Raw genomic sequence first — 56,761 nt, forward strand, 5'->3', positions numbered from 1 at the left:
GGACGAGGTCGGTGCCGACGCCGAACAGCGCGCTCTGCCGTTCGAGTTCGCCCACCGCGCCCGGGGCGCGGCCGGGCAGCGCGGGCACCAGCACGCTGAGCACCCCGCCGTCGGTCAGGTACTTGGCCAGCCCGTCCAGCGCGGTCCGGGTGTCCTCGGCGCCGCCAGCCAGCGGTTCGGCGGCGATCACCACGTCCGCCGCGTCCGCCTCGGCCAGCGAGTCGGCGACCCGTACCCGCTGGGCGGTCCACTGCCCGAGGGCCGTGACGTGGTCCCGGAGCTGGTCGGCGGCGAGCGCGTCCGCCGGCACCACGGTGAGTACGTCGCCGGGGAGCAACGCGTCCACCGCTGCGGCCAGTACGGACGAGTCGGTGGTGGCCCCGACCAGCAGGGTGGTCTTCGGACCGTTGTGCCGGGACATCTCGGTGGTGAGGACGCGGGCGGCGCGCTCGCCGACGCGGACCGGACGGCCTGGGCCGGTGGCGCGTACGGCGGGGGACTGGGTCATCTCGGGCGGGCTCCTCGCGAGGTCAGGACGGGCGGCTGCCGATAGCGGCGCAGGCTACGCGGTGGGGCGGTTTTCCGGCCGCTGGTACGCCGACCGGCCGGCAGAGGCGCAAACCTCCGCCGGCCAGTTTAGGCACGGCCTGACCGAGTCGCACCGATCGTGCGGGTCGCTCGTCGCGTCACGCGGGTCGTTCGTCGCGCCGGTACGCCGGGATGCCATCCCCGGGTGGGTGTCCGGTCGGCCGGTCCGGCTCCGTTCCGTCCGCGCCGCCGGTCGCCGGTTCGTCCGCAGCGACCGGTCCCGCCTCGCCAGCCCTGGCGGGCCGATCGGGTCTCGTCAGCGATCGGGCCTCGTCAGCCCCGGCCGATCGGGCCTCGTCAGCCCCGGTGCCGGCCGGGTCGGACGGGTCACCGGTCGGCTTCGGGAGTGCCTCGGTGTCCCGGTCGGACAGCTCGTCGGTGGGTCGGGGCAGGGACTCGACGGTTGCCCGGGGGAAGAGTTCGGCGGTGGGCCGCTCGAACGTCTCTCCGGCCGGCCGGTCGAACTCCGCCGTGCGGTACGGGTCGGCCTCCCCGGCCGGGTCCCGGTCGAACTGGTCGGTCGCGTCCCGGTCGAACCGCTCGATCGCGTCCGGGTCGAACCGCTCGGTCGGCGGGTCCGGGTCGAACCGCTCGATCGCGTCCGGGTCGAACCGCTCGGTCGGCGGGTCCGGGTCGAACCGCTCGGTCGGGCTCCCGTGGGACGGCCCGGGTGGGTTCCGGTCGAAGAGCGTGCCGAGGGGGGCGTCGGACGGGCCGGTGCCGGTGACGTCGGCGCCGGTCGGTGCGGCCGGGGATCCCGGAGCAGGCGCGGCCGGTACCGCCGCCGGCCGCCGCCCGGACCGGTTGGCCCGGAGGGCGCCGACCAGGCCCAGCGTGCCGACTCCGATCAGGCCGCCGGCCACCAGCCAGCCGATGGCCGGCAGTGTGAGGTTCATGAGCTGCGCGAACAGCCACCAGGCGGCGACGCCGAGGAAGATCAGGGCGAACGTCAGCGACACCGCGTCGGTACGGTGCGCCTTCATCGAGTCACCTCCGCGGTGGCGGCGTTGACCGACAGGTCGAGCAGCAGCTTTCCGCCACCGGGGCCGTCCTCGCCGAGGTCGGTCACCTGCGGTTGGCTGCCGTCGAAGTTGCTGTACCTGCGGTCCAGGATCAGGGCGTCGCCCGCGGTCACGTCGAGTCGTACGGTCACGTCGACGGTGGGCGGCAGGATCACCTTCACCTCGCCGAGGTCGACGTCCACGCTCACCCGGGCGTCCCGGTCGGTGAAGTCGATCCGGGTCAGGTCGAGCGTGGCGTTGCCCAGCCGGGTCTCGTAGCGGTCGGCCATGACCTCGTAGCTGGCCGGTACCCAGAGCACGTCCTCCTCGCCGCGCAGCCGGGTGTAGGACTCGGCGACCGTGGAGATGCCCAGGGCGCAGGCCGCGACCAGCCCGAGGGCGATCAGCCAGCGGGCCCGGCCGAACCAGGCCCCGACCAGCAGCCCGAGGGCGATGGTGACCAGGACGGCGGCGAAGTAGGTGGACGGCATGACCCGGATCGCGTTGGTCAGATCCAGGATCGCGACCACGCCGATTGCCACGAAGATCATCGAGAAGGTGGCGGCACCCAGCGGGGACCGTTCACGGGGCCGCTTCGGTTGCTTCGGCTTCTTCGGCGGTGGTGGCGGCGGAGCCGGCCGGGCGGCGTACGGGCCGTGCGGCGCGAACGGTGCCCGGTAGCCCCCCGGCATGGGCGGTACGGGCGGTACGCCCGGATGCGGTCCGGTCGGTACGGCCACCGGTGGTGGGCTCGCCGGCCAGGCGGGGGCCGGCGGGGCCGGAGCGGCCATCGCGGGCCCGCCGGGGTAGCCCGGTGCGGCGGTCGGCTGCGGCGGGTACCAGCCGGGGTGTCCGGGTGCGGCCGGCGGAGGCACCGGCTGGCCGGGTCCCGGGTACGGGTAGCCGGTCGGCGGCGGGGGCCCGGCACCCGGTTGCCAGTACGGACCGGTCCGGTTCCGGTCCCGGTTGAGCAGCAGGGCGCCGCCGATCAGGACGGCCGCGCCGAGCAGGACGGCCCGGTAGGTGTCGGTCACGATGAAGCCGAACATCACCGCGGCGAGGATGCCGAGCACCAGCACGGTGACCGGGGACATGCTCGACCGGCCCCGGCCCAGCATCGACTCCACCGGCGAGGCGGTGTCGCCCTCGGACGGGATGATCAGCCAGGCGGCGAGGTATACCAGCAGGCCGATCCCGCCGAAGAAACCGAGTACGGCGAGGAGGACCCGCCAGAGGATCGGGTCGCTGTTCGTGGCCCGGCCGATCGCGGCGCAGACCCCGGCCAGGTAGCGCCCCTCGCTCGGCCGGACCAGTCCGTACCGGTAGGTGAAGCCGAACTCCGGCGGGGGCCCGCCGGCTCCGGGTGGCGGTGGTCCGCCGGCTCCGGGTGGCGGTGGTCCGCCGGCTCCGGGCGGTGGTCCGGGAGGCGGGGTCGCGCCGGGCGGCGGTGGCCAGCCCGTACCCGGCGGCGGTGCGTCCGGTGGCTCGGCCCGCTCGGGGCCGGCGGCGGCGGGGCCCGGCGTGCCGGGTGCCTCCGGGGTCGGGCCGGCGCTGTCCGCTCGGTCGGGGCCGCCCGCCGGACCGGGCGTTCCACGGGCGGCGGCAGCTTCTTCGGTCATGCTCCGATCCTCCGCCGTCGCAGGTCCGACCGGCCTCAGGCGACAACCCTGAGCCCACCCTGAGATATCCCACGCGCGAAGTCCGGGGAGTCCCCATGGCTGCTGAGCCCGCGGACGTGTGACGATCGGAGCGTCGGTGGAACGGGACGTGACGCGGCAGGTCCGGCGCACGTCACCCCCACCGCCCGAGACGAGGAGTTCGAAGATCCGCGCCACGACCGAGCCACCCCGCCTGTACCGCGCCCGCGACCATCGGATGGTCGCCGGCGTGGCTGCCGGGATCGCCCTGCACCTGGGCATCCGGGCGGTGTGGGTACGCGTGGCGTTCCTCCTGCTGCTCGGGTTCAGCGGGCTGGGCCTGCTGCTCTACGCGGCGTTCTGGGCGGTGGTGCCGCCGTTGCCCGGTGGTGCCCCGCCCCGGCGCAACGTCTTCCAGTTGCTGCCGTTCGTGGCCATCGGGCTCGCCGTGATCCTGATCGAGGTGCTGGCCTTCAAGTCCGGCGGGGTGGCCGGGACCGCCGGCTGGCTGGTGTCGATCATCGCGGTCGGCGCCGGGGTGATCTGGCACCAGTCCGCGCCGGAGCGTCGCTGGCAGTGGGACCAGTCGCTGCCGGTGCCGTGGCTCGGGGCGGTGGTGGCGGAGAGCGACCGGCGGGCCTTCGTGCTGCGGTTCATCGGCGGTGGGGTGCTGGTCGCGGTGGGCCTGATCGGGGTGGTGGCGGTCTACCGCCCGCAGGGCAACTTCGACGCGGTGGTCAACGGGGTGATCTTCGCCCTGGTCGCACTCGCCGGGGTCGGCGTGGTGGCCGCCCCGGTGCTCTGGCGGACCTACAACCAGTTGCGGGCCGAGCGGGAGGGGCGGATCCGGGAGCAGGAGCGGGCCGAGCTGGCCGCGATGATCCACGATCAGGTGCTGCACACCCTCGCGCTGATCCAGCGCAACGCGGCCGACGTCAAGACGGTGCAGCGGCTCGCCCGGGGGCAGGAGCGCTCGTTGCGGAGCTGGCTCTACAAGCCGACCGGCTCGCCGACCGAGCGGTTCGCCGCGGCGCTGGAGCAGGCCGCCGCTGAGGTGGAGGACACTTTCGCGATCACCGTCGAGGCGGTGGTGGTCGGCGACCGGGAGACCGACGAGCGGGTCGGCGCGCTGGTGGCCGCGGCCCGGGAGGCGCTGGTCAACGCGGCCCGGCACGCCAAGGTGCAGACCGTCTCGCTCTATGCCGAGGTCGAGCCGGAGCAGGTGAGCGTCTTCGTCCGCGATCGCGGGGCGGGCTTCGACCCGACTACGGTTGAGGACCACCGGCACGGCGTACGCGGCTCGATCATCGGGCGGATGAAGCGGCACGGCGGGCGGGCGGAGATCCGCAGTACGCCGGGGGACGGCACCGAGGTGAGACTTTTCCTCCCGATACCCCGGGAGGGCGCGGCACCAGGGAAGGACAGGTAACGATCATGGTCGAGTCGACCGAGCCGGCGCCGGAGGGTACGCCCGAGCCGCGGCTGCTGCGGGTGTTCCTCGTCGACGACCACGCGATGTTCCGGGCCGGCGTACGCGCCGAGCTGGGGGCGCACGTCGAGGTGGTCGGCGAGGCCAGTACGGTGGCCGAGGCGATCAGCCGGATCGCCGCCACCGAACCGGACGTGGTGCTGCTCGACGTGCACATGCCGGACGGGGGCGGTCGCGCGGTGCTGGAGGCGGTCCGGCGTACCCGCCCGGAGGTGCGGTTCCTGGCGCTCAGCGTCTCCGACGCGGCCGAGGACGTGATCGGCCTGATCCGGGCCGGCGCCCGGGGGTACGTCACCAAGACCATTTCGCCGGACGAGCTGACCGCCGCGATCCGCCGGGTCGCCGACGGTGACGCGGTGTTCAGCCCCCGGCTGGCCGGGTTCGTGCTGGACTCCTTCGCCTCCCGGCCGGACGCGCCGGTCGCCGATCCGGAGCTGGACCAGCTCACCAACCGTGAGCGGGAGGTGCTGCGGCTGCTGGCCCGGGGCTACGCGTACAAGGAGATCGCCAAGGAGCTGTTCATCTCCATCAAGACGGTGGAGACGCACGTCTCGAACGTGCTGCGCAAGCTGCAGATGTCCAACCGCTACGAGTTGTCCCGGTGGGCCGCCGACCGCCGTCTGGTCTGAGGACGCCGACGCCTCGCCCGCCCCGGGCGTCCCGGCGGCCGGTCGGCGGTGCGGCATCGGCGGTTCCACCGGTACGGCATCGGCCGAGCGGTGGGTGTCCGGGCGGTGACGATCGGGTACTATATATCGATGGCTTTCAGTATCCGGCTGTCCGTCGTATCCGCGGTGCGCAGTTCCACATCGTCCAAACGGACGAGCACGGTAGGTATGCGCTTGACATCGGAGAGCGCCCGCGGTGACGCGGGAAAGGTCACATGGAGCCATGCGGGCGGTTGTCGGAGCACCTTGCGCCGGTGACGTTTTGCCTGCTCAGCGCCGTGTTCGGAGAGGCGCCCAGCGGGTGGGGCACACGCTTGAAACATTGCCGGCAACTAACGGGTTGATAACGGCACCTTTCCGCGCTAGGCGGCTCAGTGTCACAGTGTCAGTCACCTCACAGTCCCTCGTGAGCGCCCTGAGGAGGCTTCACTCATGCGCGGGCAATTCCCGTTAAAGATGGCGGTCGGAGCGACCGCCATAATGTTGTTGGCGGCAGGCTGCAGCGGTGGCGGCGACGACGAGACCTCGGCGGCTGACGCCCTGATCTCGATCGGCATCGGCGAGCCCCAGCACCTGATCCCCTCCAACACCACCGAGTCCAACGGTGCCGAGGTGCTGGCCGCACTCTTCAGCCCGCTGGTGGACTTCGACGCCGACAACAAGCCGTACACGGTCGCCGCGGAGTCGGTCGAGTCGACCGACAACAAGGTCTGGACGATCAAGCTCAAGGACGGCTACACCTTCCACAACGGTGAGAAGGTCGGTGCCGATAACTACATCAACGCCTGGAACCACGCGGCGTACGGCCCGAACGGCAACGGCGGCTCGTACTTCTTCGAGCGCATCGAGGGCTACAAGGACCTGCAGTCCAAGGACCCGGACGACGACGGCCCGCAGAAGGCTCCGGACCCGAAGGCCAAGACCATGACGGGGCTGAAGAAGGTCGACGACCTGACCTTCACCGTCACGCTCAGTGAGCCGTTCTCCGGCTGGCGTTCGGTCATGGGCTACACCGTCTTCTACCCGCTGCCGAACGCGGCGTTCGCCTCCGAGGGCGTGCTCAAGGAGGACTACGAGCAGGCCCCGATCGGCAACGGCCCGTTCAAGATGAAGGGCACCTGGCAGCACGACTCGAAGATCGAGGTCGAGCGCTACGACGCCTACCCGGGTGACAAGCCGAAGGTCGGCGGGGTCACCTACAAGATCTACCAGGAGCAGACCGCCCAGTACGCCGACCTGATGGGTGGCGCCCTGGACGTGGTGACCCAGATTCCGATCGAGAACCTGGCCACCGCCCCGGCCGACCTGGGTGACCGCTTCAAGACCAGTTCGAACTCGGTCTTCCAGTTCGTCGGCTTCCCGACCTTCCTCCCGCAGTACTCGAAGGTCGAGGTCCGCAAGGCGATCTCGATGGCGATCAACCGCAAGGAGATCACCGACAACATCTTCCGGGGCTCGCAGACCCCGGCGGCGTCGTTCGTCTCCCCGGCGGTGGCCGGCTACCGCGAGAACAGCTGCGGCGAGGCGTGCACCTACGACCCGGCCAAGGCCAAGGCGGCCTACGAGGCCGCGGGCGGCCCGAAGCAGATCAAGATCACTTACAACGCCGACGGTGGTCACAAGCCGTGGGTGGACGCGACCTGCAACCAGCTCAAGACCAACCTGGGCGTCGACTGCGTCGGCACCGGCGAGCCGAAGTTCGCCGACCTGCTCACCAAGGTCGAGAACAAGGAAGACGTCGGCATGATCCGGCTCGGCTGGATCATGGACTACCCGCTGATGGAGAACTACCTGGGTCCGCTGTACGGCACCGGCGGTTCGTCGAACTACTACGGTTACAGCAACCCGGAGTTCGACAACCTGGTCAAGCAGGGTTCGGCCGCGCCGACCGAGGAAGAGGCCATCAAGCTCTGGCAGCAGGCCGAGGACATCCTGGTCCGCGACATGCCGGTGATTCCGCTGCGGCTCGGCCAGAACGTCTTCGGTCACTCGGAGCGGGTCAAGAACGTCGAGGTCGACAAGTTCCAGAAGGTCGAGATCCTCAAGATCGAGGCCACGAGCTGACCTGACTGCTCCAGCGACGGACGGTCCGGTCCACCCGGCCTAGCCCGGGTCGGATCGGACCGTCCGCACGAGCCTCATCGGCCCGGCGATCGGGACCGGTGAGGCTGCGGTCGCTACCGTGCGCATCACGGTCCGCTGCCCAGCAGGCAGTCACCGATGCTCGTCTCGCTAAGGACTTGGGATATGTTCCGCTACTTCGTGCGGCGCGTGCTGCAAGGGGTCCTGACGTTTTTCGGGGCCACCTTCATCGTGTACGCGCTGATGTTCGCCAACCAGGACGACCCGCTCCAGGCTCTGGCGGGTGAGCGACCGCTGCCGGAGAACGTCCGGCAGGCACTCACCGAAAGGTACCATCTGGACGAGCCGTTCATCTTCCAATATGGCCACTACATGCGTGGTCTGCTGACCGGGGACTTCGGCATCTCGCTGACCAACCGGCCGATCAGCGACATGATGCAGCAGGCCTGGCCGGTGACCATCCGGCTGGCGGTCTTCGCGATCATCATTTCGGCGCTGGTCGCCGTCACCGCCGGCATCGTCTCCGGGATCCGCCGCGGCGGCATCTTCGACACCACCACGCTGATCATCACGCTGGTCCTGCTCTCGCTGCCGATCGTGGTGCTGGCCCCGCTGGCGCAGCTCCTCTTCGGGGTGCAGCTGCACTGGTTCCCGGCGACAGCCGGTGCCGAACCCGGGTTCTATCAACTCATCCTGCCGGCGCTGGTGCTGAGCTGTCTGGTGATCGCCACCCAGATCCGGGTCACCCGGGCGTCGGTGGCGGAGAACCTCCGCTCGGACTACGTCCGTACCGCCCGGGCCAAGGGCCTGGCGAACCGCCGGGTGATCGGCGTGCACGTGCTGCGCAACTCGCTGATCCCGGTCGTCACGCTGATCGGTGTCGACCTGGGCAACCTGATGGCCGGAGCGATCGTCACCGAGGGCGTCTTCAACATTCCGGGCGTCGGCTTCAACCTGTTCCGCGGGATCCGGACCGAGGACGGCCCACTGGTGGTCGGCTTCGTCAGCATCCTGGTGATCGTCTTCCTGGTGGTCAACCTGGTCGTCGATCTGTTGTACGCGGTACTCGACCCGAGGATCCGCTATGAGTGAGCGAAGTGAGCGAACCAGTCGACTCACGAGTGTGCGAACTGAGCGAACCAGTCGACTCACGAGTGTGCGAAGTGAGCGAACCAGTCAGCGTGACGTGTGCGCCTCCGGGCGGCGCCGAGCGTGGCGAGACGGCGGCATGAGTAAGCGAGGCGCCCGATGAGCAACGTCGAATCCGTCACCCAGGCGGAGGTACCCAACACCGCCGGCGTGCCGGTGTCGCCGGACGGCGGCCCCGAGAAGCCGCGCAGCCTGACCGGGGATGCCTGGGAGGACCTGCGGCGCAACTGGATCTTCTGGGCCGCCGCCGTCCTGGTGGTACTGGTCGTCGTGATGGCGGCCTTCCCGGGCCTGTTCACCTCGGCCAACCCGGAGGCGTGCGCACTGTCCCGGCAGCACCAGGGCCCGAGCGGCTCGGCAATCTTCGGCTACAACTTCCAGGGTTGCGACGTCTACGCCCGGACGATCTACGGTGCCCGCAACTCGGTGCTGATCGGGCTCTTCGCGACCATCATCTCCGGGGTGATCGGCCTGGTAGTGGGCATGGCGACCGGCTACTTCGGCGGCTGGGTCGACGCCCTGCTCGCCCGGGGCATCGACATCGTGCTGGGCATCCCCACCCTGCTCGCGGCGATCGTGCTGGCCCGGCGGCTCTCCGCCGACCCGCAGGACTCGGGCTTCCTCGCGGTGGTCTTCACCCTCGGCGTCCTGACCTGGACGACCGGCGCCCGCATCATGCGTTCGTCGGTCATCTCGGCGAAGAACCAGGACTACGTGGCAGCGGCCCGGATGCTGGGGGCCGGCTCCGGCCGGCTGATGTTCCGGCACATCCTGCCGAACGCCGCGGCGCCGTTCGTGGTGGTACTGACCATCCTGCTCGGCGTCAACATCGCCACCGAGGCCACCCTGACCTTCCTCGGCGTCGGTCTGAAGGGTGACGCGATCTCCTGGGGGATCGACATCTCGACGGCGGCGCCCTACGTCCGGGAGACGGCCACCCCGCTGGTCTGGCCGTCGGTCTTCCTGGCGATGACCGTGCTGGCGTTCATCATGCTCGGCGACGCGATCCGCGACGCCTTCGACCCGAGGCTGCGGTGAGCTGACCCATGACCGATATCAAGGCAGAGATCGACGTCCTGCCCGGGATGGACTCGTCCGCCCGGCTGCTGGAGGTCGAGGGTCTGCACGTCGAGTTCCATACCCAGGTCGGGATCGCCCGGGCGATCAACGGGGTGGACCTGCACCTGGATCCCGGCGAGACGCTGGCGATCCTGGGCGAGTCCGGCTGCGGCAAGTCCGTCACCGCCCAGGCGATCATGGGCATCCTCGACTCGCCGCCCGGGTTCGTCACCGGAGGGGCGATCCGCTACCGCGGTGTCGACCTGCTCAAGCTCCCTGAGGAGCAGCGCCGGAGGGTACGCGCCAACCACATCGCCATGATCTTCCAGGACGCGCTCTCCGCGCTGAACCCGGTCTTCCCGGTCGGCTGGCAGATCGGCGAGCTGTTCCGGGTGCACCGCGGGATGTCCCGGCAGGACGCCCGGAAGCGGGCGGTCGAGTTGCTCGACCTGGTCAAGATCCCGGCCGCGAAGCAGCGGGTCGGGGACTTCCCGCACCAGTTCTCCGGCGGTATGCGGCAGCGCGTCATGATCGCGATGGCGCTGGCGCTCGACCCGAAGGTGCTGATCGCGGACGAGCCGACCACGGCGCTGGACGTCACGGTGCAGGCCCAGATCATGAACCTCCTCGCCGAGCTGCGGCGGGAACGGAACATGGGCCTGATCCTGATCACCCACGACATGGGTGTGGTCGCCGACGTGGCCGACCGGATCTCGGTGATGTACGCCGGGAAGGTGGTCGAGGAGGCGCCGGTGCTGGACATCTACGCCCGGCCGGCGCACCCGTACACCAAGGCGCTGCTGGAGTCGATTCCCCGACTCGACCTCAAGGGGCAGCAGCTCAACGTGATCAAGGGGCTGCCGCCCAACCTGACCCGGATCCCGGCCGGCTGCCCGTTCCACCCGCGGTGCGCGTACGCCCGCGACGTGTGCCGGGCCGACCCGCCGCCACCGCAGTACGAGGTGGATCCGGTTCGGACGGCACGGTGCCATTTCTGGACGGAGGTGGTCGGCGATGAGCCAGCCGTCAGGTAACGAGGTCGTGCTGGAGACCCGCGGGCTGGTCAAGCACTTCCCGATCACCCGGGGCATCGTCTTCCAGAAGAAGGTCGGTGCGGTACGCGCGGTCGACGGCGTCGACCTGCAACTGCGCCGGGGCGAGACCCTCGGCGTGGTGGGCGAGTCCGGCTGCGGCAAGTCGACGCTGGCCAAGCTGCTGGTCGGGCTGGAGAAGCCGACCAGCGGTGCGATCAACGTCCGGGGTCAGGACATGACCCGGCTGGCCGGTGGCGAGATGCGGAAGGCCCGGCGCAACATCCAGATGGTGTTGCAGGACCCGTACACCTCGTTGAACCCGCGGATGACGGTCGGCGACATCGTCGGTGAGCCGTTCGACATCCACCCGGAGGTCGCTCCGGCCGGCGAGCGGAAGCAACGGGTCCGGGAGCTGCTGGACCTGGTCGGGCTGAACCCGGAGCACATCAACCGCTATCCGCACCAGTTCTCCGGCGGTCAGCGGCAGCGCATCGGGATCGCCCGGGCGCTCGCCCTCAGGCCGGAGATCATCGTCTGTGACGAGCCGGTGTCGGCGCTGGACGTGTCGATCCAGGCGCAGGTGATCAACCTGCTGGAGCGGTTGCAGGACGAGCTGGGGCTGTCGTACATCTTCATCGCGCACGACCTGTCGGTGGTCCGGCACATCGCCGACCGGGTCGCGGTGATGTACCTGGGCAAGGTCGTGGAGATCGGCGTCGAGGACGAGATCTACGAGCGGCCGACCCACCCGTACACCCAGGCGCTGCTCTCGGCGGTGCCGGTGCCGGATCCGACCCTGCGCGGCCAGCGGGACCAGATCGTCCTGGAGGGCGACGTGCCGTCGCCGGCCAACCCGCCGTCGGGCTGCCGGTTCCGCACCCGCTGCTGGAAGGCGCAGGAGATCTGCGCCAGCCAGGAGCCGCCGCTGGTGGAGCGGGAGCACTCGGCGCACCCGAGCGCATGTCATTTCGCCGAGGAGCGGGACGTGGTGCACGCGGTCGAATAGACCGGTCAGACGCGGTGGTGTGCCTGACCCGGCCAACCACCGATGCGAGAAGAACGCCTCCTCACTGCCCGGGGCGCGGGCCGCCATCCATGCGGCCGGCGTCCCGGGCTCGCGTATCTCCCGGGCCGCCGAGGGCCGCCGGCCGGTCGGCGGAGCAGACCCGCCCGGGGTACGGCTCAGAGTGGGCCGCGACCGGTCTGGAGCAGACCCGCCCGGGGTACGGCTCAGAGCGGGCCGCGACCGGCCCGGAGCAGCAGCAGGGCGAGCTGGGTACCGTCCGCGCCGAGCGCCTCCCGGAACCGGTCCAGGATCTCCCGTTCGCGGGAGAGGACCAGCCGGGTGCCGCCGGAGGCCATCCGGGTCCGGCCGACCTGCTGGGAGAGTGCGGCGCGCTCCTGCCAGAGGGCGATCAGCTCGCGGTCGATCTCGTTGATCCGCTCCCGCAGCCCGAGGATGTGCTGCGAGGCGTCCGGCGCGCTCGTCCCGGTCTCGGGCTCGGCGCCGTTCGCCTCGGCGGGTTGCTGTGCCACCTCTGCTGCCACCTCTGCCGCCATGGGGTCCTCCTTGCCAGCCAGGTCCCCGGTGCCTGGATCCCGACGCGAAAAGCCCCGGGCTTCAGGAGCCCGGGGCTTTTCGTAGGTCATGTTCAGGCGCGACCCACGGCTGCCGGACTCCCGGAGCCGTAGTAAAAGTAAGGCTGCGCCCGATGGATCACGGGTTGAGTATGCCCAGCCAGCGGTGTCTTGGCAAGCGCATCGGCGATGCCCGGAAGGCGACGGGCGGGAACAATCCGGCCGAGGCGGGTACGGGCCCGGCGGAGGCGTAGCTGTCTCCCCGGCGGCATAGACTCGCGGGGCGATGCATGCTCTCTTCGAACCTCCGCCGCCCTCCGTCCCTCCGGCCCAGAGCGCGCCCCGGCACCGGCCGTCCGGCCCCGACCCGCAGGCCCTGCTGGCCGGGCTGAACGGGCCACAGCGGGACGCGGTGACCCACTCCGGGGCGCCGCTGCTGATCGTGGCGGGCGCCGGCTCGGGCAAGACCCGGGTGCTGACCCACCGGATCGCCTACCTGCTCGCCGCCCGGGACGTGCATCCGGGGCAGATCATCGCGATCACCTTCACCAACAAGGCGGCCGGGGAGATGAAGGACCGGGTCGCCGCGCTGGTCGGGCCCCGGGCCCGGCTGATGTGGGTCTCGACGTTCCACTCCGCCTGCGTACGCATCCTGCGGGCCGAGCACGAGCACGCCGGCCTGAAGTCGACGTTCTCGATCTACGACGCCGACGACTCGCGCCGGCTGATGCAGTTGGTCACCCGGGAGCTGGACCTCGACCCGAAGCGCTATCCGGCCCGGGGGCTGACCACCCAGGTCTCCAACCTGAAGAACGAGCTGATCGACCCGGAGACCTTCGCCGGCCGGGCGAACGGGCCGAACGAGCGGGCGCTGGCCGAGGCGTACACGCTCTACCAGCGGCGGCTGACCGAGGCGCACGCACTCGACTTCGACGACCTGATCATGACGACGGTGCACCTGCTCCAGTCGCACCCGCACGTCGCCGAGAGCTACCGCCGCCGGTTCCGGCACGTACTGGTCGACGAATACCAGGACACCAACCACGCGCAGTACACCCTGGTCAAGGAGCTGGTCGGCGGCACACCCGGGGTCGAGCCGGCCGAGCTGTGCGTGGTCGGCGACGCCGACCAGTCGATCTACGCGTTCCGCGGCGCCACCATCCGGAACATCCTGGAGTTCGAGCGGGACTTCACCGACGCCCGGACCATCCTGCTGGAGCAGAACTACCGCTCCACCCAGACGATCCTCAACGCGGCCAACGCGGTGATCGAGCGCAACAGCTCGCGCAAGCCGAAGCGGCTGTGGAGCGAGGAGGGCGCGGGGGAGCAGATCGTCGGCTACGTCGCCGACACCGAGCACGCCGAGGCGGACTGGGTGGGCCGGGAGATCGACCGGCTCTGTGACGCCGGGGTGGCCCGCCCCGGCGACATCGCGGTCTTCTACCGCACCAACGCGCAGTCCCGGGTATTCGAAGAGGTCTTCATCCGGGTCGGGCTCCCCTACAAGGTGGTCGGCGGGGTCCGGTTCTACGAGCGCAAGGAGGTCCGGGACGCCCTGGCCTACCTCCGTGCCGTGGTCAACGACGACGACACGGTGAGCATCCGGCGGATCCTCAACACTCCCCGCCGGGGCATCGGCGACCGGGCCGAGGCCTGCGTGGAGGCGCTGGCCACCCGGGACCGGGTCTCGTTCGGCGCGGCGCTGCGCCGGGCGTCCGAGGCGCCGGGCATCTCCACCCGGTCGGCCAACGCGATCGCCGAGTTCGTCACCCTGCTCGACGGGCTGCGGGAGCTGGCCGAGACCGCCCTGCCGGAAGAGGTGCTGGAGGCGGTGCTGACCCGCTCCGGCTACCTCGGCGAGCTGGAGGAGAGCATCGACCCGCAGGACGCCGGCCGGGTGGAGAACCTTCAGGAGCTGGTCAGCGTCGCCCGGGAATACACCGAACGGGTGGAGGCGCTGGCCGACGAGGGCGCTCCCGGTGCCACCCTGGCCGGCTTCCTGGAGCAGGTCGCGCTGGTCGCCGACGCCGACCAGGTGCCGTCGGACGACCCCGACCACCAGGGTGTGGTCACCCTGATGACCCTGCACACCGCCAAGGGGCTGGAGTTCCCGGTGGTCTTCCTGACCGGGCTGGAGGACGGCGTCTTCCCGCACCTGCGGGCGCTCGGCGACAACCGGGAGCTGGAGGAGGAGCGCCGGCTGGCGTACGTCGGGATCACCCGGGCCCGCAAGCGGCTCTACCTGTCCCGGGCGGTCACCCGGTCGGCCTGGGGGCAGCCGTCCTACAACCCGCCGTCCCGGTTCGTCGACGAGTTACCGGGCGACCTGGTGCGCTGGGAGCGCACCGGGGCCGCCTACACCTCGTGGTCCGGGACGGGCGGCGGCGTGGGTGGCCGGTCCGGCGCCGAGGACCGGTCCGGCGCCTACCGGGGCGGCGGCTTCTCCGGGGGTACGCCGAAGGCCGCCCAGCTCGCCTCGCGGCTCGGCATCGACGGCAGCCGGCTCAGCACCGCGAGCGAGCTGAAGCAGCCGCCCAAGGTCGCTGCCGGGGACCGGGTCAACCACCAGCGCTACGGCCTCGGCCGGGTGCTGGCGGTCGAGGGGCACGGTCCGGGTGCCCGGGCCCAGATCGACTTCGGCGACCAGACGCTCTGGCTGGTGCTCCGGCACGCCCCGATCGACAAACTCTGACCGCCGCTACCGAGCGTTCCGCTCCGCGTGCTGTCCGGCGGTTTGTTCGGGCTACCGTCCGGTGGTCCGCTCCGCGTGCTGTCCGGCGGTTTGTTCGGGCTACCGTCCGGTGGTCCGCTCCGCCTGTGCTCCGGCGGCCCGCTCTTCGACGAGGGTGACGGAGCCGCCGAGCAGGGCGTGCAGTCCCGTCTCGAAGAGCCGGTCGAGGTCGAGGTCGTAACCGGTCCGGGCGAAGCTCGCCAGCGGCCGCGCGTAGTTCGGGTGGTCGTCGGAGCCGGCCAGCGCGTCCATCGCGGGCCCCTGGCGCGTGATCCACTCTTCCTCGGAGAGGCCGGTGGCGGCCCTGGCCTGGGTCTCCCGCTCCAGGCGCACGGCGAGGCCCTGCACGAAGCTGTAGATCAGCACGTTCAGGTCCAGCATGGTGCTCGGGTCGAGCCCGAGGCCGTCCCGCACGGCGAGCACCCACTCGCCGTGCACCATCAGGTTGGCCAGTGGCAGCGGCCGGGTCAGCGGGCTGAGCTGGGCGAGGCAGGGATGCCATCGACCGGGCCAAGCGGGTCATCGCGCTCGACCGCTGACCCGGCTCAGCAGCCCAGATCCACCCCACGGGCCCGCATCCACGGTGCCGGGTCGACCTGGTTCCACAGCCCGTTGTGCACCTCGAAGTGCAGGTGCGGCCCGGTGGCGTCGCCGGTGGCACCCTCGTACCCGATCACCTGGCCGGGCTTGACCCGCTGCCCGACGCTGACCACCGTCCGGCTCTGGTGGGCGTAGTGGGTGAGCCAGCCGTTGCCGTGGTCGACGACCACCGAGATGCCGTACCCGGCGAAGGCCCAGCCGGCATCGACGACCGTGCCGGCTCCGGCGGCCCGGATCGGGGTGTCCGCCGGCATCGCCAGGTCGATGCCGGCGTGCATCGTCCCCCAGCGCATCCCGTAGCAGGAGGTGACGCCGGCGCCCGGCATCGGGTCGACCCAGGCGGGCGCCTTCCGGCTCGCGGTCGGGCTGACCGCCTTGGCGGACGCGCTGCTCCGGCTCGGGGTCGGCGGCCGGGTCGTCGCGGCGGCGCTCGGCGTGGGCGTCGCGGTCGGGGCCGGGGAGGTCGTCGGGCTGGCGGCCTCCCGCGCGGCCCGGTCGGCACGCTGCGCGGCGGCGGCCCGGGCAGATTCCTCCGCGGCCACCGAGACCCGGTCGGTCGGCCGGTCGTCGCCGACGGCCACCGCCGTCACCGCGCCGGCCACGCCGAGGCCGAGCAGGGCGACCAGCCCGGGCACGAGGTAGCGACGCCGGCCGCCGGTCCGGTGCCGGGCGACGTCCGACCGTCCGGTACGCCGGCTCGTGCCGGTCTCGACGGCCCGGTGCGCGGTCGTCTCGGGCTGGTGCGGGTCGGTCTCCGGCACGACGGGTCCCTTCTGGGTGGGGCGTGGACCCGGGAAATGGTGGTAGGCGCGGCGGTGCCACGGCGGCACGGGGCTGCCGGTCCGGACGACGGCCGGACGGCGGTAGCACGGTTATGCCGGAAATCGCCCTTGATGGCCGCTATCTCGACCGCGGTGACTGTGTGATCCGGCACAGTCCGCGGTGTGGCGGAGGAAACTTCGTGGGGCAGCGGACACAAGAAAACCGCCCGACCGGTTTCGATCGGGCGGTAAAGCGGCGTGACGCGGGGTCAGGAAGCGGCTACGTCGGTGTACAGATCGTCGACTTGTAGCTGAATGTCCACTCCCCGGTCCCGCAGGTAGGGGATCGGGTCGGTCGGCTTGCCGTTGACATGCAGCTCGAGGTGCAGGTGCGAGCCGTAGGAGTGGCCGGTGTTGCCGACCAGGCCGAGCTGATCGCCGGCCTTGACCTCCTGCCCCTCGCTGACCAGTAGCTGCGAGGAGTGCCCGTAGATGGACTCGGTGCCGTCGGTGTGCTGGACGATCACGCAGTAGCCGTACCCGCCGAACCAGCCGGCCTTGGTCACCGTGCCCGCGTGCACCGCGTTGTACGGCGTCCCCTCGGGAGCGGCCAGGTCGATGCCGGCGTGCAGCTTGTTCCACTTCATCCCGTACGGCGAGGTGAAGCTGTAGTTGTCGAGCGGAAGCCGCCAGACATCGGGGGCGGCGGCCAGGGTGGAGGCGAGCCCGTCGGCCCGGTCGTCGTCCCGGGACGCGGCGCCCTGCTGGGCGTCGGCGGCCCGCGCGCTCAGGTCCTCGCTGGTGGCGGCGGCCTTCTCCAGGTCCGCCAGTGCGGAGGGGCTGACCGCCTTGGCGTCGGGCAGGGCTCCCGCGCCGAGCGCGACGACACCGGCTCCGACGAACGCGGTGGTGACAACAGCGGCGTAGCGGCTGCGCGGAGGTGTGGGGACGCGGCGTCGCCCTCGATAGCGATCGGGCTCAGACGACAGGCGCTGGCGCACGCACACCCTCCGTTGTCGGGTCAGTGTTGCGACCGTGACCGATGTTCGACGATCGAGGTGAACTCCGGTTGACCGCGTTGTCGTCCGGTCATGGACCTGATGACAACCGTGGGCCACGGTAGCCAACCCCTAGGCGCGCCACAAGTCGCAGCGCCAGATTGCCGGTGCGCTGTGCGGTTGTGCGTCATGGAATGCCATATCTCGTAACCTTTTGCGATCGGCCTCGTTAGTAGCGCTCCGTTACCTCAGCCGCAGCAGGGTGTCATCGACCCGACTCGTGTCGGAGCCTCCTTCGAGGACTCCCTAAGGGGTATGGCCGGAGGGGTTCCCGGGGTGCGGCGGCGTGTCGGCCGGGGCACGCCGGGCCACTGCCGCCTCGGCGCACCGTCGGGCGCGGGTGCCCTGTCGGTGCGCCGACCCCGCCCGCTTCCGGGCGCCATGCGCCGCCTGCTTCCGGGCGCCATGCGCCGCCTGCTTCCGGGCGCCATGCGCCGCCTGCTTCCGGGCGCCATGCGCCGCCTGCTCCCGGGGCTCGTCGCAGGGCCTGCTCCCGGGGCTCGTCGCTCGGGCCTGCTCCCGGGGCTCGTCGCCCGGGGAGTTCCCGGGGGGCCGGCAGGCGGGTTACCGTTCGTTAAGGTAGCTCTGGTCGGGTGTCCAGGAGAGGTGTCGCGCTGATGAGTTCTCGGATCCGGGTGGTCGTCGCCAAGCCTGGCCTGGACGGGCACGACCGGGGGGCGAAGGTGGTCGCCCGGGCCCTGCGGGACGCCGGGATGGAAGTCATCTACACCGGCCTGCACCAGACGCCTGAGCAGATCGTCGAGACGGCGATCCAGGAGGACGCCGACGCGATCGGCCTCTCCGTGCTCTCCGGGGCGCACATGACGCTCTTCCGCCGGGTGCTGGAACTGCTCGCCGAGCGGGATGTGACGGACCTGGTCGTGTTCGGCGGCGGGATCATCCCGGACGCGGACATCCCGGAACTGGAGCGGCTCGGCGTGGCCAGGATCTTCACCCCGGGTGCCACCACCGGCTCGATCGTGGAGTGGGTCCGGAACAACGTGGGCCAACCGGTCGTCGGCTGACCGCCACGACCCGCCGTAGCCCGACGGTCGGACGGCTCCGGGGCGTACGCTGCGGAAATGGGGGAGAGGCCGGACGCACCCCTCACACGTCCGGCCTCTCTATGCGCGATGCCCCGCCGCCACCCCTCGACCGACAGGGCATCGGCCGTCTTCGTCATCGCGCTTCCCCCAGCGCTCCGACATCAGACTCAACGACGTCCCTTACGCCGGGTTACGCCGCCCGGGAAATCTTTTCCCCGGCCACCGCCCACCCGCGACCGCGACAGCGGCCGGCCTGCTGTGCGTTACCGCACACCGAGCACCCACGTGGATGCCCGGCGTGCTCACCTCGCTAGGCTGCGGCCGATGGCCTGTTCGTGCGTACAGCAGGCCCAACTCATTCACACGCTGGCGGCGGTGCGACGGCGCGCCGCGGAGACGGGACGGGACGCGCAATCGTGGACCTGTACGAATACCAGGGGCGTGAGCTGTTCGAGCGGCACGGACTGCCCGTGCTGGCCGGCGGTGTCGCGACGACCCCTGAGGAGGCCCGCGCGATCGCCGAGCGCCTCGGCGGCCGGGTGGTCGTCAAGGCTCAGGTGAAGGTCGGCGGCCGGGGCAAGGCGGGCGGCGTCAAGCTCGCCGAGGGGCCGGACGAGGCGGTGGCCCGGGCCACCGACATCCTCGGCATGGACATCAAGGGCCACACGGTCAACAAGGTCATGCTGACGGTGACCGCGGACATCGCCGAGGAGTACTACTTCTCCTACCTGCTCGATCGCGCGAACCGCACCTTCCTCTGCATCGCCAGCGTGGCCGGCGGGATGGACATCGAGCAGGTGGCCGCCGAGACGCCGGAGCGGGTCGCCAAGGTGACGATCGACGCGAACGCCGGGGTGGACGAGGCCAAGGCGCGGGAAATCGTGGAGGCGGCCGGCTTCCCGGTCGAGCTGACCGACCAGGTCGTGCCGATCGCCGTACGCCTCTGGCAGGCGTTCGTAGCCGAGGACGCCACCCTGGTCGAGGTGAACCCGCTGGCCCGGACGACCGACGGCACAGTGCTCTGCCTCGACGCGAAGGTCTCGCTCGACGAGAACGCCGGCTTCCGGCACCCCGACCACGAGGCGCTGGTCGACCAGGCGGCCGTGGACCCGCTGGAGCAGCGGGCCAAGGAGAAGGACCTCAACTACGTCAAGCTGGACGGCGAGGTCGGCATCATCGGCAACGGCGCCGGCCTGGTCATGTCCACCCTCGACGTGGTGGCGTACGCGGGCGAGTCGTACGGCGGCGTCAAGCCGGCGAACTTCCTCGACATCGGCGGTGGCGCCAGCGCCGCGGTGATGGCGAACGGGCTGGAGATCGTACTCTCCGACCCGTCGGTGCGCAGCGTCTTCGTCAACGTCTTCGGCGGCATCACCGCCTGCGACGAGGTCGCCAACGGCATCATCCAGGCACTGGCCCTGCTCGCCGAGCGCGGTGAGACGGTCGACAAGCCCCTCGTGGTACGCCTCGACGGCAACAACGCGGAGGCCGGGCGGGCCATCCTCGACGGCGCCGCCAACCCGCTGGTGCAGCGGGTGGACACTATGGATGGCGCGGCCCAGCGGGCCGCCGAGCTCGCGGCTGCGGGGGTCTGAGATGGCAATCTGGCTGACCAAGGAGTCCAAGGTCGTCGTCCAGGGGATGACCGGCTCCGAGGGGATGAAGCACACCCGGCGGATGCTGGCCGCCGGCACCAACGTGGTCGGTGGGGTCAACCCGCGCAAGGCCGGCCAGAAGGTCGCCTTCGACGGCGTTGAGCTGCCGGTCTTCGCGAACGTCGCCGAGGCGATGGCGGCCACCGGTGCGGACGTCAGCGTCATCTTCGTACCGCCGCAGTTCACCCGGGGCGCCGTGGTCGAGGCGATCGACGCCGGCATCCCGCTCGCGGTGGTGATCACCGAGGGCGTACCGGTGCACGACACCGCCGCCTTCTGGGCCTACAACCTGGCGCAGGGGGAGCGGACCCGGATCATCGGGCCGAACTGCCCCGGCATCGCCTCGCCGGGCGCCGCCAACGCCGGCATCATCCCGGCCGACATCACCGGCACGGGCCGGATCGGCCTGGTCAGCAAGAGCGGGACGCTGACCTACCAGATGATGTACGAGCTGCGCGACATCGGCTTCTCCACCTGTGTCGGCATCGGCGGTGATCCGATCATCGGCACCACCCATATCGACGCGCTCGCGGCGTTCCAGGCAGATCCGGAGACCGACGCCATCGTGATGATCGGCGAGATCGGCGGTGACGCCGAGGAGCGGGCGGCCGAGTTCATCAAGGCCAACGTCACCAAGCCGGTGGTGGGCTACATCGCCGGCTTCACCGCGCCGCCCGGCAAGACCATGGGGCACGCCGGGGCCATCATCTCCGGTTCGGCCGGCACCGCCGACGCGAAGAAGGCCGCCCTGGAGGCGGTCGGGGTCAAGGTCGGCAAGACGCCGAGCGAGACCGCACGGCTGATGCGGGAGCTGATGTCCGGCAACTGAGCCGTCGACGTGTTGTTCCGGGGTGGTCGGCGTGCGCCGGCCACCCCGGTTCCGTCCCGGCCGGCAGGCCGGCCCCGTACGGTGGGAGGCGGGGCTCTGCGCGGAGGCAGGGCACCGTGCCCAGGGACGCGGCTCTGTGCCAGGGAGTCGGGCCGGACAGTTTCCGGACCGCGCCGGCTCCGCCGGGCCCATCCTGGTGGAGTCCGGATTCCTCCCGGGCCTGAAGGCCGGGGCATCCTCCGGAGATCCCGGTGAACCCGGCCGACCCGCTGCCGTGCCAGAGTAGGTGCTGATGCCTCCACCCACCGTTCCTGACCGGCCGCGTCGGTCGGAGACCGAACCGGACCCGCCGGAGACCGCACCGGTCGCACCGGCGGCGCCCGCCGGTGCCGCGCGATCGGCCGGACGGTCCGGGCCGGCGGACGGCCGGGAGCCGCGCCGGAGCGGGCCGGCCGGGGAGCGCCGGGTGCCCCGGCCGAGGCGGGGCGGGGCGGGACGTCCGGGCCGGGCTCCGCTGGCGGTCGCGGCGGCGGTCGCCGCCGGCTGGGCGGCCCTGATCGGCTATCTGCCGGTCGCCGTGGTGCTGGGGGCGGCCCGGTTCGCCGAGGGCAGCGACGAGGTCCTCGGCGCCGCCCGGCTGGGCCTGGCCGGATGGCTGCTCGGGCACGGCGTACCGCTGCACACCGATGCCGGGCCGTTCGGCCTGCCGCCGCTCGCGCTCGCCATGCTGGCGGCCTGGCGGCTGAACCGGGCCGGCGTGCACGTCAGCCGGGCGGTCCGGGTCCGGGAACGGCCGACAGCCGGCCGGGCGCTCGCCGTCGCGGTGGCGGTCGGCGTCGGGTACGGGGTACTCGGCGCTCTGGCCGCGCTGCTGCTCGGCGGTACCGGGCCGACCGCCGACCCGGTACGGGCCGGGCTGACGCTGACCGGCTTCGGCACTCTCGCCGCGCTGTTCGGTGCGGCCCGGGCCAGCGGTGTGCTGGTGGCGGTGGCCCGGCGTACTCCGCTGGTGTTCCGGGACGGGCTGCGCACCGGGGTGGTCGCCGCCCTGCTGCTGCTCGGGGCCGGGGCCGGGGCGGCCGGGCTGGCGGTGGCCACCGGCGGCGGCGAGGCCGGCGACATGATCGGGGCCTACCGCACCGGTGTACCGGGCCAGGCGGGCATCACCCTGATCAGCCTCGGCTACGCGCCGAACGCCGCGGTCTGGGCCGCCAGCTATCTCCTCGGGCCGGGTTTCGCGATCGGCACCGACACGGTGGTCCGGACCTCCGAGGTCTCCATCGGAGCGCTGCCGGCCGTACCCTTGCTGGCCGGGCTGCCGCAGGGGCCGCTCGGCGGGGTCGGTGGCGCCGTGCTGGCCGTGCCGGTGCTGGCCGGCATGGCCGCGGGCTGGCTGCTCGCGCGTCGTCGGACGCGTTCCGCGGCCGAGCGGAACGCCTCACCGCCCGGCTGGGCCGCGCTGCTCGGCGCGGCCGCGGTCGGCGGTCCGGTCGCCGGGGTGGTACTCGGCGCGGCGGCCCTGCTCTCCGGCGGCCCGCTCGGTGGCGGCCGGCTCGCCGAGGTGGGACCGGCCTACTGGCAGGTCGGCGCCGGGGCGACCGTCGTCGTGCTGATCGGTACCCTGATCGGCGCCGCCGCGACCCGGGCCGTGGCCCGAGGCTGACCGGCCGGTCCGGAACATGCTTGGCCCGAGGCTGACCGGCCGGTCCGGAACATGCTTGGGGCGCCCCGGAAACTCCGGGGCGCCCCAACGCGGCTGTCACGACTCCGGACGGCTGTACCCCGTCCGGGCGGTCGTCACGGGGTGTAGCCGAAACCGTTGACGTTCAGCACGACCGCGAGGATCACGTTGAGCACCCCGAGGAGCAGACCGACGGCACCGCAGATCAGACCGGCCAGGGCCTGACCCCCGTTGCTGGCCTCACCCCGGCTGGCCTTGCCCCGGCCGAGGAAGCCGAGCACGATGCCGGCGATGCCCGCGATGATGCCGAGCGCGGCACAGCAGGCCGCCGGAATCGAGACGATGCCGACGATCATCGCGACCAGGCCGAGGGTGTTGTTCTGCCCGCCGGCCGGTGCGTATCCGCCGGTCTGGTAACCGGGTGCCGCACCATAGGGCTGGCCCGGCATCGGCTGCTGCTGACCGTACGGGTCCTGGTACGGCTGCTGCGCGTCCTGGTACTGCGGCTGCCCGTACGGCTGCCCAGGGGTCGGTTGCCCGTACGGCTGGCCCGGGGTCGGCTGCCCGTACGGCTGCCCCGACGCGGGCTGCCCCGACGTCGGTTGCCCGTACGGCTGGCCTGACGTGGGCTGCCCGTACGGCTGGCCCGAGGTCGGTTGCCCGTACGGCTGGCCCGAGGTGGGCTGCGGCGGCTGCGCGTACGGATCCTGTTGCTGTGGTGCGTTCGGATCCGACGGCTGCTGCCCGTACGGGTCCTGGCCTGGGTAGCCGGGCTGCATGACAAGACTCCTTCGACAGGTCTTTCAGACTAGATGCTCGACGCCGAGTTGGCGCTGATGACGAAGCTGATGACGCAGCAGATCAGCGAGACCGCCCAGATGCAGATGCCGATGATCAGGGCCAGCTTCGACCACTTGCGGGACTCGGCGGCGGCGGCCTGGGCCGCCGGGTAGTTGCCCTGCTGGAGCAGCGGGTTCACCTTGGAGGCGTTGATGATGGCCGGGATGGCCAGCGGCCAGAACAGGAAGATCGCGACGATGGACATCGTCATGTTGTTGTTGATCTCTTGCGGCGGGTGTGAGGGGTAACCGGGTTGCATGTGTGTTGGGCTCCTTGGCCTGCACTCAGCGCATGTATGGAATTACCGAGGGGCTATCTCCTGGGGCAGGTCACTGCCCCGAGCGTCCGGCAGCGTACCTAATCAGCGCCACTTTGGTGGCCCGCTCGCCGCCCGACATGCCGATCGTGATCGACGCCGCTCCCTCGGCGACGTGCTCGGGTCGCGCCGCCGGGAAGCCGACCTGAGCTGCCCGATAGGGTGCTGGGGTGACTGAGCCCGCGTCGGCAGCCCGCATCGTCGTCCTCGTCTCCGGCTCCGGGAGCAACCTCCAGGCCCTGCTCGACGCCGGTGCGGATCCGGCCTACGGCGCCCGGGTGGTCGCCGTCGGCGCCGACCGGGAGGGCATCACCGGGCTCGACCGGGCCGCCGCGGCCGGGGTACCCACCTTCGTCGCCCCGGTCAAGGCGTACCCGACGCGGGAGGACTGGGACCGCGCGCTCACCGCGCACGTCGCCGGGTACGAGCCCGACCTGGTCGTCTCGGCCGGCTTCCTCAAGCTGGTCGGCCCGCACTTCCTGGCGGCCTTCGGCGACCGGTACGTCAACACGCACAACTCGCTGCTGCCCGCCTTTCCCGGCATGCACGGCCCGCGCGACGCCCTCGGCTACGGAGTCAAACTCGCCGGGGCCACCCTGTTCTTCGTCGACGCCGGTGTGGACACCGGGCCGATCATCGCCCAGGTGGCGGTGCCGGTGCTCGACGACGACGACGAGGAGACCCTCACCGAGCGGATCAAGGTGGCCGAGCGACGGCAGCTCGTCACGCAGGTCGGCCGGCTGGTCCGGGAGGGTTGGACGATCACTGGAAGGAAGGTCACGATCGGAGTGAGCGACACGAGTTCCGGCGCGGACGGCCGGCGGCCGATCAGGCGCGCGCTGGTCAGCGTCTACGACAAGACCGGCCTGGTGGAGCTGGCCCGGGCGCTGCACGGCGCCGGAGTCGAGATCGTCTCCACCGGCAGCACGGCGGCGAGCATCGAGGGGGCCGGGATGCCGGTCACCCCGGTCGAGTCGCTGACCGGGTTCCCCGAGGTGCTCGACGGCCGGGTCAAGACGCTGCATCCGAAGGTGCACGCCGGGCTCCTGGCCGACCTGCGACTGGAACGGCACGCGGCACAGCTCGGCGAGCTGGGCATCGCCCCGTTCGACCTGTTGGTGTCGAACCTCTACCCGTTCACCGAGACGGTCGCCTCCGGTGCGGACTTCGACGAGTGCGTCGAGCAGATCGACATCGGTGGGCCGGCGATGGTCCGGGCGGCCGCCAAGAACCACGCCTCGGTGGCGGTGGTGACGTCGGTGTCGGCGTACCCGTCGGTGCTGGCCGCCCTGGCTGACGGCGGCTTCAGCGCCGGGCAGCGCCAGCAGCTCGCGGCCCGCGCCTTCGCCGACATCGCCGAGTACGACGTGGCGGTGGCGAACTGGTTCGCGGTGCGTACCGGGCCGGCGGAGCAGGAGTGGCCGGCCTTCGCCGGTCAGGTGCTGACCGCGCCCACACCGCTGCGGTACGGCGAGAACCCGCACCAGGCGGCGGTGCTCTACGTCGACCCGGCGTCCCCGCCCGGGCTGGCCCAGGCCGAGCAGCTGCACGGCAAGGAGATGTCCTACAACAACTACGTCGACGCGGACGCGGCCTGGCGGGCGGTGAACGACTTCGCCGACCGGCCGGCGGTGGCGATCATCAAGCACGCCAATCCGTGCGGCATCGCGGTCGGCGCCGATGTGGCGCAGGCGCACCGCCGCGCGCACGCCTGCGACCCGGTCTCCGCGTTCGGCGGGGTGATCGCGGTCAATCGGCCGGTCTCGGTCGAGATGGCGCAGCAGGTCGCCGAGGTCTTCACCGAGGTACTGGTGGCACCCGACTTCGCGCCGGGTGCGGTGGATGTGCTCTCCGGCAAGAAGAACATCCGGCTGCTGCGGGCGCCCGCCTGGGCGCCGTACCCGGCGGAGTGGCGCCCGGTCAGCGGCGGCGCGCTGGTGCAGATGGCCGACCGGGTGGACGCGCCCGGCGACGATCCGGCCGGCTGGCGGCTGGTCACCGGCGAGCCCGCCGACCCGGCGACCCTGGCCGACCTCGCCTTCGCCTGGCGGGCCGTCCGGGCGGTGAAGAGCAACGCGATCCTGCTCGCCAGCGAGGGCGCGACCGTCGGGGTGGGGATGGGTCAGGTCAACCGGGTCGACTCGGCGCACCTGGCGGTCTCCCGGGCCGGCGCCGAACGGGTCCGGGGCGCGGTCGCCGCCTCGGACGCGTTCTTCCCGTTCCCGGACGGGCTCCAGGTGCTGATCGACGCCGGGGTCCGGGCGGTCGTCCAGCCCGGCGGCTCGGTACGCGACGAGGAGGTCGTCACGGCGGCCACGGCGGCCGGGATCACCATGTACTTCACCGGCACCCGGCACTTCTTCCACTGACCCACTGCACCGATCGACCACGCGACCGGCGCGGGACTTCCGGCGGCCGGCGGTGCCCCCTCGGCACCCCGGACGCCTGGGACCCGCGCCGGTTCGCGCCAACCGAGTCGCGCCGGGGACCGCCGGGAGTCTCCCGCACCGGTCCCCGCGCGGCCAGCCCGGCGGCGAGGGCGCCGTTCGTCGCGCCGGTCAACCGACCCGGAGCAGCGCGCTGCCGGTCGCGCCGCCGGACCGGCTGGCCCGTACGGTCCAGCAGCCGGCGACCGGGAAGTTCCAGCCGGTACCCCACTCGTCACCGGGTCTGGTCCAGGTGCTTCCGCCGTGCCCGGTGGGTCCCCAGAGCGGTTCGATGGTGACCCCGTCCGGGCCGGTGGCCTGGATGCTGAAGGTGCCGGAGCCGGTCATCCGCCACACGATCTTCTCGTCCCGTCCGGTGCGCAGGCCCGGGCCGCCGCGCGGGAATAGCAGTCCCCAGAACGAGTTCCCGGCGTCCGCCACGCCCTGCACCTCGAGCGGGTCGTCCGGCGAGCCTGCCCCGTCCGTGCAGGTGCCGGCCGGTTCGGCGGCGGCTCCGGTCGCGGGCACCGATCCCGCGGCGGTCCCGGGCGACGGCGGCACGACGGTCGGGCCGGCGGTGCCCGGGCCCTCCTCGCCGCAGCCGAGCAGCGGAACAGTCAAGGCCACCAGGGCGAGCGTCACGAGCAGTCTTCGCACCATGTAGGCGAGAGCCCGGAAACCATTGTGTGGTTCCCGGGCTCTCCACCCCCGCCGTCCGCTCGGTCCTGCCTCGCGCTCGGCGTCCAACCCTTCCGGAGCGGTCCTGCCGCCCGGTCGGTCCATGCGCTCCCGCCCGTCGCTCCCGCCGACCGCCGCCCGCCAGGAGGCGATCCGGCCGGCCGGGCCCGGTCAGGAGACGACGTGCTGCTTGAGCTCGGCGAAGTGGCAGGCCGAGGGGTGCGGCTCGACGGCCCGGAGCACGAGCTGCGGCTCCTGGGTGGCGCAGATCTCCTGCGCCTTCCAGCAGCGGGTGCGGAACCGGCAGCCCGACGGCGGGTTGGCCGGCGACGGTACGTCACCGTCGAGCCGGATGACCTCGCGGTGCGCCCGGGCCTTCGGGTCCGGCACCGGCACCGCCGAGAGCAGCGCCTGGGTGTACGGGTGGGTCGGCCGCTCGTAGATCTCGTCCTCGGTACCGATTTCCACGATCTTGCCCAGGTACATCACCGCGACCCGGTCGGCGATGTGCCGGACCACCGACAGGTCGTGCGCGATGAAGATGTACGACAGCCCCAGCTCGTCCTGGAGGCTCTCCAGCAGGTTGATCACCTGCGCCTGGATCGACACGTCCAGCGCCGACACCGGCTCGTCACAGACGATGATCTCCGGCTTGAGCGCGAGCGCCCGGGCGATGCCGATCCGCTGCCGCTGACCGCCGGAGAACTGGTGCGGATAGCGGTTGACGTGCTCCGGGTTCAGCCCGACCAGGTCGAGCAACTCCTGCACCCGCTGCCGACGGCTGCCCCGCGGCGCGGCGTCCGGGTGGATGTCGAACGGCTCGCCGATGATGTCGCCGACCGTCATCCGTGGGTTCAGCGAGGTGTACGGGTCCTGCATGACCATCTGCACGTTCCGGCGCATCCGGCGCAGCTCCGCGCCGGAGAGCTTGAACATGTCCCGGCCCTCCAGCATCGCCCGGCCCGAGGTCGGCGTCTCCAGCCGCATCAGCAGCTTGGCCAGGGTCGACTTGCCGCAGCCGGACTCGCCGACGATGCCGAGGGTCTCGCCCCGGTTCAGCTCGAAGCTGACCCCGTCAACCGCCTTCACGGCGCCGATCTGCCGCTTGAAGACGATGCCCTGGCTGATCGGGAAGTGCTTGACGACGTTCTCGACCCGCAGCACGGTCTCGCCGCGCGGCTTGACCGGTGCGGCTGGCCCGGCGCCGCCGGTGCCGGACTGCGGGTTTCTCGGCTCAGACGCGGCCATCGAGGACCTCCTGGGCGAAGTGGCAGGCGCTGGTCCGGCCGTTGCCGAGCGGCCGGACGGCCGGTACGACGTCGACGCACTCCTGCCGGGCGTAGGGGCAGCGCGGGTGGAACGGGCAACCGCTGGGGATGCGCATCAGGTTGGGCGGCAGCCCCTTGATGGTGGTCAGCCGCTGACCCTTGAGGTCGAGCCGGGGAATCGACTCCAGCAATCCCTTGGTGTACGGGTGTGCCGGTGCCTCGTACAGCGAGTGCACGTCGGCGTGCTCGACGATCCGGCCGGCGTACATCACGGCGATCCGGTCGGCCACGTCGGCGACGACCCCGAGGTCGTGGGTGATCAGGATCATCGCCATGTTCAGGTCCCGGCGCAGTTCGCCGAGCAGGTCCATGATCTGGGCCTGCACGGTCACGTCCAGCGCGGTGGTCGGCTCGTCCGCGATCAGCACCGCCGGGTCCAGCGCCAGCGACATCGCGATCATGACCCGCTGCCGCATGCCGCCGGAGAACTGGTGCGGGTAGTCGCCGATCCGCTGCCGGGCCGCTGGGATCTTGACGAGTTCCATCAGCTCGATCGCCCGGCGCTTGGCCTGGGCCCGGGACAGGCCCTCGCGCAGCCGCAGCATCTCGCCGATCTGCCAGCCGACCGGGAAGACCGGGTTCAGTGCGGAGAGCGCATCCTGGAAGATCATGGAGATCTGCTTGCCGCGTACCTTCCGGCGCTCCTCCTCGGAGAGCTTCAGCAGGTCGGTACCGCGGTAGAGGATCTGCCCGGCCGGGATGACCGCCGGTGGCATGTCCAGGATGCCCATGATCGCCTGGGCGGTCACCGACTTGCCGGAGCCCGACTCGCCGAGCACCGCCAGGGTCTCCCCGGCGTCCAGGTGGTACGAGACACCGTTGATCACCTTGGCCACGCCGTCCCGGGTGCGGAACTCGACGAAGAGGTCCCGTACCTCCAGCAGGTGCCCGCCGTCGGCGCCGGCACCCTGCGGCCCGGGCAACCCGCTCCGCTCGTTCACGTTCACGGTCATCTGATCACCGCAGCTTCGGGTCGAAGGCGTCGCGGATCGCGTCGCCGAGCATGATGAAGGCCAGTACGGTCAGCGCCAGGAAGGTCGAGGGCACCACCAGCGGAATCGCCGACTCCCGCATGTGCGTACGGCCGGCGTCGATGTCGATGCCCCAGGAGATGGTCGGCGCCTTCAGGCCGATGCCGAGGAAGGAGAGCGTCGCCTCGGCGGCGATGAACGAGCCGAGCGCGATGGTCAGCACCACGATCACCGGGGCCAGTGAGTTGGGCAGGATGTGCCGCCACATGGTCCGGCCGTTGCCGGCACCGAGCATCCGGGCCGCCGCCACGTAGTCCTGCTGCTTGGCACTGATCACCGAGGACCGGATCACCCGGGCGGCGGTGGTCCAGCCGAGGATGGCGAGCACGAAGATCACCGCGATGATCCGGACGTTCGGGCTGTCGCTGCTGATCCGCTTCAGCATGACGATCGCGGCGAGCAGCAGCGGGATGCCGAGCACCACGTCGATCACCCGGGACAGCGCCGCGTCGATCCACCGGCCGAAGTAGCCGGCGAGCATGCCGACGGTGATCGCGATCAGCCCGGTGACCAGCGCGGAGAACGCACCGACCAGCAGCGACGCCCGGGCACCGAAGACGGCGCGGGCGTAGGTGTCGCAGCCCTGGAAGTCGTACCCGAACGGGGCGCCGCCGCCGGGCCCGGCGTGCTGCCGGGCCAGCGTGCAGTCGTGCGGGTCGTTCGAGGTGAACAGGCCGGGGAAGGCCGCCATCGCGGTGACCGCCAGGACCAGTACCAGCGAGATCCAGAAGATCGGGTTGCGGCGCAGGTCGCGCCAGGCGTCGCCGGCCAGACTGCGCGGCCGGGCGGCCGGGTCGCCGGACCCGGCCTTGCCGCCGGCCATCTCGGCCGCGGCGACGGTCTCAAGCTCACTCATGCCGCCACCTCGCTTCGCCCGGCGTCGTCATGAGTTCCAGCACTGAGCTGGCTGATTCGTTCGCTTCGCTCACTCATGCCCAGTCCCTCACTCGTACCGGATGCGGGGGTCGAGGACGGCGTAGAGGACGTCCACCACGAGGTTCGACACCAGATAGACCACGACCAGCACGCTGACCAGGCCGACCACCAGCGGGCCGTCCTCGGTCTTGATGCCGCGGAAGAGGTTGAACCCGACGCCCGGGATGTTGAAGACGCCCTCGGTGATGATCGCGCCGCTCATCAGGTTGCCGAGTTCGACGCCGAGGAAGGTGATCACCGGGATCAGCGAGTTCCGCAGTACGTGCACGCTGACGATGCGGCGGATCGGCAGGCCCTTGGCCTTCGCGGTCCGTACGTAGTCGGAGCGCAGGTTCTCGGCGACCGAGGTACGGGTCAGCCGCAGTGCGGTGGCCAGCGACAGGGAGCCGAGCACGATGCCGGGTAGCAGCAGGGCGTAGATGCTGGGCTCCGATCCGGCGGTCGGCGGGAAGAGCGGCAGCTTGACGCCGAGGAAGTACTGGGCCAGCGGCGCCAGCACGATGGTCGGGATGCCCAGCACCAGCAGGGTCAGCGCCAGGGTGGCGTTGTCGAAGATGCCGCCCCGGCGGAGCCCGGCGATGACCCCGGCGGTGACGCCGACCAGGATCGCCACCAGCAGCCCGATGATCGCGAGCTTCACGGTGACCGGCCAGGCCTGGGCCAGCATGTCGCTGATCTTCCGGCCGGTGAGCGAGTCGCCGAGGTCGCCACGGAGCAGATTGCCGACGTAGTCGAAGTAGCGGTAGAAGAAGCCGCCGACGCCGGTCTGGTCGAGGTGGAACTTCTCGGTCAGGTACGCCCGCTGCGCCTCGCTGACCGGGCGCTCGCCCGCGAGCGCCTGGATGGGATCACCCTGTCCGGCGAACATCAGCGCGTAGACGATCAGAGTGGTCCCGAAGAAGGCCAGGACCATCTGAAGCAGGCGCCGCACGATGTAGCGGAACATGCTTGCTTACTCTCCGTGGGGATGGCTGGAGCGCGGTGTTGTGCGGGAAACGGTCCGGGCCACCCGAGGAGTTACCGGGTGGCCCGGACCGACCTTGCGGTCAGCTAGCTGACGACTTCGATCTTGGTCATGTCGACGACCTGGAAGAGGTCGACCTCGACGTTCTTGACCCGGGTCGAGTGCGCGTAGACGTTCTGGCCGAACCGGAGCGGGATCACCGGCATCTCGGTGGCCAGGATGTCCTCGGCCTGCTGGTACTTCTTGACCGCCTCGTCCGGGGTCGCGGCGGTGGTGCCCTCCTGCACCAGGCGGTCGAACTCCGGGTTGCTGTACCCGTAGTAGTTCGACGAGCCGTTGGTGGTGTACAGCGGGCCGAGGTAGTTCTCCATCGACGGGTAGTCCATCAGCCAGCCCATCCGGATCAGGCCGACCGGCTGCTTGCCCTCGACCTTGGTCAGCAGGTCCGAGAACTTCGGCTCGGCCGCACCGACGCACTCCACGCCCAGGTTGGCCTTGAGCTGGTTGCAGGTCGCGTCGACCCAGTCCTTGTGCCCACCGTCACCGTTGTAGGTGATCTTCAGCTCGGCGGGACCGCCGGCGGCCTGGTACAGCTCCTTGGCCTTGGCCGGGTTGAACTCGCAGGCCTCGCCGCAGGTGTCGTCGCGGTAGCCGGCGACCACCGGGGAGACGAACGAGCGCGCCGAGATCTGCGACTCCTTGAAGATCGACTTGGTGATCTCGTCCCGGTCGATCGCCATGGAGATCGCCTTGCGCACGTCCGGCTTGCTGAACTCCTCCTCGAACGTGGGGAAGGCCACGAACTGGAAGGACGAGTTCGGGCTCTGCTGGAAGCGGTCGCCCAGGTCCGTCGCGGCGGTGCTCAGGCTCTCCGTCGGGACGGTCACGTCCACGTCGAGGTTGTCCGACAGCACGTCCGCGTAGGCCGCGGTGAGCTGCTGGTAGATCCGGAACTCGGCACCGGCGATCTTCGGCTTCTCGCCCGGGAACGCGTCGTAGCGCTCGACCTCGACCTTGGCGTCGTGCTGCCAGGTGCCCTTCATCTTGAAGGGGCCGTTGCCGATCGGGGCGTCCTCGTAGCCGTCCTTGACCACGCCGGGCGCCGAGAAGGCGGCCGCCGGCAGCGGGTAGAACGCGGTGTAGCCGAGCACGGTCTTGAACTCGCTGTACGGCTTGGCCAGCGTCACCGTGAAGGTCAGGTCGTCGACCTTCTTCAGCCCGGTCATGGTCTTGGCCTTCGGCTCCGGCGCCTTCTGCGGGCCGTCGCCGTCCGGGTCCTTCGACTGGAGGTCCTCGTAGCCGGCGATCTTCTCGAAGAAGTAGCTGTTGCCCTGGCCGTTCGGCGCGTAGGCGCCGTAGTTCCAGGCGTTGATGTAGCTGTCCGCGGTCACCTTCTCGCCGTTGTGGAAGGTGTAGCCGTCCTTCAGCTTGATCGTCCAGGTCAGGTTGTCGGTCGAGTTCACGGACTCCGCGGCGACCTCGAACGGCTTGTTCTGCTCGTCGTAGTCGACTAGCGGGGTGAACAGGGCGGAGAGCACCTGGTTACCGCTCGAGTCGTTGGTGTTGGTGGAAATCAGGTGCTGCGGTTCCGCGATCTGGACGGAAACCGTCGCATTCGGGTCGCTCTCCCCCGAGTCGCCGCCACTGCCACAGGCCGCGAGGCCGAGGGTCGCGGCGAGGGGGAGGGCGGTCCAGGCAGCGAGCCTACGAACCTGCATTGAGCCTCCTCGTCTCCTTACGCTGAGCAGTCGTCCCCACACGGAGGTAACGCTGTGCAACGCTCGGCAAAGGTAGGTCGTAGCAGGACGCCTGGCCAAACTGGATGATTACGAGTCAGTAACACAGAGGCCTGGCGGGACTTGCGCATATCCGCTCTGAGCTGCTATCGCGGCTTCGGTACAGGTGATGTGCAGATTCGGGCATCCAGAATCTATAGGCATGAAAGGTGCGGCCTGGATGTTGTGAGCCGGGCAACGTGTCGCCGGAGATTAATCCGCATTCGCCCTGATCGGGTCTTCCATATTGTGGACAACTCCACAAGATCTCACTGAGCGTGACTAAGAACACGGCTACGTATAGTTAACATTCGGTGCCAGTCGCCCGGCCGACCGGGTGTTGGCCGACTGGCCGATCCCGGTACCGACCAGCCGGGTGCCGGCTCGGCCGGGCGTACCGCGTGAGACGATCTGGCTGTGACGGCCACCCTTCTCGACGGCAAAGCGACCGCGGCACACATCAAGGACGAACTGCGCGAGCGGGTCAAGGCGCTGGCCGAACGGGGCGTCGTACCGGGGCTGGGCACCGTGCTGGTCGGCGAGGACCCGGGCTCCCAGGCGTACGTCAACGGCAAGCACCGGGACTGTGCCGAGGTGGGCATCGCCTCGATCCGCCGCGAGCTGCCGGCCGACGCCACCCAGGACGAGGTCGACGCCACGGTCGCCGGACTCAACGCCGACCCGGCCTGCCACGGCTACATCGTGCAGCTTCCGCTCCCGGCCCACCTGGACACCCAGCGGGTGCTGGAGATGATCGACCCGGACAAGGACGCCGACGGGCTGCACCCGGTCAACCTCGGCCGGCTCGTACTCGGTTATCCCGGCCCGCTGCCCTGCACCCCGCGCGGCATCGTCGAGCTGCTGCGCCGGCACGACGTGCCGCTGCGCGGCGCCGAGGTGGCGGTGGTCGGCCGGGGCAACACCGTCGGCCGGCCGCTCGGGCTGCTGTTGACCCGGCGCAGCGAGAACGCCACCGTGACGCTCTGCCACACCGGCACCCTCGACCTGGCCGCGCACACCCGGGCCGCCGACATCGTGATCGTGGCGGCCGGCGTGCCGGGTCTGCTCACCGCCGACATGGTCCGGCCGGGCGCCGTGGTGGTCGACGTCGGGATCACCCGGGTGATCGGTGCGGACGGCAAGGGCCGCTACACCGGCGACGTCGGGCCCGAGGTCGCCGAGGTGGCCGGCAAGCTGGTGCCGATGCCGGGCGGAGTCGGCCCGATGACCCGGGCGATGCTGCTGGCCAACGTGGTGGAGCGGGCCGAGGCCGGACTGGAGCCGGTCGAGCAGGGCTGACCCGGCCGAGCAGGGCTGACCCTGGTCGAGCAGGGCTGACCCGGCGATCCGGCGGCACCGGTCGTGCCGGCGGCACCGGCGGCACCGGTCGTGCCGGCGGCACCGGCGGCACCGGTCGTGCCGGCGGCACCGGTCGTGCCGGCGGCACCGGTCGTGCCGGCGGCACCGGTCGTGCCGGCGGCACCGGTCGTGCCGGCGGCACCGGTCGTGCCGGCGGCACCGGTCGTGCCGGCGTTCGGGCCGTTGCCCGGGCCCGGGTCGCGGACCCCGGCGCTGCGGTCGGTGCGGTGTGAGCGACCGCAGCCAATTCCGCCCCTGGCCGGAACGGAACACTCCTGGCTGATACCGTCCGGAAATAACCAGACGGGTATCAGGGAGTGGGACGACCATGGGCAAAAAGGTCACCGTAGTCGGTGCCGGCTTCTACGGCTCGACGACCGCGCAGCGCCTGGCGGAGTACGACGTCTTCGACACGGTCGTGATCACCGACATCATCGAGGGCAAGCCCGAGGGCATCGCGCTGGACCTCAACCAGTCGCGCCCGGTCGAGGGCTTCGAGACCAAGGTCGTCGGCGTGACGACCGGCAAGAACGGCGAGGGCTACGAGCAGCTCGAAGGCTCCGACGTCGTCGTGATCACCGCCGGGCTGCCCCGCAAGCCCGGCATGAGCCGGATGGACCTGCTGGAGACCAACGCCCGGATCGTCCGCCAGGTCGCCGAGAACGTCGCCAAGTACGCACCGAACGCCGTGGTCATCGTCGTCTCCAACCCGCTCGACGAGATGACCGCGCTGGCCCAGATCGCCACCCAGTTCCCGCACAACCGGGTACTCGGCCAGGCCGGCATGCTCGACACCGCCCGGTTCACCAACTTCGTCGCCGAGGCGCTCGGGGTGAAGGTCGGCTCGGTCCGCACCCTCACCCTCGGCTCGCACGGCGACACGATGGTGCCGGTGCCGTCCCGCAGCACCGTCGACGGCAAGCCGCTGCGCGACGTGATGCCGGCGGAGCAGATCGAGGAGCTGGTGGTACGCACCCGCAACGGCGGGGCCGAGGTGGTCGCGCTGCTCAAGACCGGGTCGGCGTACTACGCGCCGTCGGCAGCCGCCGCCCGGATGGCCCGGGCCGTGGCGACCGACTCCGGCGAGGTCATGCCGGTCTGCGCCTGGGTCGACGGCGAGTTCGGCATCTCCGGGGTCTACCTGGGCGTCGAGGCGGAGATCGGCCGGGAGGGCGTACGCCGGATCGTGGAGACCCCGCTGGACGCCGACGAGATCGAGAGCCTGAAGGCCGCCGCCGAGGCGGTCCGGGCCAAGCAGGCCGACGTCGCCAACATGTGACCTCATTCCTCAGCGCAGCGGGGGCCCGGCGTGCGGTACGCCGGGTCCCCGCTTTTCCACACTCCGGCCGTCCGGTCCGCTCAGCGCAGCGGGAAGGAGTCCTGGTGCTCGGTCACCTGGTAGGTCGGGCCGGCGGTCGCCCGGCTGCGCGCGGCGGCCGTGGCGGTCGGGGCCTCCTGACTGAGCACCGAGATACCCGGCTCACCGGCGACCACGACGAACTCGGCGGCGGTCCGCACCGTGGCGGTGGGCGCCCAGACGGTGTCGACCAGCCGCAGCGAGCTGAGCATCCGCTCCGGGGTCACATCGCAGACCACATAGCCGCGCTGGTTGTCGATGTACTTCCAGTGCGGGCTCTCTGCCATGATCGGGTCGTACGTGCGGTGGAAGGCGGCGGTGTCGGAGTTGCCGCCCGAGGTGATCGAGGTACCGGTGATCTCGGCGCCGACCACCGGTGAGGCCGGGTCGTCGAAGTCCGGCGACAGGTCGCAGACCCAGGTGCAGTGCCGGTCCCCGGTGAGCACCACCGGGTTGTCCACCTGGCCGGAGCCGAAGAACTCCAGCAGCCGGCGGCGCTGCGCCCGGTAGCCGTCCCAGTTGTCCAGGTCGAAGGTCTGCCCAGGCCCGGCCTGCCGGTCGTTGGACGCCCACATCACCTGGTTGGCCAGCAGGTTCCACCGGCTGCCGGCCGACCGCAGCCCGTGCACCAGCCAGCGCTCCTGCTCCGGCCCGGTCATCGACAGCTCGGGGTTCTGCGCGTCGGCCAGCGTCGCCGGCTGGTCGCTGCGGTACTGCCGGGTGTCCAGCACGTGCACGCTGGCCAGGTCGCCGAAGCGCAGCCGCCGGTAGAGCCGCAGGTCGAGGTTGCGCGGCAGGGCCGACCGGCGCAGCGGCATGTGCTCGTAGTACGCCTGGAAGGCCGCCCTGCGGCGGGCCCGGAACGCCTCCGGGGTCTGCTGGGCCGGATCCTGCGGGATCTCGTCGGCCCAGTTGTTGTCCAGCTCGTGGTCGTCGAAGGTGACGATCCACGGGAAGGCGCCGTGCGCCCGTTGCAGGTCCGGGTCGGTCTTGTACTGCGCGTGCTGGTTGCGGTAGTCGGTCAGCGAGTACGGCTCGTCGGTGCCCTGGTGAACCCGGTACGCCGCCGGGTTCGGCCGGTTCTCGTAGATGTAGTCGCCGAGGAACGCGACGAAGGCCAGGTCCTCCTCGGCCAGGTGCTGGTGCGCGGTGTACGCCCCGGCCTGGTAGTCCTGGCAGCTCGCGAACGCGAACCGCAGCCGACGGGGCCGGGCGTGTGCGCTCGGGGCGGTCCGGGTACGGCCGACCGGGGAGATCTCCCGACCGGCCCGGAACCGGTAGTGGTATTCGGTGTCGGCGCGCAGCCCGGAGACCTCGACGTGCACCGAGTGGGCCAGGTCGGGGGAGGCCAGCGTGGTGCCCCGGCAACGGATCCGGCGGAACCGCTCGTCCTCGGCGACCTCCCAGTGCACCGGCACCGGCCGGTCCGGCATGCCACCGCCGAGCAGCGGCTGCGGGGCTAGGCGGGTCCAGAGCACCACGCCGTCCGGCAGCGGGTCGCCGGAGGCGACGCCGAGGGTGAAGAGCCCGGTCGGCAGCGGGCCGCCCGCGCTGGACGGGATGTGCGCGGCAGCGCCTTCGGAGCTGAGCAGCATCGGTCCGACCACGAGGCCGGCGGTCGCGGCACCGGCCGCCGAGACGAAGCGTCGGCGGTTGAACGGGTACGGAGAAGTCATGCCCCGATGCTCGGGAGCTGGGGCGAAGCACCTGCCCCCGACAATCGACCTGAAGCAGTACTACAGCGGAACAAAGGGTGTACTCAGGTGCGGGGTGCCGAGCGTGGCGGCCGGCCGGGCGGCCAGCTCGGTCAGCAGCCGCTCCCGCGAGTCGCGGGCGGTGACCTGGTCGTCCTCGTGCGCGTACGGCAGCTCCGGGGCGACCAGTTGCACGGCGTGCACCAGCAGGTCACCGGTGAGCAGCAGAGTCTGGTCGGCGTACTCGACCAGCACCGACTGGTGTCCGGGGGTGTGGCCGGGGGTGGCCAGCACCCGTACCCCGGGGGCGAGCCGTGTGTCGCCGTCGAGCGCGTCGAGCTGGCCGGCGGCGGTCAGCGGGTCGAGCAGATAGCCGGCCACCCCGGACGGGTCGTGCCGGCGGAAGGCGGCGATCTCGGCCCGTTGTAGCAGGTAGCGGGCGTTGCCGAAGTACGGCGTACCCGGCTCGCCGGTGACCGCCCAGCCGATGTGGTCGGTGTGCAGGTGGGTGAGTACCACCGTGTCGACCTGTTCGGGCGCGATGCCGGCGGCGGCGAGTGCGCCCGGCAGCCGCCCGGGCACCGGCGCCCAACTCCGGGCGGGGGCGCCGGCGGGGCCGATGCCGGCGTCGACCAGCAGTACCCGGCCGGCGGCCGGGCCGTCGTCGAAGCGGAGCGCGAAGCAGCGGAACGGCAGCCGCCACTGCCCGTCGGCGGTGACCGCGCCGGGGTCGCGTTCGTCGGCCAGCCGCCAGTGTGCGGCGGTCGCGGTCGGGAACGCCTCGGTGCGGGGCTGGAAGAACAACCCCTCGGCGTCCGGCAGCGCCACGACGGTGATCGGACCCACGGAACGGCTGAGCATGGCAGGCAGTGTATGGCCCCCCGACGCTCTCCAGTACGCTCGTACTGCTAGAGCAGATGTCCCGGAGAGGAGCGCCGCCCGATGGCGAAGATCAAGGTTACGAATCCGGTGGTTGAACTCGACGGCGACGAGATGACCCGGATCATCTGGAAGCAGATCCGCGAGCAGTTGATCCTGCCGTACCTCGACGTCGACCTGCACTACTACGACCTGTCGATCCAGTACCGCGACGAGACCGACGACCAGGTGACGGTCGACGCGGCGAACGCGATCAAGCAGCATGGTGTCGGCGTGAAGTGCGCCACCATCACCCCGGACGAGGCCCGGGTGGAGGAGTTCGGCCTCAAGAAGATGTGGCGCTCGCCGAACGGCACCATCCGGAACATCCTCGGCGGCGTGGTCTTCCGCGAGCCGATCATCATGTCCAACGTGCCCCGGCTGGTACCGGGCTGGACCAAGCCGATCATCATCGGCCGGCACGCGCACGGCGACCAGTACAAGGCGACCGACTTCGTGGTGCCGGGACCGGGCACGGTCACCATCACCTACACCCCGACCGACGGCGGTGCCCCGGTCGAGATGGAGGTGGCGAACTTCCCCGGTGGTGGCGTCACGATGGGGATGTACAACTTCGACGACTCGATCCGGGACTTCGCCCGGGCCTCCTTCCGGTACGGCCTGGACCGTGGCTACCCGGTCTACCTCTCCACCAAGAACACCATCCTCAAGGCGTACGACGGCCGGTTCAAGGACATCTTCGCCGAGGTCTTCGAGGCGGAGTTCTCCTCGGACTTCGACGCCGCCGGGATCACCTACGAGCACCGGCTGATCGACGACATGGTCGCCGCCGCGCTGAAGTGGGAGGGCGGCTTCGTCTGGGCCTGCAAGAACTACGACGGTGACGTGCAGTCCGACACCGTCGCGCAGGGATTCGGCTCGCTGGGCCTGATGACCTCGGTGCTGATGACCCCGGACGGCCGTACCGTCGAGGCCGAGGCGGCGCACGGCACGGTGACCCGGCACTACCGGCAGTGGCAGAAGGGCGAGAAGACCTCGACCAACCCGATCGCGTCGATCTTCGCCTGGACCCGTGGCCTGGCGCACCGGGGCAAGCTGGACAGCACTCCCGAGGTGACCCGGTTCGCCGAGACCCTGGAGCAGGTCTGCGTGCAGACCGTCGAGGGTGGCCAGATGACAAAGGACCTGGCGCTGCTGATCTCCCGGGACGCCCCGTGGCTGACCACCGACGAGTTCATGGCCGCCCTGGACAACAACCTGGCGCGCAAGCTCGCCGCCTGACCGCGCGGTTCACGGATCTTGACGACTTGTCGTCGTTCCCGCGACGACAAGTCGTCAACATCCACCCGAGAATGCCGGGGCGTCTAAGATCGCCCGGTTTGTGCCGTTACCGCCGGTGGTTGCCCTCGTTGCACAGGGTGGACGTGATGCCAGTCGCGTCCAGGAAGACCGGCCCGGTCGAGGCCGCCGCGAGAGGCCCGTACCGGATGGAACGGTCTTCCCGGCTGTTGCGCACAGCCGGCCGTCCCTTCCCTGCGGGGGGCCCTGTCCCGGGCCCCCCGCGCCCTCGTTTCCGGACGGCTCCGGTATCCGAACTGTTCGCCCGCTGTTCCCGCACAGCCCGCCGGCCCCGTCGCTGATCCTGTCTAACCTCCGGATGTCCAGATCGGGCAGGACGGACACGGAGGGACGCCGTGGGTATCAGGACGGGTATCAGGAGGACCAGAGCCGCGCTGGCGGTGCTCGCCGGCACGGCGGCGGTGCTGTCCGGAGTCAGCCTCGGCGGTGTCGCGGCCGCCGCCGAACCCTCGCAGTTCAGCGTGGTCGACGGCGCCATCCGGCCGGCGACCGGCACCCCGGTGCCGGCCTCGGGCAGCCACGCCTCGCTGTGGAGCAACTCCAGCTACGCGACCACCACGATTTCCGGCTCCGGCCGGGTGGTGGTCGGCGCCATCGGGGACAACTGCGAGGGCTGGCCCACCATCCGGGTGACGGTGGACGGGGTGATGGCCGGCGAGACCACCATCGTCAGCGCCAGCCAGTACGGCAGCTATCCGGTCGGGGTGGCGCGGGGCGCGGGGCAGCACAGCGTCCGGATCCAACTGGTCAACGACCGGAGCACGGCCGCCTGCGACCGCAACGTGCACATCGGGTACGCCCGGATGGAGACCCCCGGCACGACCACGGACCCGAAGTTCAGCTTCGCCGTGCTGCCGGACACCCAACAGGAGGTGCTGAACGCGAGCGACACCCGCTTCCGGCAGCGCACCGACTGGCTGGTCGGCAACCGTTCCGCCCTCGACCTGCGGTTCGTGACCCACTCCGGCGACGTGGTCAACTGGGACACCCCGGACCACGCGCAGTACGAGATCGCCCGCAACGCGATGCGGCCGCTGGAGACGGCAGGCATCCCGTACTCGCTGGCGATCGGCAACCACGACACCCAGGCGACCGGGCCCGGCGGCTCGGCCCGGGACCCCGCCCGGACCCGGGAACTGGTCCGGGACACCACCGTCTTCAACCGGTACTTCACCGCTGGCCAGTACGGCGCGGTGCGCGGGCAGTTCGAGGCCGGCAAGGTCGACAACTCGTACTCGACGTACTCGGCCGGCGGGGTGCAGTGGCTGGTGCTGGTCCTCGAACTCTGGCCCCGGGCCGAGGCGGTCAACTGGGCCAGGGGTGTGGTGGCGGCCAACCCACGGCACAACGTCGTGGTGGTCACGCACGACTACATCGACGGCAACGGCAACATCGAGCAGTCCGCCGGCTACGGCGCCACCAGCCCGCAGTACCTCTACGACAACCTGGTCAAGCAGTACGCCAACGTGAAGTTCGTCTTCTCCGGCCACACCGGGGTGGCGGGCAACCGGGTGGACACCGGAGTGCACGGGAACCGGATCTACTCGTTCCTCCAGACGTTCCACTCCAACACCACCAACCCGGTACGGCTGGTCGAGATCGACGCGGCGGCGGACTCGCTGCGTACCTGGATCCACGCGCCGTACACCAACCAGGCGTTCCCGGAGTACGACCGCACCTTCACCGGGATCGGGCTGGTCCGCTAGTGCGGTGTCCACTAACGTTCACCGGGTTTCCGGTGGTGTTGTGGATCCTCGCCGGTGACGGCGAGCGACTCCCCATCGTGTGGTTGGTGGGGCGGGCCACCACTGGCCAACCGACCCGCACACCGCCCGAGGTGTTGTGGTGGGCGGCGGGGGTCACGTCGGGACCGGCCGACACCGGGTAGGTGTCGGCCGGCTCGACGGTGCGTGACCACCCCACCCGACACCACCGGCACAGCGGCGGCGGGGGTGGGTGGGGTGGCGGGTCCGCCGCCCGGGGTGCGGGTGGCGATGATGGCCGCCGCGACCAGGTCACGATGGCCCGAGAATCCGCAGTACCGGCAGGTGAGGACCCGTCCGGATGGTTTTGGTATCCGCCGGACGCAGGCGGGGCAGGTCGACGAGGTCCCCCGCTCGTCCACGAGGTCGACTCTGATCCCGGCCAGGGTCGCCTTGTCGTGGAGGATGCGGATGAGGTGACCGATCTGCCACTGCCGCAACCGCAGGTTGTGCCGCCGACCCGCCTGAATGTCGAGGACCCCGCGCGGGTCACCAACCCGCAGGGTGCCTACCCGCTGTGCGATCGCCCAGCCGATCACGGTCTTGGCGGCCTCGTGTTGGGCCTGCCGGACCCGACGCCGACGCCGACCCTCCACCAGCCGCGCCCGACGCCGGTACCGGCGCCACCGCCGCGACCCGCGCTGTCCCTTCGCGGGTGCCCGCCCGGCGACCGCCCGACGACGCTTCTTCGTATCCGCGAGATGCTGACGGTGCTCGGCCCGGATCGCCCGCCCGGACACCAACAGCGCCGGCCCGGCGGGGCCGGCGACCGCGTACGGATGGATCACCCCCAGATCCACCCCCGCCATCCGCCCCGGATCCGGACCACACCCCGGCTTGTATTCCGCCACCGGGATCTCGGCGGTCACATCGAGAAACAGCCGACCGCCCTCGGACAGCAAAGTGACCGATCGCACCTGGCCGGCCGGGGTAGGGCAGGTGTCGGGCCAGCCGCAGCCACAACGGGCCTGTACGACGAGCGGTCGGCACCCGCACCCGCCGGTCATCGACGGTGAAGGTGCCGTGGTACCAGCGCACCGGCATCAGAAACCGGCGACGACGCGGAAACCGGACCGTAGTATCGCCGTCCTTGCGGCGTTTCACCGCCGCGAACCAGGCGTCGGAGAACCGGCGTAACACCGACCGGGCACCGACAGAGTCCAGGTCCCCGAACGTCCCCGGACCGGCAGCCGCCAACTCCCGACACAACTCCTGATAGCCCGCCAACGGGGCATCCCGACGGGCCCGACGCCACGCGTTGACCTCCAACACACACGCCCACACGTCCCCCGCCGATCGGAGCAGGCCGAAACACCGCCGCCGCTGACCCACCGTCAACCGCAACCCCACCCGCGCAGTCCGATACACCACCACAGGAGCGGCCGGATCCCAACGACGAGGCACCAGCACCGTCAAACCCACGGGTACGACAGAAACCCGGCGAACGTTACTGGCCACCGCACTAGCCGGTCCGGCAGAAGGGAACGCGGGGCCCGGTGACCGCCGGGCCCCGGCACCGTTCACTCCTCGACCGGGCCGAGTGTCACCCGCCCGTCCTCGGCCACCTGCCAGCCCGGGTTGTGCGCGACCTCCCAGAGCAGGTCGTTCGGGTCCGCGAAGTGGCCGTGGTAGCCGCCGAAGGCGGCGTGCTGGCCGGACTTGACCACCGTCGCCCCGGCGGCGGCCGCCTGCGCGAGTACCCGGTCGACCTCCGCCGGGCTCTCGACGTTGTGCGACAGGGTGAAGCCGGTCGGCGCGGGCAGCAGCGGCGTCCCGGCGCCGAGGTCGGCGGCGAACGCCTCCGCCTCGAAGAGCCCGAGCACCACCCCGGGAGCCACCTGGAAGAAGAGGATCTCGTCCGGTACGTCCAGGGTCGGCGTCCAGCCCAGCCCGTCCACGTAGAAGTCCCTGGCCCGGTCCAGGTCCCGGGTGGCCACCGTGATGAAGTGCACGCGTTGCTCCATGACCAGCCATTCTCCTCCCGGCGGGGTCGCGGGTGGCCGGTTCCGCCCGGCACCCACCGGCGGCGGAAGCCGGACGTGTCGAGCCGGCGTGCTGCGCACGGTCGGCTTCACCGGCGTCCAAAGGGTTGGTCGGGCCTCCCCCCGGCCGGGCGAAGCCCGATTCACCCGCGTCCGGGGGTCCCCGGACGTGTCGAGCCGGCGTGCTGCGCACGGTCGGCTTCACCGGCGTCCGGAGGGTTGGTCGGGGGTCCCCGGCCGGGGGGACCCGACGAACCCGTTCCGGACGGACGGCAGTCTGTCGGTCAGCGCTTGCCGTCGGTCTGCGGCCCCTCTCCCGACCCGCCCGGTGGCTTCGGGTGCAGCCCCGCGCACGCCCGCTCGGCGGCCTTGAAGGTCTCCGACTGCGGATCGAGGTCGGGCCCGCCCTCGATCCGGAGCCCGCCGTCCGGTTCCGGGTCCGGGAACCTGGGTACGCCGTTCTCCCGCATGCACCGGGCGTACTCCCGGATCCGCTGCTGCGCCTGCGGGTCCAGCCTCGGCGGCTCACCCCCGTTCGGCAGGTACTCCTGGCACTTTTTCTGCGCCGCCTCCAGCTTCGCCCGGTCCGTGCCGTCCGGCGCCCGCATCCGGATCGCCCCGTCCTCGATCTCCGGATCGGGGAAGTTCGGCAACCCGTTGTCCCGCATGCACTGGCCGAACCGGCGGGCCCGGTCCGCATCGTCCACCGGTGCCGGTCCGGCGCCACCGCTGGCGCTGGCGGTGGACCCGCCGGCCGTGGCGATCCCCGGGTCCCGGTCGGCGCCGCCGCATCCGGCCACGCCGACCAGCAGCAGCCCGACCAGCAGACCGGTCCTGATCCGCATCGTGGTTCCACCTCCGTTCCGGCCGGACGGTCGCCGGCCGTGCCGAGTAGAGCCGGTGGCACCTTTCCGGGGCGTCACGGAAGGCGTTGACACCCCGGTTACCCGGCCCGGGCCACCATGGGCGGATGCGGATCCTGTTGGTCGAGGACGAACGGCTGCTCGCCGACACGGTCGCCCAGGGGTTGCGCCGGGCCGCGCACGCGGTCGACGTGGCGTACGACGGCGGTGCCGCGCTCGAGCGGGTCGGCGTGCACGACTACGACGTGGTGGTGCTCGACCGGGACCTGCCGGTGGTGCACGGCGACGAGGTCTGTCGAGCGATCGTCCGGCACGGGTCCCCGGTCCGGGTGCTGATGCTGACCGCCGCCGCCGAGATCGACGACCGGGTCACCGGGCTGGCCCTGGGCGCGGACGACTACCTGCCCAAGCCGTTCGCGTTCCGGGAACTCGCCGCCCGGGTGGCGGCGCTGGGCCGCCGGTCCCGGTCGGCCGCACCGCCGGTGCTGGAACGTGCCGGGGTACGCCTCGACCCGCACCGCCGCGAGGTCTACCGGGACGGCCGGTACGTCCCGCTGTCCCGCAAGGAGTTCGCGGTCCTCGCCGAGCTGCTCCGCGCCGACGGTGCCGCGGTCTCCGCCGAACAGTTGCTGGAGAAGGCCTGGGACGAGCACGCCGACCCGTTCACCCACGCGGTACGGATGGCGATCCTCAAGTTGCGCCGCAAGCTCGGCGACCCGCCGATCGTGCTGACCGAGCCGGGAGTGGGGTACCGGATCCCGTGAGACGTCTCTCGCCGGCCAGGCTGACCATCCGGGCCCGGCTCACCCTGGTCTACGGCGGGTTGTTCCTGCTCGCCGGCCTGCTGCTGCTCGGCGTGACGTACGCCCTGATGTCGCAGCGGCTGCCGCGGAACTCCACTTTCTCGTTCACCCGGGACGGGCCGGCCCCCGGAAGTCCGACGCCGTCGGCGGCTGCTGACGCCGTCGTCGTCGCTCCGATGAAGGGCGGCGGGGTCGGGCTGCCGCCGGACGAGGTGGAGCAGACGACCCGGGCGGCCGACCAGGCCCGCCAGGACGCCCTGGAGGCGCTGCTCACCCAGGGCGGTATCGCGCTGGTCGTGGTCGGTGTCGCCGCGATCGCCTTCGGCTGGCTGATCGCCGGCCGGCTGCTCCAGCCGCTGCACCGGGTCACCGAGACCGCCCAGCGGATCACCAGCGCGCCGGATGCCGATCGCGGCCTGCACGAGCGGATCGCCCTGACCGGGCCGCCGGACGAGATCAGGGAACTCGCCGACACCTTCGACCTGATGCTGGCCCGGCTGGACCACGCGTTCGACAGCCAGCGGCGGTTCATCGGCAACGCGTCGCACGAACTGCGTACCCCGCTGACGCTGAACCGGACCCTGCTGGAGGTGATGCTCGACCGCGGCTCGGCCTCGCCCGAACTGCGCCAACTCGGCGGCACGCTGCTGGCGATCAACGCCCGGCACGAACGGCTGATCGACGGGCTCCTGTTGCTGGCCCGATCGGAGGGCGAGGTGGCCGAACGCTCCTATGTAGACCTGGCGGACGTGCTGGAACACGTCGTCGCGCAGGTGCCGCCCGGCCCGGTGACCGTACGCGCCGAGGCGGCCGAGGCGCCCACCACCGGCAGTTCGGTGCTGCTGGAACGACTGGTGCAGAACCTGGTCGAGAACGGCGTCCGGCACAACGTCCCCGAAGACGGCTGGGTACGGGCCGGCAGCGGTACCGGCCCGGAGGGCACGGTCTGGGTCCGGGTGGAGAACACCGGGCCGGTGGTGGCGCGGTACGAGATACCGAGCCTGTTCGAACCGTTCCGACGGCTCAACGGCGACCGGCTCGCCGGCAACCCGCCCGGTGCCGGGCTCGGGCTGTCGATCGTCCGGGCGGTTGCCCGGGCACACGGCGGCACGGTGGAGGCCGAACCCCGACCCGGCGGCGGCCTGGTGGTCACGGTGACTCTCCGCACGGCGCGCTGACCGACTCGCCGCCGCTGCCGGGTCACCGCGTGCGTCGGGCAGCGCCGCCGTCCGTCACCGCCGGCAGCCGAGCGCCCGGTCGCTGCCGGCGGTCACCGCGTCGCCCCTGACCCCGGGGGTTGGTGGTGCCGTTGTCCGGGGTTGATTGTCCGGGGGCGCCGAGCCGAAGCCGGACAACCCGCAGCCGACTAGACATCGGGGCAGCGGGTCCGACGACGGGCCCCGCACCAGCAGCGGGAGGAATACCCATCATGATCAGAAATCTCGTCCAGCGGAGACGGCGTCTGCTTCCGGCGTCGCTCGGCGTACTGCTGACCCTGACGGCACTGGTCGCCGGGGCGGCGGCACCGGCGGCGGCCGGGTCGGCGGACCGGGCAACCATCCACGCCCCGACGCTCCGGTTCAACGCGATCTGGGAACCGGGTACCGACGATCGTTTCTGGGTGCACACCAGGACCGCCCAGGACCTGCTCGCCCGCAACAGCGAGCTGTTCAACCAGGGCTGGCGGATCGACTCGCTGACCGCGGTCAAGGACATCAACGGGGAACTGCGGTACAGCGCGATCTGGAAGCCGGGCACCGGTCCGAGCCCGGTCGTGATCGGCTGGACCGAGCAGCAGTTCTTCGCGCAGGTCTCGACGTACTGGAGCCAGGGCCTGCGGCCATGGCGGATCAACCGCTACCCGCACGCCGGGAGCTTCCACTACGACGCCATCTTCAAGCCGGGCACCGACGGCCGGCGGTGGATCGTGGACTGGACCCGGGCGGACCTGCTGGCAGAGGACGCCAAGATGCGCGCCCAGGGCTACCGGTTGATCCAGGCGAGCGGGGTGGCGCAGAACAACCCGATCAGCACCGACATCCGGTACGCCGCGATCTGGATGCCGGGCACCGACACCCGGCCCACCCTGCTCGGCGGCACCTGGGACGAGATCTCGCAGGCGAACGGCAACCACTGGACCGCCGGCTACCGAATGAAGTATTTGAGCAGCTATCTGACCAACACCGGCCACGTGCGCTACGACGCGATCTGGGAGCCGGGCAACGACGGGCGGCCGGTCATCGCCGGCTGGAACGCCGCCGGCTTCGCCGCGAAGAACGCGGAGTTCTGGGCGGCCGGTTACCGGCCGACGGTGTTGCACAGCTACCTCGGCCCGAACTGACCGCCGGTCCGCCTCCGGTGCACCGGCGGCGGTGCACGAGGGCCGGGCGGTGGCGTCCCGCACGCCACCGCCCGGCCCTCGGGGCGAGCCCCGGCCACGATCGCCGAGTGCAGCCGGCCCCGACCGGCCGAGCCGGTCATGGCGGCGAGCCTACGGCCGGGCACCGACAGAACCGGTTGGCGTTCGGGCTCAGCCGGCGTCGCGGAGCAGTTGGGCGGCGCGTTCCGGCGGGATGTCGTTGATGAAGACCCCCATCGCCGACTCCGAGCCGGCCAGGTATTTCAGCTTGTCCGCCGCCCGCCGGATGCTGAACACCGCCAGGTGCAGGTGCCCGAGGGCCGGGTCGGCGTGCACCGGCGCCTGGTGCCAGGCCGAGATGTACGGCAGCGGCAGGTCGAAGAGCCGGTCGAACCGGCCCAGCAGGTCCAGGTAGAGCGGGCCGAAGGCGTCCCGCTCGGCGTCGTCCAGCGCCGGGATGTCCGGTACCGGCCGGTGCGGCGCGACGTGCACCTCGAACGGCCAGCGGGCGGCGGCCGGCACGTACGCCGTCCAGTGTTCGTTGGCCAGTACCACCCGCTCCCCGGCGGCCCGCTCGGCGGCGAGTACGTCGGCGTACAGGTTGCGCCCGCCGGTGCGTTGCGCGTGCCGCCGCGCGGCGGCCAGCATCGCCCGGCTGTGGGGTGGCAGGAACGGGTACGCGTAGATCTGGCCGTGCGGGTGGTGCAGGGTCACCCCGATCTCCACCCCCCGGTTCTCGAAGCAGAAGACCTGCTCCACCCCGGGCAGCCCGGACAGCGCGGCGGTACGGTCGGCGAGCGCGTCCAGCACGGTACGCACCCGGGTCGGTGGCAGGGTGGCGAACGACGCCGAGTGGTCGGCGGTGAAGCAGACCACCTCGCACCGCCCCGTCCCCGGCCGTACCGCCGTGTACGGGGTGATCTGGCCGGGCGGGTCACCGGGGCGGTCGCTGAAGGACGGGAAGCGGTTCTCGAAGACCACCACGTCGTAGTCGTAGGCCGGGATCTCGCTGGACCGCTCCGGTGTGGACGGACACAGTGGGCACTGGTCGCTCGGCGGCAGGAAGATCCGGCCCTGCCGGTGCGCGGCGACCGCGACCCACTCGTCGACCAGCGGGTCGTAGCGGAGCTGCGAGGCGGGCGGCGGCAGCGGCAGGTCGCGCCGGTCCGGCCCCTCCCGGACCGCGTTCGGGTGCTCGTCGAAGTAGATCAGCTCGCGCCCGTCGGCCAGTTTGACCGCCATCCGCCTCACGGTGTTACCCCACAGAGCAGCCTCACGGTGTTACCTCACAGAACAGTAGATCCGGTACGTGCGCCCGGAGGATTTCCCGGGCCGGTTCGGGCAGGCCGGTGTCGGAGACCACGGTGTGTGCCTCGGCCAGTCCGGCGAAGGACGAGATGCCGACCGTCGCCCACTTGGTGGAGTCGGCGAGCACCACCAGCCGGTCCGCCGCGGCCAGCAGCGCCCGGTTGGTCTCCGCCTCCAGCAGGTTCGGGGTGGTGAACCCGGCCCGCTCGCTCATCCCGTGCACCCCGAGGAAGACCAGATCCAGGTGGAGCGAGCGGATGGTGGCCACCGCCACCGGCCCGACCAGCGCGTCGGACGGGGTGCGTATCCCGCCGGTGAGCACCACCGTCTGGTCCGGCCGGCCGGACCGGTGCAGGATCTCGGCGACCGGGATCGAGTTGGTGACCACGGTCAGCGCCGGTACCCCGGCCAGCCGGCGGGCGAGCTCGGCGGTGGTCGTACCCGCGGAGAGCGCGACCGCCATCCCGGGGGTGACCAGGCGGGCGGCCTCGGCCGCGATCGCGGCCTTCTCGGCCCGCTGCCGCACCGACTTGACCGCGAAGCCCGGCTCGTCGGTCGAGCCGGGCCGGGCGGTGGTCGCCCCGCCGTGCACCTTGGCCAGCAGGCCGCGTTCGGCCAGCGCCTCCAGGTCGCGCCGGATGGTCATGTCGGAGACGCCGAACTCGCCGGCCAGCTCGGTCACCCGGACCCCGCCGGCGGTGCGGACCCGGTCGAGGATCGCCTCCTGGCGCTGCTGGGCCAGCATCAGGCTGTCCCGCTCGGTTCCGGTTCCGGGCGCTGCGCCAGTACCGCGACGCCGTGCGGCTCGACCCGGGTCGGCCCGGCCCACCGGGTGCCGGTCAGCAGGTCGGTACCGGCCGCGTCGACCTCCGCCGGCCGGTCGGAGCGGTTGAGCAGGAAGAGGTACGACCGCCCGTCCGGGTGCCGCCGGCGGATCTGCTCCACCCCGGGCACGGCCGGCCCGGCCGGAGCGGCACCGGCCTCGCCGGCGACCCGGGCCAGCAGCCGGCCCAGCGCGGCCTGCTCCAGCCGGGTGCCGAGATACCAGGCCGCTCCGCCGTCCCCGGTCCGCCGGGTGATCGCCGGGCCGCCGGCGACCGGCCCGTTGTCGTACCTGACCAGCACCTCGGCGTCGGGTGCGGCCAGCGCCTCGGTCCAGACCGCCGCCGACGTGCCGTCGTCGAGCCGGACGGTGCCGGCGGCGGGGAGCGGGTAGAACTCCTCGACCCGGATGCCGAGCAACTCGGCGAAGGCGCCCGGCAGCGGGGCCGGGCGGACCCGGTCGCACTCGTCCACCAGCCCGCTGTACGGGCCGACCACCAGGGTGCCGCCGGAGCGGACGTACCCGGTCAGGTTGTCGATCGCGGCGTCGTCGACCAGGTAGAGCGCGGGGGCGAGCACCAGCTTGTAGCCGGTCAGGTCGGCGCCGGGCGGGGCCAGGTCGGCGGTGATCCCGGTCCGCCAGAGTGCGCTGTGCCAGCGGCGGATCTCGTCGAAGGCCAGCATGTCGGTGCTCGGCTGGTTGGCCGCCTCCTGGGCCCAGACGGATGAGTAGTCGAGCAGCACCGCGACCTCGGCCTCGGTGCGGGAGCCCTCGATTTCGGCCAGTGCCCGCAGGTGCCGGCCGAGCTGGACCACCTCGCGCCAGATCTTCGAGTCGGTGCCGGCGTGCGGCAGCATCGCCGAGTGCCACTTCTCCGAGCCGGCCCGGCTGGCCCGCCACTGGAAGAAGAGCGCCCCCTCGGAGCCCCGGGCGACGTGTGCCAGCGCGTCCTGGCCGAGCTGCCCGGCCGGCTTGGCCAGGTTGCGCGGCTGCCAGTTGACCGCGCTGGTGGAGTGCTCCATCAGCAGCCACGGGCCGCCGGCCAGCGACCGGCTCAGGTCGGCGGCGAAGGCGATCTGGGCCGGCGGTTCGAGCGGATGCTCGCCGAGCAGGTAGTGGTCGTTGGAGAGCAGCCGGTCCGGGCCGGTCAGCTCCCGGCCCCAGGCCCAGTAGTCCAGGTTGACGCAGCTCGCCGTCATCAGGTTGGTGGTCACCGGGATTCCGGGGGAGAGCCGGTGCAGTGCGTCGCGTTCGGCGGTGAAGCAGGCCAGGTGCTCGTCCGAGCTGAACCGCTTGAAGTCCAGCACCTGGGCGGGGTTGGACGAGGTCGGGGTGGCCCGGGGCGGCTGCACCTGCGCCCAGTCGGTGTAGGTCTGCGACCAGAACGCCGTGCCCCAGGCCGCGTTGAGACCGTCGAGGTCGCCGTACCGGTGCCGCAGCCAGCCGCGGAACGCCTCGGCCGAGGTGTCGCAGTAGCAGTGCGCGTTGTGGCAGGCGTACTCGTTGTGCACGTGCCAGACGGCCAGCGCCGGGTGGTTGGCGTAGCGCCGGCCGAGCTGCTCGGTCAGCGCCAGGGCGGCCTGGCGGTAGACCGGTGAGCTGGCGCAGATCGCCTGCCGGCTGCCGTACGTCAGCCGCCGCCCGTCCGCGTCCACCGGCAGGGTGTCGGGGTGGGCGTGGGAGAACCAGGGCGGTGGCGAGGCGGTGGCGGTGGCCAGGCAGACCTTGATCCCCCCGGCGTGCAGCAGGTCCATGATCCGGTCCAGCCGGTCAAAGTCGTACCGGCCGGGGGCCGGTTCGAGCCAGGCCCAGGCGAAGACGCCGACGGTGACCAGGGTGACCCCGGCCTGGCGCATCAGCGCCACGTCCTGCGGCCAGACCTCCTCGGGCCACTGCTCCGGGTTGTAGTCCCCGCCGTAGCTCAGGCCCTCGACGTTCGACACCAGACCGCCCACACCGCCCCCAACGCGCTCGCACGTAATCCAACAGATACGAACACTAGCGCCCAGCCGGCGGTCAGGTAAGAGTGCGATGCGGCGCCGCGGCGTTCCCGGCTCGGCGGAACGGGGCTCGGCGGGTCAGGCGGGTTGCAGGCGGGACTCGACCCAGCCGGTCTCGGTCAGGTGTGCGAGCAGCAGGTGCACACACTCCTCCACCGTCAGGTCGGTGGTGTCGAGCACCAGGTCGGCGTCGGTCGGCTCCTCGTACGGGTCGTCGATGCCGGTCATCCCGGTGAGCTGGCCGGCCCGGGCCCGCGCGTACAGGCCCTTGCGGTCGCGCTGCTCGCAGACCGCCAGCGGGGTGGCGACGTGCACCAGCACGAAACCGGCCCCGGCCGACCGGGCCATCTCCCGGGCGATCGCCCGGGCCCGGGCGTACGGGGCGATCGGGCAGCAGATGGCGAGACCCCGGTGCCGGGCGACCTCGGCGGCGACCCAGCCGATCCGGCGTACGTTCAGGTCCCGGTCGGCCCGGCTGAAGCCCAGCCCGGCGGAGAGTTCCCGGCGGACCACGTCACCGTCGAGCAGGGTGACCGTGCGGTCCCCGCTCTCCCGCAGCGCGTCGGCCAATCCCCGGGCGATGGTCGACTTGCCCGAGCCGGAGAGCCCGGTGAAGAAGACCACCAGACCCCGGTGCCGGCGGGGCGGCCGGGCCCGGGTCAGCTCCTTGGCGACCGTCGGCGGAGTGTGCCACTCCGGCAGCGGGAAGCCCCGGTCGAGCAGGTCCTCGATCTCCTCCTGGCCGAGCGGCAGCCGCCGGTTGCGCGGCGGGATGTCGTCCCGCCACCGCCACTGGCCGTCCCGGTTGTCGTAGGCCAGCTCGCGGGGGACCAGCATGCGCAGCCCGCCACCGGTGAGCATCTCGGTGGTGGAGAGGACGTGGGTCACCCCGTAGGCCCGGGCCACCCGGGCCCGGAGCAGCGCATCCCAGATCTCGTCGCCGCGCCGGGCGACCGGCACCGCGATGATGGTGGCCGGGGGCATCCGGTCCCGGGCCCCGAAGATGCTCCGGACCAGCACCTCCGGCGGCAGCCCGTCCGGGCTGGTGTTGGCGACCGGGATCAGGATGAGCAGGTGGGCGGCGAGCGTCCGGACCGCGTGGGCGATCTGCGCGAGCTGGGGCCGGTGCAGCGGCCGGTCGGCGATCACCCCGAGCACCCGGCCCGGTGGCAGCAGCTCCCGGACCTCGGCCGGGGTTCGGCGGAGCCGCTGGAACGGGCCGTGGCCGCCGTCGCCGATCCGGCGCACCGGACCGCCGACGCCGCACCAGCCCTGGGTGGTGGGCCAGAGGTCGGCGACCTCCAGCAGCGCGGTCGGCGCCCCCTCCGGATCGGTGAGGACCAGGCCGCGCTCGACCGGATTGTTCAGGTCGATGCCGCTGACCAGGTCCGCCGGGACCTGGAGGGTCACCGGTACCGGCCAGGAGGAGCCGTCGGCGAGCCGGCCGCGCCGGGCCACCGAGGCCAGGTCGGCCCGGCCCATGAATCCGGTGAGTGGTGCGTACGCTCCGGAGAGCAGCAACTCCAGGTCGGCCAGCTCATACGGGCGCGGCGTGTACGCCGGAGCGTCACGCAGCAACTCATCGGGCAGCACCCACCCGTTGCTCATCGCACCCCCAACTACCCGGCCGGCCGGCACACAGTTTCTCAGCCGGCCGCCGATCGGTCGAGACCGCCACTCCCGTTTGGACGCCTGGATCGGTAGCGCCGTGTTCGGTCGGTGGCCACCAGGAGGTTACCCAACCGGGCGGAGTTCGGCGGCGCCGAAGGAGACCGCGAAGCGCCGGCACCAGATCGAGACGCTACGCAGCCGGTCGAGGTCGGTGCCGGCCGGGATGGCGTACCCCTGGTCGCCCCGGTTCCCCTTCAGCCGGCCCAGTTCGACCCAGCGGCCGTCGTCGAAGACGTGCCAGCCGGCCGTACCCTCCCGTACGGGCTGGTCGGTGAGCCAGACCCGCAGGTCAGGGCCGTTGGAGGTGTCGAGGTCCACCAGTTCCAGGCGGTGACCGCCGGCCGGGTCCCGGACGATCCGGGCCGTTCCACTGGTCCGGTGCTCGTGGGTGACGAACCCGCCGCTGCTGACCAGTACCGGCCGGGTGGTACCGGCAGCGGTCGCGGCCGGCGGGGTCGACGGCCCCGTGGAGCCGGTTCCGGGTGCCGGGGTGCCGGCCGGCGGTTGCGGCGCCGGCTCGGTGAGCTGCTCGGCGACGTTCCGGTCGACGACGATCTTCCACGGCTGGAACCAGTAGCCGCCGAAGGCCGCGGCGACGACGAGTACGGCGGCGACCGGCCAGGCCAGCGGGGAGCGGAGCAGGCGACGTGACATGTCGCCAGTCAACCCGGTCACGGGCGGCCGGACGGCCCCGTACCCGTTACGAAAGTCTTACCCCGGCCCCTAGGGGAGCCGGTCGCCGGCGCCCGCCGATTCGGGGGTACTTCCAGGGTGGTTTCCTGACCTCCGGGATGTGCCGTCGGCCCTACCCTTGGCAGCGTGACACTGATCGCGACCCAGTCGCTGACCAAGACGTACGGCAATCGGGTGACCGCGTTGTCCGACCTGACGGTCACCGTCGAGCCGGGCATCGTCGGTCTGGTCGGAGCCAACGGTGCGGGCAAGTCGACCTTTATCAAGATCATGCTCGGCCTGCTGGAGCCGACCGGCGGACAGGCCCGGGTGCTCGGCCTCGATCCGATGGTGGACGGGCACCAGGTCCGGGCCCGGGTCGGCTACATGCCGGAGCACGACTGCCTGCCGCCGGACCTGTCGGCCGCGGAGTTCGTCACGCACATGGGACGGATGAGCGGGCTGCCCAAGACGACCGCCCGGGAGCGGGCCTCCGAGACGCTGCGGCACGTCGGGCTCTACGAGGAGCGCTACCGCCAGGTCGGCGGCTACTCCACCGGCATGAAACAGCGGGTCAAGCTGGCCCAGGCGCTGGTGCACGACCCGGACCTGCTGCTGCTCGACGAGCCGACCAACGGGCTGGACCCGGCCGGCCGGGACGCCATGCTCGCCCTGATCGAGCGGATCGGCACCGAGTTCGGCATCTCGGTGCTGGTCTGCTCGCACCTGCTCGGCGAGGTCGAACGGATCTGCGACGCGCTGGTCGCGATCGAGGGCGGCCGGCTGCTCCGGTCGGCACAGCTTTCCGACATGACCGCGGTGACCGAGGTGCTCTCGGTCGAGGTGAGCGAGGGCACCGACGAGTTGGCCGCCCGGCTGGCCGCCGCCGGCCTGCCGGTCCGGCGGGACGGCCGGATGCTGCTGGTACCGCTGGTCGCGACGGAGGCGGCCGGCGCGCAGGCTCGGGACTCGGCACTCGACAGCACGTACGACCTGATCCTGACCGCGGTGGCCGAGCTGGACCTGCCGCTGCACCGGCTCGACCAGCGGCGGCACCGGGTCGTCGAACTCTTCGCCACCGATCCGGCCCGGGTTTCCGAGCCGGTCGCCACCGGCACGGCCCTGGAGGGCACCAGATGACCACCCTCGACGCCCCGCAGACCGAGCGACCGGCCGGGGTCATCCACGACATCGGCTACCAGCGGTACGACGGTCCCCGGCTCGGCCGGCGGCACCTGGTCGGCGCGCTCTACCTACACAGCCTGCGTACCGCCTTCGGGCTCGGGCGCACCATCAAGGCCAAGATCTTCCCCTGGCTGATCGTCGGGGTGGTCGGGGTGGTCGCCGCGGTGCTGGTCGCGGTCCGGGCCCAGACCGGCACGGCGCCGCTGAGCTACGCCGAGTTCCCCGAGACGCTCAGTGTGCTGATCATCTTCTTCTGCGCCATCGTCGCGCCGGAACTCGCCTCCCGGGACCTGCACAGCGGGGTGCTGCCGCTCTACTTCGCCCGCCCGCTGCACCGCTCGGACTACGCGGTGGTCAAGCTGGCCGCGCTGGTCTCGGCGACGTTCCTGACCATCGGGGTACCGCTGACGGTGATGTTCGCCGGTGCCGCGTTCATGGTCGACGGCATCGGGGCGGTCTGGGACGAACTCGGTGACTTCCTGCCGGCGCTCGGCTACGTCGCCGTACACGCGATCGTCTACTCCGTGCTGGCGCTGCTGGTCGCCTCCCTGGTCCGGCGCCGGGCCGTCGCGGCCGGGGCGATCGTCGGCGCGTTCCTGCTGACCACTCCCGTGGTCGGGGTGCTGTCGGTGATGCCGTACGAGGCGGCGAACCAGCTCGCCGGGCTGGCCAGCCCGGTCACCCTGGTCGGCGGGATCGGGGACTGGGCCTTCGAGGCGAGCGGTGACCTCGACATCGGCTCGTACGGCCCGCTCTACGGCCTGGTGGCCGTCGGGTTCGTCGTCGCCGGGATCCTGCTGCTGCTCGCCCGCTACCGGAAGGTCGCCGCCAAATGAGTAACGTGGAACTGGCCGGGGTGTCCCGCTGGTACGGCAACGTGGTGGCCGTCAACGACGTGTCGATGAGCCTCGGTGCCGGGGTGACCGGCCTGCTCGGGCCGAACGGCGCCGGCAAGACCACCGTGCTGCACATGATGGCCGGCTTCCTGGCCCCCTCGAAGGGCACGGTGACCCTCGACGGCGAACCCACCTGGGGCAATCCGGCGGTCTACCGGCAACTCGGCCTGGTCACCGAGCGCGAGTCGGTCTACGACTTCCTCAGCGCGTACGAGTTCGCGGTGGCCAGTGCCCGGTTGCACCGGCTGCCCGAGCCGGAGGCGGCGGCCCGGCGGGCGATCGAGCTGGTCGAGCTGACCGACGCGCAGGACCGCCGGATCGGCACGTACTCCAAGGGCATGCGCCAGCGGGCCCGGGTCGCCGCCGCGCTGGTGCACGACCCGCAGGTGCTGCTCCTGGACGAGCCGTTCAACGGGATGGACCCGAGGCAGCGGCTGCACATGATGGAGCTGCTGCACTCGCTCGGTGAGCAGGGCCGGACGATCCTGTTCAGCTCGCACATCCTGGAGGAGGTCGAGCAGGTCTCCGGCACCGTCCAGGTGATCGTCTCGGGCCGGCTGGCCGCCTCCGGCGACTTCCGGACCATCCGGCGGCTGATGACCAACCGGCCGCACGTCTTCGCGGTGCAGTCCAGCGACGACCGGCGACTTGCCGTCGAGCTGATCGGCCAGCCCTCGGTGAACGGCGTGGACGTCACCCGGGACGGGCTGACCGTCCGGGCCGGCGACTACGGCAGTTTCACCCGGGCCCTGCCGAAGATCGCGCTGGCCTCCGGCATCCGGGTACGCCGGCTGCTGCCCTCGGACGAATCCCTGGAGAGCGTGTTCTCCTACCTGGTGGAGGCGTGA

Annotated in this window: 47 protein-coding genes and 1 pseudogene (1 of these 48 only partly in view); 23 read left to right on the forward strand and 25 right to left on the reverse strand. The window is 71.6% G+C overall.

Annotated elements, in window-relative coordinates; all coding sequences use genetic code 11:
• The 3 genes and pseudogenes from ACQEVC_RS14510 to ACQEVC_RS14520 form a co-directional block, all read right to left on the reverse strand.
• Nucleotides 1-508, reverse strand: partial view of a phosphatidylserine decarboxylase gene (locus ACQEVC_RS14510; protein WP_432877224.1) — the beginning only. 746 nt of this gene lie to the left of the window's left edge; only the first 508 of its 1,254 coding nucleotides appear in the window; the start codon lies at nucleotides 506-508; the stop codon falls past the left edge of the window.
• An 811-nt stretch (nucleotides 509-1,319) separates the two neighbouring features.
• A pseudogene (locus tag ACQEVC_RS14515) lies at nucleotides 1,320-1,571 on the reverse strand (hypothetical protein); the annotation flags it as partial.
• A complete protein-coding gene (locus ACQEVC_RS14520; protein WP_432877227.1) occupies nucleotides 1,568-3,208 on the reverse strand; it encodes a PspC domain-containing protein in 1,641 nt (546 codons plus the stop codon). The pseudogene ACQEVC_RS14515 and the gene ACQEVC_RS14520, both read right to left, overlap by 4 nt.
• A 205-nt stretch (nucleotides 3,209-3,413) precedes the next feature.
• On the opposite strand from ACQEVC_RS14520, the gene ACQEVC_RS14525 reads away from it, so the two are divergent.
• From ACQEVC_RS14525 to ACQEVC_RS14555, 7 genes are all read left to right on the forward strand, one after another.
• Entirely contained in the window at nucleotides 3,414-4,655 is a 1,242-nt protein-coding gene (locus ACQEVC_RS14525) for a PspC domain-containing protein (protein WP_432891393.1), read from the forward strand.
• A 5-nt stretch (nucleotides 4,656-4,660) separates the two neighbouring features.
• Nucleotides 4,661-5,344 (forward strand): response regulator, encoded by a 684-nt coding sequence (locus ACQEVC_RS14530; protein ID WP_432877230.1) that lies wholly within the window; start codon nucleotides 4,661-4,663, stop codon nucleotides 5,342-5,344.
• A 471-nt stretch (nucleotides 5,345-5,815) separates the two neighbouring features.
• Complete coding sequence (locus ACQEVC_RS14535) at nucleotides 5,816-7,447, forward strand: peptide ABC transporter substrate-binding protein (protein WP_432877233.1); 1,632 nt, start codon at nucleotides 5,816-5,818, stop codon at nucleotides 7,445-7,447.
• Nucleotides 7,448-7,630: 183 nt separating this feature from the next.
• Complete coding sequence (locus tag ACQEVC_RS14540) at nucleotides 7,631-8,557, forward strand: ABC transporter permease (protein ID WP_432877235.1); 927 nt, start codon at nucleotides 7,631-7,633, stop codon at nucleotides 8,555-8,557.
• 156 nt (nucleotides 8,558-8,713) lie between these two features.
• Nucleotides 8,714-9,652 carry an ABC transporter permease gene (locus ACQEVC_RS14545; RefSeq protein ID WP_432877239.1) on the forward strand — a complete coding sequence of 313 codons (939 nt, stop codon included), beginning with the start codon at nucleotides 8,714-8,716 and terminating at the stop codon, nucleotides 9,650-9,652.
• Nucleotides 9,653-9,660: 8 nt separating this feature from the next.
• Nucleotides 9,661-10,707 (forward strand): ABC transporter ATP-binding protein, encoded by a 1,047-nt coding sequence (locus ACQEVC_RS14550; RefSeq protein WP_432877241.1) that lies wholly within the window; start codon nucleotides 9,661-9,663, stop codon nucleotides 10,705-10,707.
• Complete coding sequence (locus ACQEVC_RS14555; RefSeq protein ID WP_432877244.1) at nucleotides 10,688-11,713, forward strand: ABC transporter ATP-binding protein; 1,026 nt, start codon at nucleotides 10,688-10,690, stop codon at nucleotides 11,711-11,713. The genes ACQEVC_RS14550 and ACQEVC_RS14555 overlap by 20 nt, the downstream gene beginning before the upstream one ends.
• Nucleotides 11,714-11,937: 224 nt before the next feature.
• Here the strand turns inward: ACQEVC_RS14555 and ACQEVC_RS14560 are convergent, their stop codons facing one another.
• Nucleotides 11,938-12,267 (reverse strand): chorismate mutase, encoded by a 330-nt coding sequence (locus ACQEVC_RS14560; RefSeq protein WP_432877246.1) that lies wholly within the window; start codon nucleotides 12,265-12,267, stop codon nucleotides 11,938-11,940.
• 304 nt (nucleotides 12,268-12,571) lie between these two features.
• Between ACQEVC_RS14560 and pcrA the strand changes: the two genes are divergently transcribed.
• Complete coding sequence (pcrA, locus tag ACQEVC_RS14565) at nucleotides 12,572-14,977, forward strand: DNA helicase PcrA (protein WP_432877249.1); 2,406 nt, start codon at nucleotides 12,572-12,574, stop codon at nucleotides 14,975-14,977.
• Nucleotides 14,978-15,076: 99 nt separating this feature from the next.
• Here the strand turns inward: pcrA and ACQEVC_RS14570 are convergent, their stop codons facing one another.
• The 3 genes from ACQEVC_RS14570 to ACQEVC_RS14580 form a co-directional block, all read right to left on the reverse strand.
• Nucleotides 15,077-15,487, reverse strand: a complete 411-nt coding sequence (locus tag ACQEVC_RS14570) for a TetR/AcrR family transcriptional regulator C-terminal domain-containing protein (protein ID WP_432891396.1) — start codon at nucleotides 15,485-15,487, stop codon at nucleotides 15,077-15,079.
• A 74-nt stretch (nucleotides 15,488-15,561) separates the two neighbouring features.
• Nucleotides 15,562-16,377, reverse strand: a complete 816-nt coding sequence (locus ACQEVC_RS14575; protein WP_432877252.1) for a M23 family metallopeptidase — start codon at nucleotides 16,375-16,377, stop codon at nucleotides 15,562-15,564.
• A 269-nt stretch (nucleotides 16,378-16,646) separates the two neighbouring features.
• Nucleotides 16,647-17,378, reverse strand: coding sequence for a M23 family metallopeptidase (locus ACQEVC_RS14580; RefSeq protein WP_432877254.1), 732 nt, complete (start codon nucleotides 17,376-17,378; stop codon nucleotides 16,647-16,649).
• 674 nt (nucleotides 17,379-18,052) lie between these two features.
• Here ACQEVC_RS14580 and ACQEVC_RS14585 point away from each other — a divergent pair.
• The 4 genes from ACQEVC_RS14585 to ACQEVC_RS14600 all read left to right on the forward strand — a co-directional run bounded on the left by ACQEVC_RS14585 (nucleotide 18,053) and on the right by ACQEVC_RS14600 (nucleotide 22,628).
• Nucleotides 18,053-18,460, forward strand: coding sequence for a cobalamin B12-binding domain-containing protein (locus tag ACQEVC_RS14585; RefSeq protein ID WP_346258210.1), 408 nt, complete (start codon nucleotides 18,053-18,055; stop codon nucleotides 18,458-18,460).
• Nucleotides 18,461-18,897: 437 nt separating this feature from the next.
• Nucleotides 18,898-20,076, forward strand: a complete 1,179-nt coding sequence (sucC, locus tag ACQEVC_RS14590; RefSeq protein WP_432877258.1) for an ADP-forming succinate--CoA ligase subunit beta — start codon at nucleotides 18,898-18,900, stop codon at nucleotides 20,074-20,076.
• A gap of 1 nt (nucleotide 20,077) precedes the next feature.
• Entirely contained in the window at nucleotides 20,078-20,965 is an 888-nt protein-coding gene (gene sucD, locus ACQEVC_RS14595; protein ID WP_432877261.1) for a succinate--CoA ligase subunit alpha, read from the forward strand.
• Between the two features lie 292 nt (nucleotides 20,966-21,257).
• Nucleotides 21,258-22,628: a cell division protein PerM gene (locus tag ACQEVC_RS14600; RefSeq protein WP_432877264.1), complete on the forward strand. Its 1,371-nt coding sequence runs from the start codon at nucleotides 21,258-21,260 to the stop codon at nucleotides 22,626-22,628.
• A 134-nt stretch (nucleotides 22,629-22,762) separates the two neighbouring features.
• On the opposite strand, the gene ACQEVC_RS14605 is transcribed toward ACQEVC_RS14600, so the two are convergent.
• Both ACQEVC_RS14605 and ACQEVC_RS14610 read right to left on the reverse strand, forming a co-directional pair.
• Nucleotides 22,763-23,425: a DUF4190 domain-containing protein gene (locus ACQEVC_RS14605; RefSeq protein WP_432877266.1), complete on the reverse strand. Its 663-nt coding sequence runs from the start codon at nucleotides 23,423-23,425 to the stop codon at nucleotides 22,763-22,765.
• A 29-nt stretch (nucleotides 23,426-23,454) separates the two neighbouring features.
• Complete coding sequence (locus ACQEVC_RS14610; RefSeq protein ID WP_346258206.1) at nucleotides 23,455-23,745, reverse strand: CD225/dispanin family protein; 291 nt, start codon at nucleotides 23,743-23,745, stop codon at nucleotides 23,455-23,457.
• Between the two features lie 227 nt (nucleotides 23,746-23,972).
• On the opposite strand from ACQEVC_RS14610, the gene purH reads away from it, so the two are divergent.
• The gene (gene purH, locus ACQEVC_RS14615) at nucleotides 23,973-26,171 is read left to right on the forward strand and encodes a bifunctional phosphoribosylaminoimidazolecarboxamide formyltransferase/IMP cyclohydrolase (RefSeq protein ID WP_432877268.1); all 2,199 of its coding nucleotides are present in this window, start codon (nucleotides 23,973-23,975) and stop codon (nucleotides 26,169-26,171) included.
• A gap of 189 nt (nucleotides 26,172-26,360) precedes the next feature.
• Here purH and ACQEVC_RS14620 read toward each other — a convergent pair whose 3' ends face one another.
• The 6 genes from ACQEVC_RS14620 to ACQEVC_RS14645 form a co-directional block, all read right to left on the reverse strand.
• Nucleotides 26,361-26,888, reverse strand: coding sequence for a hypothetical protein (locus ACQEVC_RS14620; RefSeq protein ID WP_432877270.1), 528 nt, complete (start codon nucleotides 26,886-26,888; stop codon nucleotides 26,361-26,363).
• A 189-nt stretch (nucleotides 26,889-27,077) separates the two neighbouring features.
• Nucleotides 27,078-28,154 carry an ABC transporter ATP-binding protein gene (locus ACQEVC_RS14625; protein ID WP_432877272.1) on the reverse strand — a complete coding sequence of 359 codons (1,077 nt, stop codon included), beginning with the start codon at nucleotides 28,152-28,154 and terminating at the stop codon, nucleotides 27,078-27,080.
• Complete coding sequence (locus ACQEVC_RS14630) at nucleotides 28,141-29,187, reverse strand: ABC transporter ATP-binding protein (RefSeq protein ID WP_432877274.1); 1,047 nt, start codon at nucleotides 29,185-29,187, stop codon at nucleotides 28,141-28,143. The genes ACQEVC_RS14625 and ACQEVC_RS14630 overlap by 14 nt, the downstream gene beginning before the upstream one ends.
• Before the next feature lie 4 nt (nucleotides 29,188-29,191).
• Nucleotides 29,192-30,121, reverse strand: a complete 930-nt coding sequence (locus ACQEVC_RS14635; RefSeq protein ID WP_432877276.1) for an ABC transporter permease — start codon at nucleotides 30,119-30,121, stop codon at nucleotides 29,192-29,194.
• 87 nt (nucleotides 30,122-30,208) lie between these two features.
• Entirely contained in the window at nucleotides 30,209-31,147 is a 939-nt protein-coding gene (locus ACQEVC_RS14640; RefSeq protein ID WP_432877279.1) for an ABC transporter permease, read from the reverse strand.
• Nucleotides 31,148-31,251: 104 nt separating this feature from the next.
• A complete protein-coding gene (locus ACQEVC_RS14645) occupies nucleotides 31,252-32,883 on the reverse strand; it encodes a peptide ABC transporter substrate-binding protein (RefSeq protein WP_432877282.1) in 1,632 nt (543 codons plus the stop codon).
• 474 nt (nucleotides 32,884-33,357) lie between these two features.
• Between ACQEVC_RS14645 and ACQEVC_RS14650 the strand changes: the two genes are divergently transcribed.
• Together ACQEVC_RS14650 and mdh are read left to right on the forward strand one after the other, a co-directional pair.
• Nucleotides 33,358-34,239 carry a bifunctional methylenetetrahydrofolate dehydrogenase/methenyltetrahydrofolate cyclohydrolase gene (locus tag ACQEVC_RS14650; protein WP_432877285.1) on the forward strand — a complete coding sequence of 294 codons (882 nt, stop codon included), beginning with the start codon at nucleotides 33,358-33,360 and terminating at the stop codon, nucleotides 34,237-34,239.
• A gap of 388 nt (nucleotides 34,240-34,627) precedes the next feature.
• Entirely contained in the window at nucleotides 34,628-35,578 is a 951-nt protein-coding gene (gene mdh / locus ACQEVC_RS14655; protein WP_432877287.1) for a malate dehydrogenase, read from the forward strand.
• 80 nt (nucleotides 35,579-35,658) lie between these two features.
• On the opposite strand, the gene ACQEVC_RS14660 is transcribed toward mdh, so the two are convergent.
• Together ACQEVC_RS14660 and ACQEVC_RS14665 are read right to left on the reverse strand one after the other, a co-directional pair.
• A complete protein-coding gene (locus tag ACQEVC_RS14660) occupies nucleotides 35,659-37,332 on the reverse strand; it encodes an alkaline phosphatase D family protein (RefSeq protein WP_432877290.1) in 1,674 nt (557 codons plus the stop codon).
• Nucleotides 37,333-37,392: 60 nt separating this feature from the next.
• Nucleotides 37,393-38,211 carry an MBL fold metallo-hydrolase gene (locus ACQEVC_RS14665; RefSeq protein ID WP_432877293.1) on the reverse strand — a complete coding sequence of 273 codons (819 nt, stop codon included), beginning with the start codon at nucleotides 38,209-38,211 and terminating at the stop codon, nucleotides 37,393-37,395.
• An 81-nt stretch (nucleotides 38,212-38,292) separates the two neighbouring features.
• Here ACQEVC_RS14665 and ACQEVC_RS14670 point away from each other — a divergent pair, with 81 nt between their 5' ends.
• Together ACQEVC_RS14670 and ACQEVC_RS14675 are read left to right on the forward strand one after the other, a co-directional pair.
• The gene (locus ACQEVC_RS14670; protein ID WP_432877295.1) at nucleotides 38,293-39,510 is read left to right on the forward strand and encodes an NADP-dependent isocitrate dehydrogenase; all 1,218 of its coding nucleotides are present in this window, start codon (nucleotides 38,293-38,295) and stop codon (nucleotides 39,508-39,510) included.
• A gap of 413 nt (nucleotides 39,511-39,923) precedes the next feature.
• Nucleotides 39,924-41,294 (forward strand): carbohydrate-binding domain-containing protein, encoded by a 1,371-nt coding sequence (locus tag ACQEVC_RS14675; RefSeq protein WP_432877298.1) that lies wholly within the window; start codon nucleotides 39,924-39,926, stop codon nucleotides 41,292-41,294.
• Between the two features lie 11 nt (nucleotides 41,295-41,305).
• On the opposite strand, the gene ACQEVC_RS14680 is transcribed toward ACQEVC_RS14675, so the two are convergent.
• The 3 genes from ACQEVC_RS14680 to ACQEVC_RS14690 form a co-directional block, all read right to left on the reverse strand.
• Nucleotides 41,306-42,268: an RNA-guided endonuclease TnpB family protein gene (locus tag ACQEVC_RS14680; RefSeq protein ID WP_432877300.1), complete on the reverse strand. Its 963-nt coding sequence runs from the start codon at nucleotides 42,266-42,268 to the stop codon at nucleotides 41,306-41,308.
• A 603-nt stretch (nucleotides 42,269-42,871) separates the two neighbouring features.
• On the reverse strand, nucleotides 42,872-43,315 hold the full coding sequence (locus ACQEVC_RS14685; RefSeq protein ID WP_432877302.1) for a VOC family protein: 444 nt from the start codon (nucleotides 43,313-43,315) through the stop codon (nucleotides 42,872-42,874).
• Nucleotides 43,316-43,617: 302 nt separating this feature from the next.
• Nucleotides 43,618-44,178 (reverse strand): hypothetical protein, encoded by a 561-nt coding sequence (locus ACQEVC_RS14690; protein WP_432877305.1) that lies wholly within the window; start codon nucleotides 44,176-44,178, stop codon nucleotides 43,618-43,620.
• Between the two features lie 125 nt (nucleotides 44,179-44,303).
• On the opposite strand from ACQEVC_RS14690, the gene ACQEVC_RS14695 reads away from it, so the two are divergent.
• The 3 genes from ACQEVC_RS14695 to ACQEVC_RS14705 all read left to right on the forward strand — a co-directional run bounded on the left by ACQEVC_RS14695 (nucleotide 44,304) and on the right by ACQEVC_RS14705 (nucleotide 47,340).
• Nucleotides 44,304-44,960: a response regulator transcription factor gene (locus tag ACQEVC_RS14695; RefSeq protein ID WP_432877308.1), complete on the forward strand. Its 657-nt coding sequence runs from the start codon at nucleotides 44,304-44,306 to the stop codon at nucleotides 44,958-44,960.
• Nucleotides 44,957-46,177, forward strand: coding sequence for a sensor histidine kinase (locus ACQEVC_RS14700; RefSeq protein ID WP_432877311.1), 1,221 nt, complete (start codon nucleotides 44,957-44,959; stop codon nucleotides 46,175-46,177). Before ACQEVC_RS14695 ends, ACQEVC_RS14700 begins: the two co-directional genes overlap by 4 nt.
• 251 nt (nucleotides 46,178-46,428) lie before the next feature.
• A complete protein-coding gene (locus tag ACQEVC_RS14705; protein ID WP_432877314.1) occupies nucleotides 46,429-47,340 on the forward strand; it encodes a hypothetical protein in 912 nt (303 codons plus the stop codon).
• Nucleotides 47,341-47,529: 189 nt separating this feature from the next.
• Here the strand turns inward: ACQEVC_RS14705 and galT are convergent, their stop codons facing one another.
• The 5 genes from galT to ACQEVC_RS14730 form a co-directional block, all read right to left on the reverse strand.
• Nucleotides 47,530-48,600: a galactose-1-phosphate uridylyltransferase gene (gene galT / locus ACQEVC_RS14710; protein ID WP_432877316.1), complete on the reverse strand. Its 1,071-nt coding sequence runs from the start codon at nucleotides 48,598-48,600 to the stop codon at nucleotides 47,530-47,532.
• Nucleotides 48,601-48,631: 31 nt separating this feature from the next.
• Nucleotides 48,632-49,411, reverse strand: coding sequence for a DeoR/GlpR family DNA-binding transcription regulator (locus tag ACQEVC_RS14715; RefSeq protein ID WP_432877319.1), 780 nt, complete (start codon nucleotides 49,409-49,411; stop codon nucleotides 48,632-48,634).
• Complete coding sequence (locus ACQEVC_RS14720) at nucleotides 49,411-51,432, reverse strand: beta-galactosidase (protein ID WP_432877321.1); 2,022 nt, start codon at nucleotides 51,430-51,432, stop codon at nucleotides 49,411-49,413. Before ACQEVC_RS14720 ends, ACQEVC_RS14715 begins: the two co-directional genes overlap by 1 nt.
• Nucleotides 51,433-51,567: 135 nt before the next feature.
• Nucleotides 51,568-53,097 (reverse strand): adenylyl-sulfate kinase, encoded by a 1,530-nt coding sequence (gene cysC, locus ACQEVC_RS14725; protein WP_432877324.1) that lies wholly within the window; start codon nucleotides 53,095-53,097, stop codon nucleotides 51,568-51,570.
• A 126-nt stretch (nucleotides 53,098-53,223) separates the two neighbouring features.
• Complete coding sequence (locus ACQEVC_RS14730) at nucleotides 53,224-53,814, reverse strand: DM13 domain-containing protein (RefSeq protein WP_432877326.1); 591 nt, start codon at nucleotides 53,812-53,814, stop codon at nucleotides 53,224-53,226.
• Between the two features lie 165 nt (nucleotides 53,815-53,979).
• Between ACQEVC_RS14730 and ACQEVC_RS14735 the strand changes: the two genes are divergently transcribed.
• From ACQEVC_RS14735 to ACQEVC_RS14745, 3 genes are read left to right on the forward strand one after another with little or no spacing between them, the layout of a single operon-like run.
• Nucleotides 53,980-54,972 (forward strand): ABC transporter ATP-binding protein, encoded by a 993-nt coding sequence (locus ACQEVC_RS14735; RefSeq protein WP_432877328.1) that lies wholly within the window; start codon nucleotides 53,980-53,982, stop codon nucleotides 54,970-54,972.
• Nucleotides 54,969-55,853 carry an ABC transporter permease gene (locus tag ACQEVC_RS14740; RefSeq protein ID WP_432877331.1) on the forward strand — a complete coding sequence of 295 codons (885 nt, stop codon included), beginning with the start codon at nucleotides 54,969-54,971 and terminating at the stop codon, nucleotides 55,851-55,853. Before ACQEVC_RS14735 ends, ACQEVC_RS14740 begins: the two co-directional genes overlap by 4 nt.
• On the forward strand, nucleotides 55,850-56,761 hold the full coding sequence (locus tag ACQEVC_RS14745) for an ABC transporter ATP-binding protein (protein WP_432877334.1): 912 nt from the start codon (nucleotides 55,850-55,852) through the stop codon (nucleotides 56,759-56,761). Before ACQEVC_RS14740 ends, ACQEVC_RS14745 begins: the two co-directional genes overlap by 4 nt.

The organism is Plantactinospora sp. CA-294935, assembly GCF_050936445.1.
Taxonomy (GTDB): domain Bacteria; phylum Actinomycetota; class Actinomycetes; order Mycobacteriales; family Micromonosporaceae; genus Plantactinospora.

Bases quoted from the DNA above. Each gene is read 5' to 3' on its own strand.
- ACQEVC_RS14605 (WP_432877266.1), bottom strand. From the start codon at position 23,425: ATGCAGCCCGGCTACCCAGGCCAGGACCCGTACGGGCAGCAGCCGTCG.
- ACQEVC_RS14670 (WP_432877295.1), top strand. From the start codon at position 38,293: ATGGCGAAGATCAAGGTTACGAATCCGGTGGTTGAACTCGACGGCGAC.
- ACQEVC_RS14560 (WP_432877246.1), bottom strand. From the start codon at position 12,267: ATGGCGGCAGAGGTGGCAGCAGAGGTGGCACAGCAACCCGCCGAGGCG.
- ACQEVC_RS14540 (WP_432877235.1), top strand. From the start codon at position 7,631: ATGTTCCGCTACTTCGTGCGGCGCGTGCTGCAAGGGGTCCTGACGTTT.
- ACQEVC_RS14740 (WP_432877331.1), top strand. From the start codon at position 54,969: ATGACCACCCTCGACGCCCCGCAGACCGAGCGACCGGCCGGGGTCATC.
- ACQEVC_RS14630 (WP_432877274.1), bottom strand. From the start codon at position 29,187: ATGACCGTGAACGTGAACGAGCGGAGCGGGTTGCCCGGGCCGCAGGGT.
- ACQEVC_RS14520 (WP_432877227.1), bottom strand. From the start codon at position 3,208: ATGACCGAAGAAGCTGCCGCCGCCCGTGGAACGCCCGGTCCGGCGGGC.
- mdh (WP_432877287.1), top strand. From the start codon at position 34,628: ATGGGCAAAAAGGTCACCGTAGTCGGTGCCGGCTTCTACGGCTCGACG.
- ACQEVC_RS14535 (WP_432877233.1), top strand. From the start codon at position 5,816: ATGCGCGGGCAATTCCCGTTAAAGATGGCGGTCGGAGCGACCGCCATA.
- ACQEVC_RS14600 (WP_432877264.1), top strand. From the start codon at position 21,258: ATGCCTCCACCCACCGTTCCTGACCGGCCGCGTCGGTCGGAGACCGAA.
- ACQEVC_RS14530 (WP_432877230.1), top strand. From the start codon at position 4,661: ATGGTCGAGTCGACCGAGCCGGCGCCGGAGGGTACGCCCGAGCCGCGG.
- pcrA (WP_432877249.1), top strand. From the start codon at position 12,572: ATGCATGCTCTCTTCGAACCTCCGCCGCCCTCCGTCCCTCCGGCCCAG.
- ACQEVC_RS14555 (WP_432877244.1), top strand. From the start codon at position 10,688: ATGAGCCAGCCGTCAGGTAACGAGGTCGTGCTGGAGACCCGCGGGCTG.
- ACQEVC_RS14695 (WP_432877308.1), top strand. From the start codon at position 44,304: ATGCGGATCCTGTTGGTCGAGGACGAACGGCTGCTCGCCGACACGGTC.
- ACQEVC_RS14545 (WP_432877239.1), top strand. From the start codon at position 8,714: ATGAGCAACGTCGAATCCGTCACCCAGGCGGAGGTACCCAACACCGCC.
- sucD (WP_432877261.1), top strand. From the start codon at position 20,078: ATGGCAATCTGGCTGACCAAGGAGTCCAAGGTCGTCGTCCAGGGGATG.
- ACQEVC_RS14645 (WP_432877282.1), bottom strand. From the start codon at position 32,883: ATGCAGGTTCGTAGGCTCGCTGCCTGGACCGCCCTCCCCCTCGCCGCG.
- ACQEVC_RS14665 (WP_432877293.1), bottom strand. From the start codon at position 38,211: ATGCTCAGCCGTTCCGTGGGTCCGATCACCGTCGTGGCGCTGCCGGAC.
- ACQEVC_RS14625 (WP_432877272.1), bottom strand. From the start codon at position 28,154: ATGGCCGCGTCTGAGCCGAGAAACCCGCAGTCCGGCACCGGCGGCGCC.
- ACQEVC_RS14640 (WP_432877279.1), bottom strand. From the start codon at position 31,147: ATGTTCCGCTACATCGTGCGGCGCCTGCTTCAGATGGTCCTGGCCTTC.
- ACQEVC_RS14620 (WP_432877270.1), bottom strand. From the start codon at position 26,888: ATGGTGCGAAGACTGCTCGTGACGCTCGCCCTGGTGGCCTTGACTGTT.
- ACQEVC_RS14745 (WP_432877334.1), top strand. From the start codon at position 55,850: ATGAGTAACGTGGAACTGGCCGGGGTGTCCCGCTGGTACGGCAACGTG.
- ACQEVC_RS14610 (WP_346258206.1), bottom strand. From the start codon at position 23,745: ATGCAACCCGGTTACCCCTCACACCCGCCGCAAGAGATCAACAACAAC.
- ACQEVC_RS14715 (WP_432877319.1), bottom strand. From the start codon at position 49,411: ATGCTGGCCCAGCAGCGCCAGGAGGCGATCCTCGACCGGGTCCGCACC.
- ACQEVC_RS14635 (WP_432877276.1), bottom strand. From the start codon at position 30,121: ATGAGTGAGCTTGAGACCGTCGCCGCGGCCGAGATGGCCGGCGGCAAG.
- galT (WP_432877316.1), bottom strand. From the start codon at position 48,600: ATGGCGGTCAAACTGGCCGACGGGCGCGAGCTGATCTACTTCGACGAG.
- cysC (WP_432877324.1), bottom strand. From the start codon at position 53,097: ATGAGCAACGGGTGGGTGCTGCCCGATGAGTTGCTGCGTGACGCTCCG.
- ACQEVC_RS14685 (WP_432877302.1), bottom strand. From the start codon at position 43,315: ATGGAGCAACGCGTGCACTTCATCACGGTGGCCACCCGGGACCTGGAC.
- ACQEVC_RS14550 (WP_432877241.1), top strand. From the start codon at position 9,661: ATGACCGATATCAAGGCAGAGATCGACGTCCTGCCCGGGATGGACTCG.
- ACQEVC_RS14690 (WP_432877305.1), bottom strand. From the start codon at position 44,178: ATGCGGATCAGGACCGGTCTGCTGGTCGGGCTGCTGCTGGTCGGCGTG.
- ACQEVC_RS14705 (WP_432877314.1), top strand. From the start codon at position 46,429: ATGATCAGAAATCTCGTCCAGCGGAGACGGCGTCTGCTTCCGGCGTCG.
- ACQEVC_RS14730 (WP_432877326.1), bottom strand. From the start codon at position 53,814: ATGTCACGTCGCCTGCTCCGCTCCCCGCTGGCCTGGCCGGTCGCCGCC.
- ACQEVC_RS14585 (WP_346258210.1), top strand. From the start codon at position 18,053: ATGAGTTCTCGGATCCGGGTGGTCGTCGCCAAGCCTGGCCTGGACGGG.
- ACQEVC_RS14660 (WP_432877290.1), bottom strand. From the start codon at position 37,332: ATGACTTCTCCGTACCCGTTCAACCGCCGACGCTTCGTCTCGGCGGCC.